The sequence below is a fragment of the Pelagibacterium lentulum genome (assembly GCF_003992625.1).
Lineage (GTDB): Bacteria > Pseudomonadota > Alphaproteobacteria > Rhizobiales > Devosiaceae > Pelagibacterium > Pelagibacterium lentulum.
Genome location: NZ_RZMW01000037.1, coordinates 114,314 through 171,984, shown reverse-complemented (window position 1 = coordinate 171,984; position 57,671 = coordinate 114,314). Strand labels below are relative to the sequence as shown.

51 protein-coding genes and 1 other annotated feature (2 of these 52 running past the window's edge) are annotated in these 57,671 nt (G+C 57.4%); of the genes, 18 read left to right on the top strand and 33 right to left on the bottom strand.

Features of this window, described 5'->3' with window-relative positions; genetic code table 11:
* Positions 1-712 carry the 5' portion of a cytochrome b/b6 domain-containing protein gene (locus EO133_RS11495; protein WP_127072781.1) on the bottom strand. The gene continues 170 nt to the left of window position 1, outside the view, so the window shows 712 of its 882 coding nt (coding positions 1-712); it begins with the start codon at positions 710-712; its stop codon lies off the left edge, out of view.
* Between the two features lie 331 nt (positions 713-1,043).
* On the opposite strand from EO133_RS11495, the gene EO133_RS11490 reads away from it, so the two are divergent.
* A complete protein-coding gene (locus EO133_RS11490; RefSeq protein ID WP_206513508.1) occupies positions 1,044-2,720 on the top strand; it encodes a bifunctional metallophosphatase/5'-nucleotidase in 1,677 nt (558 codons plus the stop codon).
* A 56-nt stretch (positions 2,721-2,776) separates the two neighbouring features.
* Here the strand turns inward: EO133_RS11490 and EO133_RS11485 are convergent, their stop codons facing one another.
* Entirely contained in the window at positions 2,777-3,622 is an 846-nt protein-coding gene (locus tag EO133_RS11485) for a universal stress protein (protein ID WP_308788783.1), read from the bottom strand.
* A 13-nt stretch (positions 3,623-3,635) separates the two neighbouring features.
* Positions 3,636-5,120, bottom strand: coding sequence for a SulP family inorganic anion transporter (locus EO133_RS11480; protein ID WP_127072779.1), 1,485 nt, complete (start codon positions 5,118-5,120; stop codon positions 3,636-3,638).
* A gap of 71 nt (positions 5,121-5,191) precedes the next feature.
* Positions 5,192-5,245, bottom strand: a sequence feature (sul1 is cis-regulatory element that is thought to sense ions involved in sulfur or methionine metabolism; They are found in Alphaproteobacteria).
* 378 nt (positions 5,246-5,623) lie between these two features.
* Between EO133_RS11480 and EO133_RS11475 the strand changes: the two genes are divergently transcribed.
* The 3 genes from EO133_RS11475 to EO133_RS11465 all read left to right on the top strand — a co-directional run bounded on the left by EO133_RS11475 (position 5,624) and on the right by EO133_RS11465 (position 8,255).
* Positions 5,624-6,850, top strand: coding sequence for an AIPR family protein (locus EO133_RS11475; RefSeq protein WP_127072778.1), 1,227 nt, complete (start codon positions 5,624-5,626; stop codon positions 6,848-6,850).
* A 423-nt stretch (positions 6,851-7,273) separates the two neighbouring features.
* Positions 7,274-7,957: an AzlC family ABC transporter permease gene (locus tag EO133_RS11470; RefSeq protein ID WP_127072777.1), complete on the top strand. Its 684-nt coding sequence runs from the start codon at positions 7,274-7,276 to the stop codon at positions 7,955-7,957.
* A complete protein-coding gene (locus EO133_RS11465) occupies positions 7,950-8,255 on the top strand; it encodes an AzlD domain-containing protein (protein WP_164734984.1) in 306 nt (101 codons plus the stop codon). Before EO133_RS11470 ends, EO133_RS11465 begins: the two co-directional genes overlap by 8 nt.
* Positions 8,256-8,269: 14 nt before the next feature.
* Here the strand turns inward: EO133_RS11465 and EO133_RS11460 are convergent, their stop codons facing one another.
* The 10 genes from EO133_RS11460 to aptA all read right to left on the bottom strand — a co-directional run bounded on the left by EO133_RS11460 (position 8,270) and on the right by aptA (position 19,722).
* Complete coding sequence (locus tag EO133_RS11460) at positions 8,270-9,316, bottom strand: Gfo/Idh/MocA family protein (protein ID WP_127072775.1); 1,047 nt, start codon at positions 9,314-9,316, stop codon at positions 8,270-8,272.
* Positions 9,317-9,437: 121 nt separating this feature from the next.
* Positions 9,438-10,223, bottom strand: coding sequence for a ThuA domain-containing protein (locus tag EO133_RS11455; protein WP_127072774.1), 786 nt, complete (start codon positions 10,221-10,223; stop codon positions 9,438-9,440).
* A 202-nt stretch (positions 10,224-10,425) separates the two neighbouring features.
* Positions 10,426-11,421, bottom strand: coding sequence for an ABC transporter substrate-binding protein (locus tag EO133_RS11450; RefSeq protein WP_127072773.1), 996 nt, complete (start codon positions 11,419-11,421; stop codon positions 10,426-10,428).
* A 106-nt stretch (positions 11,422-11,527) separates the two neighbouring features.
* Positions 11,528-12,397, bottom strand: coding sequence for an ABC transporter permease (locus EO133_RS11445; protein WP_127072772.1), 870 nt, complete (start codon positions 12,395-12,397; stop codon positions 11,528-11,530).
* Positions 12,394-13,275 (bottom strand): ABC transporter permease, encoded by an 882-nt coding sequence (locus EO133_RS11440; protein ID WP_127072771.1) that lies wholly within the window; start codon positions 13,273-13,275, stop codon positions 12,394-12,396. Before EO133_RS11440 ends, EO133_RS11445 begins: the two co-directional genes overlap by 4 nt.
* A 3-nt stretch (positions 13,276-13,278) precedes the next feature.
* Positions 13,279-14,055, bottom strand: coding sequence for an ABC transporter ATP-binding protein (locus EO133_RS11435; RefSeq protein WP_127072770.1), 777 nt, complete (start codon positions 14,053-14,055; stop codon positions 13,279-13,281).
* A gap of 37 nt (positions 14,056-14,092) precedes the next feature.
* Positions 14,093-15,544: a dihydropyrimidinase gene (hydA, locus tag EO133_RS11430; RefSeq protein ID WP_127072769.1), complete on the bottom strand. Its 1,452-nt coding sequence runs from the start codon at positions 15,542-15,544 to the stop codon at positions 14,093-14,095.
* 75 nt (positions 15,545-15,619) lie between these two features.
* Positions 15,620-16,870 carry a Zn-dependent hydrolase gene (locus EO133_RS11425; protein ID WP_127072768.1) on the bottom strand — a complete coding sequence of 417 codons (1,251 nt, stop codon included), beginning with the start codon at positions 16,868-16,870 and terminating at the stop codon, positions 15,620-15,622.
* A 27-nt stretch (positions 16,871-16,897) separates the two neighbouring features.
* On the bottom strand, positions 16,898-18,391 hold the full coding sequence (locus EO133_RS11420; RefSeq protein WP_127072767.1) for a CoA-acylating methylmalonate-semialdehyde dehydrogenase: 1,494 nt from the start codon (positions 18,389-18,391) through the stop codon (positions 16,898-16,900).
* A 2-nt stretch (positions 18,392-18,393) separates the two neighbouring features.
* Positions 18,394-19,722 carry an omega-aminotransferase AptA gene (gene aptA / locus EO133_RS11415; protein ID WP_127072766.1) on the bottom strand — a complete coding sequence of 443 codons (1,329 nt, stop codon included), beginning with the start codon at positions 19,720-19,722 and terminating at the stop codon, positions 18,394-18,396.
* A 203-nt stretch (positions 19,723-19,925) separates the two neighbouring features.
* Here aptA and EO133_RS11410 point away from each other — a divergent pair, with 203 nt between their 5' ends.
* Entirely contained in the window at positions 19,926-20,570 is a 645-nt protein-coding gene (locus tag EO133_RS11410) for a TetR family transcriptional regulator C-terminal domain-containing protein (RefSeq protein WP_127072765.1), read from the top strand.
* A 123-nt stretch (positions 20,571-20,693) separates the two neighbouring features.
* On the opposite strand, the gene EO133_RS11405 is transcribed toward EO133_RS11410, so the two are convergent.
* The 6 genes from EO133_RS11405 to rirA all read right to left on the bottom strand — a co-directional run bounded on the left by EO133_RS11405 (position 20,694) and on the right by rirA (position 25,885).
* Positions 20,694-21,068: a VOC family protein gene (locus EO133_RS11405; RefSeq protein ID WP_127072764.1), complete on the bottom strand. Its 375-nt coding sequence runs from the start codon at positions 21,066-21,068 to the stop codon at positions 20,694-20,696.
* Between the two features lie 245 nt (positions 21,069-21,313).
* Entirely contained in the window at positions 21,314-21,778 is a 465-nt protein-coding gene (locus EO133_RS11400) for a carboxymuconolactone decarboxylase family protein (protein WP_127072763.1), read from the bottom strand.
* 34 nt (positions 21,779-21,812) lie between these two features.
* Positions 21,813-22,310 carry an RrF2 family transcriptional regulator gene (locus EO133_RS11395; RefSeq protein ID WP_127072762.1) on the bottom strand — a complete coding sequence of 166 codons (498 nt, stop codon included), beginning with the start codon at positions 22,308-22,310 and terminating at the stop codon, positions 21,813-21,815.
* A gap of 107 nt (positions 22,311-22,417) precedes the next feature.
* A complete protein-coding gene (gene preA, locus EO133_RS11390) occupies positions 22,418-23,734 on the bottom strand; it encodes an NAD-dependent dihydropyrimidine dehydrogenase subunit PreA (RefSeq protein ID WP_127072761.1) in 1,317 nt (438 codons plus the stop codon).
* Positions 23,727-25,085: an NAD(P)-dependent oxidoreductase gene (locus EO133_RS11385; protein WP_127072760.1), complete on the bottom strand. Its 1,359-nt coding sequence runs from the start codon at positions 25,083-25,085 to the stop codon at positions 23,727-23,729. Before EO133_RS11385 ends, preA begins: the two co-directional genes overlap by 8 nt.
* A gap of 341 nt (positions 25,086-25,426) precedes the next feature.
* Complete coding sequence (rirA, locus tag EO133_RS11380; protein ID WP_127072759.1) at positions 25,427-25,885, bottom strand: iron-responsive transcriptional regulator RirA; 459 nt, start codon at positions 25,883-25,885, stop codon at positions 25,427-25,429.
* Between the two features lie 263 nt (positions 25,886-26,148).
* Here rirA and EO133_RS11375 point away from each other — a divergent pair, with 263 nt between their 5' ends.
* The gene (locus tag EO133_RS11375) at positions 26,149-27,090 is read left to right on the top strand and encodes a nucleoside hydrolase (protein WP_127072758.1); all 942 of its coding nucleotides are present in this window, start codon (positions 26,149-26,151) and stop codon (positions 27,088-27,090) included.
* Positions 27,091-27,110: 20 nt separating this feature from the next.
* The gene (sseA, locus tag EO133_RS11370) at positions 27,111-27,950 is read left to right on the top strand and encodes a 3-mercaptopyruvate sulfurtransferase (RefSeq protein WP_127072757.1); all 840 of its coding nucleotides are present in this window, start codon (positions 27,111-27,113) and stop codon (positions 27,948-27,950) included.
* Here the strand turns inward: sseA and EO133_RS11365 are convergent.
* Positions 27,933-29,075: a GGDEF domain-containing protein gene (locus tag EO133_RS11365; protein WP_127072756.1), complete on the bottom strand. Its 1,143-nt coding sequence runs from the start codon at positions 29,073-29,075 to the stop codon at positions 27,933-27,935. The two genes, sseA and EO133_RS11365, sit on opposite strands and share 18 nt — an antisense overlap.
* A 284-nt stretch (positions 29,076-29,359) precedes the next feature.
* On the opposite strand from EO133_RS11365, the gene EO133_RS11360 reads away from it, so the two are divergent.
* The 5 genes from EO133_RS11360 (at position 29,360) to EO133_RS11340 (ending at position 33,770) form a co-directional block, all read left to right on the top strand.
* Complete coding sequence (locus tag EO133_RS11360) at positions 29,360-30,127, top strand: ABC transporter ATP-binding protein (RefSeq protein ID WP_127072755.1); 768 nt, start codon at positions 29,360-29,362, stop codon at positions 30,125-30,127.
* A gap of 68 nt (positions 30,128-30,195) precedes the next feature.
* Entirely contained in the window at positions 30,196-30,945 is a 750-nt protein-coding gene (locus EO133_RS11355; RefSeq protein ID WP_127072754.1) for a transporter substrate-binding domain-containing protein, read from the top strand.
* A gap of 94 nt (positions 30,946-31,039) precedes the next feature.
* Positions 31,040-31,873, top strand: a complete 834-nt coding sequence (locus EO133_RS11350) for an ABC transporter permease subunit (protein ID WP_127072753.1) — start codon at positions 31,040-31,042, stop codon at positions 31,871-31,873.
* Positions 31,874-32,626 carry an ABC transporter permease gene (locus tag EO133_RS11345; protein WP_127072752.1) on the top strand — a complete coding sequence of 251 codons (753 nt, stop codon included), beginning with the start codon at positions 31,874-31,876 and terminating at the stop codon, positions 32,624-32,626.
* Positions 32,627-32,630: 4 nt separating this feature from the next.
* Positions 32,631-33,770, top strand: coding sequence for a M14 family zinc carboxypeptidase (locus EO133_RS11340; RefSeq protein WP_127072751.1), 1,140 nt, complete (start codon positions 32,631-32,633; stop codon positions 33,768-33,770).
* Here the strand turns inward: EO133_RS11340 and EO133_RS11335 are convergent.
* Entirely contained in the window at positions 33,752-34,387 is a 636-nt protein-coding gene (locus EO133_RS11335; protein WP_127072750.1) for a trimeric intracellular cation channel family protein, read from the bottom strand. The two genes, EO133_RS11340 and EO133_RS11335, sit on opposite strands and share 19 nt — an antisense overlap.
* A 136-nt stretch (positions 34,388-34,523) precedes the next feature.
* Between EO133_RS11335 and EO133_RS11330 the strand changes: the two genes are divergently transcribed.
* From EO133_RS11330 to EO133_RS11320, 3 genes are read left to right on the top strand one after another with little or no spacing between them, the layout of a single operon-like run.
* Positions 34,524-37,862 (top strand): transglutaminase family protein, encoded by a 3,339-nt coding sequence (locus EO133_RS11330; RefSeq protein WP_127072749.1) that lies wholly within the window; start codon positions 34,524-34,526, stop codon positions 37,860-37,862.
* Positions 37,863-40,271 (top strand): circularly permuted type 2 ATP-grasp protein, encoded by a 2,409-nt coding sequence (locus tag EO133_RS11325; RefSeq protein WP_127072748.1) that lies wholly within the window; start codon positions 37,863-37,865, stop codon positions 40,269-40,271.
* Positions 40,272-40,273: 2 nt separating this feature from the next.
* Complete coding sequence (locus EO133_RS11320; RefSeq protein WP_127072747.1) at positions 40,274-41,152, top strand: transglutaminase family protein; 879 nt, start codon at positions 40,274-40,276, stop codon at positions 41,150-41,152.
* Between the two features lie 3 nt (positions 41,153-41,155).
* Here the strand turns inward: EO133_RS11320 and EO133_RS11315 are convergent, their stop codons facing one another.
* The 5 genes from EO133_RS11315 to EO133_RS11295 form a co-directional block, all read right to left on the bottom strand.
* A complete protein-coding gene (locus EO133_RS11315; RefSeq protein ID WP_127072746.1) occupies positions 41,156-43,171 on the bottom strand; it encodes an aldo/keto reductase in 2,016 nt (671 codons plus the stop codon).
* Positions 43,172-43,197: 26 nt separating this feature from the next.
* Positions 43,198-44,283 carry an ABC transporter ATP-binding protein gene (locus EO133_RS11310; RefSeq protein ID WP_127072745.1) on the bottom strand — a complete coding sequence of 362 codons (1,086 nt, stop codon included), beginning with the start codon at positions 44,281-44,283 and terminating at the stop codon, positions 43,198-43,200.
* Between the two features lie 10 nt (positions 44,284-44,293).
* Positions 44,294-45,130, bottom strand: a complete 837-nt coding sequence (locus EO133_RS11305) for a carbohydrate ABC transporter permease (protein ID WP_127072940.1) — start codon at positions 45,128-45,130, stop codon at positions 44,294-44,296.
* A 14-nt stretch (positions 45,131-45,144) separates the two neighbouring features.
* Positions 45,145-46,005, bottom strand: coding sequence for a carbohydrate ABC transporter permease (locus tag EO133_RS11300; RefSeq protein ID WP_127072744.1), 861 nt, complete (start codon positions 46,003-46,005; stop codon positions 45,145-45,147).
* Between the two features lie 76 nt (positions 46,006-46,081).
* On the bottom strand, positions 46,082-47,362 hold the full coding sequence (locus EO133_RS11295) for an ABC transporter substrate-binding protein (RefSeq protein ID WP_127072743.1): 1,281 nt from the start codon (positions 47,360-47,362) through the stop codon (positions 46,082-46,084).
* 107 nt (positions 47,363-47,469) lie between these two features.
* On the opposite strand from EO133_RS11295, the gene EO133_RS11290 reads away from it, so the two are divergent.
* Positions 47,470-48,378: a helix-turn-helix domain-containing protein gene (locus EO133_RS11290; protein ID WP_127072742.1), complete on the top strand. Its 909-nt coding sequence runs from the start codon at positions 47,470-47,472 to the stop codon at positions 48,376-48,378.
* Positions 48,379-48,382: 4 nt separating this feature from the next.
* Here EO133_RS11290 and EO133_RS20685 read toward each other — a convergent pair whose 3' ends face one another.
* The 5 genes from EO133_RS20685 to pdxR all read right to left on the bottom strand — a co-directional run bounded on the left by EO133_RS20685 (position 48,383) and on the right by pdxR (position 55,763).
* Positions 48,383-48,517 carry a hypothetical protein gene (locus EO133_RS20685; RefSeq protein ID WP_280516101.1) on the bottom strand — a complete coding sequence of 45 codons (135 nt, stop codon included), beginning with the start codon at positions 48,515-48,517 and terminating at the stop codon, positions 48,383-48,385.
* 90 nt (positions 48,518-48,607) lie between these two features.
* Positions 48,608-49,495, bottom strand: a complete 888-nt coding sequence (gene folD, locus EO133_RS11285; RefSeq protein WP_127072741.1) for a bifunctional methylenetetrahydrofolate dehydrogenase/methenyltetrahydrofolate cyclohydrolase FolD — start codon at positions 49,493-49,495, stop codon at positions 48,608-48,610.
* 9 nt (positions 49,496-49,504) lie between these two features.
* On the bottom strand, positions 49,505-50,353 hold the full coding sequence (gene purU, locus EO133_RS11280; protein ID WP_127072740.1) for a formyltetrahydrofolate deformylase: 849 nt from the start codon (positions 50,351-50,353) through the stop codon (positions 49,505-49,507).
* Positions 50,354-50,437: 84 nt separating this feature from the next.
* The gene (gene metH, locus EO133_RS11275) at positions 50,438-54,214 is read right to left on the bottom strand and encodes a methionine synthase (protein WP_371870916.1); all 3,777 of its coding nucleotides are present in this window, start codon (positions 54,212-54,214) and stop codon (positions 50,438-50,440) included.
* A 124-nt stretch (positions 54,215-54,338) separates the two neighbouring features.
* Positions 54,339-55,763 carry a MocR-like pyridoxine biosynthesis transcription factor PdxR gene (pdxR, locus tag EO133_RS11270; RefSeq protein ID WP_127072739.1) on the bottom strand — a complete coding sequence of 475 codons (1,425 nt, stop codon included), beginning with the start codon at positions 55,761-55,763 and terminating at the stop codon, positions 54,339-54,341.
* Positions 55,764-55,893: 130 nt separating this feature from the next.
* Here pdxR and EO133_RS11265 point away from each other — a divergent pair, with 130 nt between their 5' ends.
* Both EO133_RS11265 and EO133_RS11260 read left to right on the top strand, forming a co-directional pair.
* Positions 55,894-56,586, top strand: a complete 693-nt coding sequence (locus EO133_RS11265; RefSeq protein WP_244640665.1) for a pyridoxamine 5'-phosphate oxidase family protein — start codon at positions 55,894-55,896, stop codon at positions 56,584-56,586.
* Positions 56,587-56,800: 214 nt separating this feature from the next.
* A complete protein-coding gene (locus tag EO133_RS11260) occupies positions 56,801-57,466 on the top strand; it encodes a GntR family transcriptional regulator (RefSeq protein ID WP_244640664.1) in 666 nt (221 codons plus the stop codon).
* A gap of 60 nt (positions 57,467-57,526) precedes the next feature.
* On the opposite strand, the gene cydX is transcribed toward EO133_RS11260, so the two are convergent.
* Together cydX and cydB are read right to left on the bottom strand one after the other, a co-directional pair.
* Complete coding sequence (gene cydX / locus EO133_RS11255) at positions 57,527-57,637, bottom strand: cytochrome bd-I oxidase subunit CydX (RefSeq protein WP_127072737.1); 111 nt, start codon at positions 57,635-57,637, stop codon at positions 57,527-57,529.
* Between the two features lie 18 nt (positions 57,638-57,655).
* A protein-coding gene (gene cydB, locus EO133_RS11250) for a cytochrome d ubiquinol oxidase subunit II (protein ID WP_127072736.1) crosses the window boundary here: on the bottom strand, positions 57,656-57,671 show its end. It continues 1,133 nt past the right edge of the window; only the last 16 of its 1,149 coding nucleotides appear in the window; the start codon falls outside the window, past its right edge — the gene reads right to left on this strand; its stop codon occupies positions 57,656-57,658.

The following is a 57,671-nucleotide window of genomic DNA, read 5'->3' as shown; positions in this document are numbered from 1 at the left end:
CGAAGATTTCTATCAGCCATGGCCAGGCCGCATTCATTCCCGGTGACATCGAAAGCCCGGTCAAAACAACAAGGGGAAAGATGACGAGCAGGATGAAGGCGTAGCTGAGCTTTTGCAGCGGATTATATCCCGCGCGCTTATGGAACCGGAACCGCGCGTGAGCGGAAATTTCTCCCGGCAGCGCTTTGAAGTCGGCGCCTTTGGGCACAATATCGCGCCGCAGATGCCCATTGATGAGACTGGCAACAAACCACACGAACATCGTCCCGACCAATATCCAGCCGAAAAACAGATGCACGACACGCCCGGTCGCAAGATCCTGATATGAGGGAATGGTTATCCAGTTGGGAAACGCGCGGAACTGGGGTTGTTCCTGCGTGCCGGAAAAGCCCAGCACACCGGATGTATCGAAGCTGTGCCCAAAAATCGTCGTCCGCCCGGCAAAACTGCCATCCTCGCGCTGGATCGGCAGGATCGAAAGCACCCTGTTGTCATACTCGAACCCGGACTCCTGCCCGATATAAAGGATCGGATGCGCGTTAAAAATCTGAAATCCGCTCAGCAGCAGAAAGAACAGGCACACGACCCACACCCAATGGGTTGTCCGCGTCCAGATCGATTGCCGATAAATCAGCGGCCCCTTGGCACGCGGGGTCTCTGTCTCAACCGCGCCATGTTCGCTTTCCGACTGCTCCGATGCCAATCCTGCCATCGCATACTCCTTGTTCGCATTTCGCCCTTTCGCAAAATGCGCTCCCCCTTGTTACGGACCCTAGCAGGGTTTGGTTTCACGAGAAGGGCTTTTGTAGTCAAACCCGCGTCATCGCAATTGTTACAAATCCGTCATAAATTGACCGCCCGGTCAAACTTATGCTTCCCCTCGTCGCAAAAACGCGATTAACTTTGCCTTGGCAGCAAACCGGAACAGCCATGCGCAAGGGGAACGCGCCGCTGTCACAAAACTGACTTTGCTAATGAGTCAAAAAAGCTGAACGCATCGGCTCCAATTGCCGAGGGAACGCCAGCATCAAAGGAGAAACATCATGCTCAAACTCAACACAGAACGTCTGCTGGGCTCAAGCGCTATGAATATCGACCGCCGTCGCTTCATCAAGGTCGCGGGCGCAACGATGGTGGTTGCCGGTGCCGGAACCTTCGCCATGACGTCGGCACGCGCCAATTCTGAAGGCTTCCGCCTCAACATCCTGCATATCAACGACATGCACAGTCGCATCCAGGAGATTGCAGGCTCGGATGCCACATGCTCCCCCGATGGCTCGGCCGCTGGCGACTGCTTTGGCGGTGCCGCACGGCTGGCAACTGCAATTCGCGACCGTCGCGCCGAGATCGAGGCAGAAGGCGCCCCCGTCTTGACCCTCGATGCGGGCGATCAGTCGCAAGGCACGCTCTTTTACACCACCTATCGCGGCCGCGCCGAAATCGAAATGATGAACATGATCGGTTTCGATGCCATGACGCTCGGCAATCACGAATTCAACCACGGGCCTGACGAATTGGCTGTCATGCTCGCCGAAGCCGATTTCCCGATCGTGGCCGGCAATGTGCGCGCGCCGGCAGATCACGCTCTTGCTGAGCTCATCAATGACCATCTGATCATCGAAGCTGACGGCGAGCGTATCGGCGTTCTCGGCATTACGACCCCGGACACCGTGTTCCTGTCTTCGCCCGGCCCTGTAACATTCGACGATGAAATCGAACATCTCAATGAAGCTGTTGCGCGCCTGCACGATGAAGGCGTCAACAAGATCATTCTGCTTTCGCATATGGGCTATGTACGCGATCAGGAAATTGCGGCCCAGGTCGATGGCCTTTCGGTCATCATCGGCGGCCACAGCCATACCCTGATGTCCAATACGGTTGAAGGCACCCCCGATTACGCCACGCTTGTCGAAAGCCCCTCGGGCCGGCCCGTTCCAATCGTCCAGGCTTATGCCTTCTCGCGCTATTTGGGCGATCTCGAATTGCATTTCGACAGTGATGGTGCAGTCACTTCGGCAACCGGCGACACCGTACTGCTCGACGCATCTTTTGCCCCTGCCGAAGATGTCGAAGCGCGTATCGAAGAGCTTTCAGGCCCCATTGAGGAAGTCATTCGCACTCCTGTAGCCGAGGTTGCGGCCTCCATAGATGGCAGCCGCGAAAGCTGCCGTTCAATGGAATGTGAAATGGGCAATACCGTAGCCGACGCCATGCTGGCCGAAGTGGCCGGTCAGGATATTTCCATCGCCCTGGCCAATGGCGGCGGTCTGCGCGCGTCAATCGAGCAGGGCACCGCAACTCTGGGGGACGTACTCACCGTGCTGCCGTTCCAGAATACGCTCTATACGCTGCGCATCTCCGGCGCTGCGATTTTGGCCGCGCTCGAACATGGCGTTAACGGCATAGAAGAGGGCGCAGGCCGCTTCCCGCAGGTCGCGGGAATTCGGTTCAGCCTCGACCCGACAGTCGCTCCCAACGAAGGCCGCGTGTCTGACGTCGAAGTGCGTCAGGGCGAGGAATGGGTTCCGCTCAACCCTGATGCCACCTATGGGCTTGTGACCAACAACTTCATGGCCGCTGGTGGCGATGGCTATGCCATGCTCGAGTCCGAAGGCACCGACGGCTACGACACGGCAATCGATCTGGCCGAGGTTCTGGCCCGCTATCTCACCGAAAACGAGCCCTTCGCGCCCGTTATCGACGGCCGCATCGCCCAGTAAGTTTCGACCGAAGTTGCATATGAATGCGCCTCCTCCCCGGAGGCGCATTTTTTGTGTTACCGGAACAGCATGACCGGGACCAGCACCGAACGGATCATTTCGGTCGTGGTTGAACCGATGATCAGGTTGCGAATGCGCGAATGCCCGTAGGCGCCCATCACCAGCAGCCCGATATCCTTTGCTTTCACATAATCGACGATCAACTTTTCGGGCTCGGCCTCTTCGAGAACCGGGACCACGTCATAGCCCTGCGCCTCAAGCTGTCGCTGTGCGGCTTCAAGCCTGCCGCGATTTTCCGCGTTGTCCTTACCGGCCATGACCAGATGACACACCAGGCCCGGAAACAGCTTGCCCTTGGCAATATGGGCCACCGCCTTGTTCGCGCTCTCCCCGCCATCGTAAGCGATCATGAAGCTCTTGACCGGCTTGAACGCCCGCGATGCCACCATCACGGGTTTCTTGCTCTGGCGGGCAACACGCTCGAGGTTGGACCCCAGATGCATCTTGGCAAAATCTGCGGCCTCGCCGCGCTTGCCGATGATGAAAAGATCGGTGTCCCCTTCAAGGTCCGCAATGGCGTCGATGAAATCGCCACGCCGCAATTTGCCCTGCGCGGCGACACCGGCCTTGGTCAATTGCGCGGCCGCGTCGCTGACCAGCAACCGTCCACGCTCTTGCGCCAGCTTGGCCCGCTGGGCGTCATGTTCGGCAAGCTCATTAAGCAGCGCCGTGCGTGCGCCCAACTCCAGATTACCGCTCCAGTTCATGGGCGTTTCGGTATCGCGCCGCCCGATCACATGCACGATTTCAACGCTGGCGCCGGTTTTTTCGGCCACCCATTGCGTATGATCGAGCACGCTCTGGGTATAGCTTGAACCGTCTATAAAGCTGACGATTTTCATTATCCTGCCCTCCTCAATGGCCCATCAGTTTTTCCATGGCGCCCGGCTTGTCGTGTATTGCAAGCCTGTCAACGATGGTTTCACTCGCCTCGTTGAGCCCAAGAACTTCGACCTCGGCCCCCTCGCGGCGGAACTTCAGGATTATCATATCGAGCGCCTGCACGCTGGAAATATCCCAGATATGAGCGCGACTGACATCGATTGTAACCTTGTCGAGCACTTCCTTGAAATCGAACGCCGCTGTAAAATCTTCCGCCGAGGCAAAAAACACCTGCCCCTCAACCGTATAGGTACGATGGCTTCCGCTTTCCGAAAGCGTCGAGGACACGCGGAAAATTTGCGAAATCTTCCAGGCAAAGAAGATGCCCGAGAGCAACACGCCCACCAGAACGCCAATGGCCAGATTGTGCGTGTAAACAACGGCAAACACCGTCGCGATCATCACAATCGAGGAACTGCGCGGATGGGTGACGACATTCTTGATCGAGCTCCACGAGAACGTACCGATCGAGACCATGATCATCACCGCGACAAGAGCAGGCATCGGAATTTGTGAAACAAGGTCGCCCAAAAGCATCAGCAATCCCAAAAGATAAACCCCGGCAAGAAAGCACGAAAGCCGCCCCCTGCCACCCGATTTCACATTGATCATCGACTGGCCGATCATGGCGCAACCGGCCATGCCACCGATAAACCCGGTTGCCGTATTGGCGATGCCCTGCCCGATACATTCCTGATTGCGGTTCGATTTTGTGTCGGTCAGATCGTCAACGATCTGCTGGGTCATCAGCGACTCCAGCAGGCCCACCACAGCCACGGCCACCGAATAGGGAAAAATGATCGCCAGTGTTTCAAACGTCAGCGGAATCTGTGGGATCAGGAACACCGGAAGCGTATCGGGCAATTGTCCCATATCGCCCACGGTCCGCACATCCATGCCAAGGAAAATGGCCAGCGCGGTAAGCACCACGATGCAGACCAGCGGCGAAGGGATGGCCGTTGTCAGGCGCGGGAAAAGATAAATGATCGCCAGTCCGCCAGCGACCATGGCATAGGTTTCCCAGCCGACATTGGTAAGCTCGGGGATCTGGGCCATGAAAATCAGAATGGCCAGCGCGTTGACAAAGCCGGTGATGACCGAGCGCGAAACAAAGCGCATGACATAGCCGAGTTTGAGCACCCCGGCGCCGATCTGCAAAAGCCCGGCCAGCACCGTGGCAGCAAGCAGATATTGCAGCCCGTGGTCACGTACCAGCGTAATCATGAGCACCGCGGTTGCGGCGGTCGCCGCCGAAATCATGCCTGGACGTCCGCCGACAAAAGCGATCAGAACCGCAATCGAAAACGAAGCATAGAGGCCGACCTGCGGGTCGACACCGGCGATGATCGAAAAAGCGATAGCTTCGGGAATAAGGGCAAGGGCCACAACGAGCCCTGAGATAGCGTCACCGCGAATGTTGCCGAACCATTCGCGCTTGTAATTGGACAGCAATGTCATGAATTTTTTCCAACAGGCAGGATGTCTGTGCGATGCACGGGGAGGAGCAGCGCTGTTCAGAATCTGTATGATGGTTACCGAGGGATAGGCGCCCGGAGAAGCCACCCGGCAAAGCCGAGTCCGATTTGCAGCGGCCTTATGAACGGTTCCCGGCACCAGCGCAAGACCTGTGGCCAAAATTGGGCACGACTTTTTCGGAGGGCGCAGCGCGGGAAGCGCCAGTTGGGCTGAATGGGAATGCGGACTTGCCAAATCCTTTTCGTGCTAGCGGCTAGCAAGGGCTGGGGGCGAGTAGGGGAATGCCGACTTTGGGTGCAGTAAATAGCCCAAACTCTCCTCTGTCTGATTTCACTTCAGCGGTGAGATCAGAAACGACCGCGGCCCAATTTTGTCCGAGATGTTGACATGTCGCACTTGCAGGAGCAAAGTTTAACCCGATTCAGGTCATCGAGCCTAGGATCAGTCACATATGAGCCGCACCGACGGCATCGAAAGGATATATCATGACTGCGAAGCCTTACCGCTTCGACGTAACGGAAGCTCGTAGCTTCTCGCACGCCGTTTTCCCTTCAGTAACTAAGCACACTTTTTTTCTCCAAGCGTCCAAGTTGCCGCTCGGCTTGCCGGCTGGTGCCAACGCACGTGAGGCGGTGGGCATGAACCGGCGCGTATACAAGGACGTGACGGAAAGCTTGCGGGCAAACGAAGCCTATCCCGGCAGCTTCGACCTGATGAACTTGGGCATCATGATCATTGCCGACGAAGTGAAAGTAGTTGGGAAGAAATCATTCGACGTCCTGATCCATGACGAAGATGGTATCGTGAATGGTGCCCATACCGCTCGAATAATTGAAAGCTGTATCGACGATGGAACTGTGAATCCGGACCAATATGTCGAAGTAAAGATTATCACTGGCATCGACAAGGTTGGGTTCGATGATCTGAAGGCGGACATTGCCAAGGGGCAGAACACCGGAATTGGCGTCAAAGACCAATCCATCTACAATACCCAAGGTATATTTGACGGTCTGAAATCTCGCATTCAGAATGAACCATGGGCCAAGAATGTAGCCTGGCGCGAAAGCGACGTGGGCAATCACGACGTTCGGGATCTGATCTCGATCTTGGAAGCGATTAACGTAATTGACTTCCCGAATTCTGGAACGGCGCACCCGATTCACGCATATGAAAAATGGTCGGTGCCGCTCCAGCGCTATGCCGATGACTTCAAGAAGAATGACATGACACCGACAAAGCGGAAGTACGCAGCACTTGAGCCGTTGTTAGTCGAGGCGCTCGAGCTGTATGATCGCATCCGCCATGACTTTCGCGAAGTCTACAACGAGCATATTAGTTCTGGCGCTGGTCGCATGAGAATCGTGGAAGAAGCCCCAGTTCGGAGGAAGACCTTTGACTTTCCGTTCAGCCATCAAAAGTCGAGCAAATATCGGCTCACCAAGGGGGCTGCCTTCCCGATCCTTGCCGGGTTCCGGAACTTCGTTGAATATGACCCAAAGACCAACACTGCCAAGTGGGTTGGCGGATTCAGCAACGTCCGGAACATGTGGTTAGAAATTGCACCCGAGCTGGTCAGGGAGACTGCCGCGGCAACTCGTGAGATTGGCCGCACACCTGACTTGATTGGCAAGAGTCGCAATCATTGGGCCAGCATTCACCGACTTGTCGAAAACCGGCTGCTTCGGCTGAAGCTCAAAGAAATGCAAAATTAAGTGCGATGCGCCTCGGGCCGCACAAGCCTGGGGCGCCTCGCGTTAGACCATAGTGCATACGCGATAATTTCCAGGTCGGCAGGGCCTGAGCGCCGGAAAACTGCTCCTTAAAGATGCATCGCCGCTTTCGGAAAATTCAAATCCTGACGGAACCGCCGGTGTGGGGCCGCTTCCCAATAGTAATTCTCGCAAGACTTCTCCAGAACCGAGCAGACAACCTCGGAATAACCACAACAGCGTTGCAACCAGCCCCACCAAATTTCCCACTTCCCCGGTGCGCCGCCAGCGGCTACACCAGCACTGGAGCGCTTTCAGATCAGGTGGGTACCGCCTGATCTGAAAGCGCGACAAAACAAAGGTTTAGAGCATGCGTTCTGATTCTATAGGAACGCATGCTCTAAGAATGTTGGTTGGTATGTTCTCATGACTGTTACCCTTACCGGCAAGGGTGTGCTTGCCGGGATGCGGCGCCTTGCAACGATTGCCTTGCTTGTTTTCCCGTTCGGCTTTGGCTATGGCGCCGCCGCGATTAACGCGGGCATGACCCCGATTGAAGCCATCGCGATGAGCGCCCTGGTTTTCGCAGGCGCCTCCCAGTTCGCCGTTCTCGATATATGGGTCCAGCCGCTGCCCCTGCTTTCCCTTGCGCTCATCACCCTTGTCGTCAACGCACGCCATATCATTTTCGGTGCGGCGCTGGCGCCCGACATCAACACCCTTCCAAGGCGCAAACGCATTCTGGCGGGCCTGTTTCTCTCCGATGCCAATTTTGCCGATATGCAGATCGCACGGCGCAATGGCGACCGCGATCTGGGAATATTGGTTGGCGGCGGCCTTGTGATGTGGATCTTTTGGGTTATCGGTACCGCCGCCGGTGCTCTTGCCGGTGGGGCGACAGAAGACCTCTCGAAATTCGGCCTCGATATGGTCATGGCCGCTTTCTTCATGACCGTGATGATCGGCGGCCTGCGCTCGGGCACCCCGGCTCTACCGCTCATAGTCGGCGCCATTGTTGCCATTGTAACGCTTTCATTCCTGCCCGTGGGCTGGAATGTGCTGGCGGGTGCCTTCGCTGGCGGCATTGCAGGAGTTTTGCGCCGTGGATGATACGACAATGGTTTGGATCGCCATCCTTGTTGTCACGGTCGCAACGCTTTTTACCCGGCTTGTCGGCCCCGAAATCATGCTGCGGGTCAAGCTGACCCCGGCGCGCACCCGCTTCCTTGAGGCGCTGTCCACCTCGGTCATTGCGGCAATTCTCGCGGGCTTTCTGGCCCGAGGATCCCTGCGCGAAGCGGTCGCGCTGGGCATTGGCGCCCTTGTCATGGTGACGACCCGCAATGCCATGGCAGCGATGTTTGTGTGCATCGCCGCCGCCGCCACATGGAGCGCAGTTTTAGGGTAAGCGCGCGGGCAGAATTATCTGACGTTCAGCTCGCGCCGGTTGGCTTCGGAAACAAAGCCCAGGTCAAGCACCCGTTGCAGATTGGCCGCGTGCCGGAAATCGGGCTGCCGTGTTTCCCCTGCCCAAACCGCTTCGGCAAAGCGGTGATAATTTGTGGGGACAGGCTCAACCGGCATTTCGACCCAGTTCTGGGTTTCAATATCCTCGCCGGTGCAAAGTCTCAGGCTCGTCCCATCGAAACCATGCTGGATTTCGATGCCGCCCTTGTCGCCATAAGCGCGCAGGCGCAGCGTGTTGAGATAGCCCGGTGCCCAGCGGGTCGCGTGGATCACGCCAAGCGCGCCATTGCCGAATTCCAGCGACATGGTGAAGCTGTCATTGGCATCGAGAACATAATCGTCGATCTTGCCTTCCGGCGCCTTGTCGAATGTTTTCAGCCGGCAAAAGGCATGGTCGATATCGGAGTCGATGCCGAAAACCGCAAAGTCGAGAATGTGGATGCCGATATCGCCAAGCGTGCCGTTCGAGCCATGATCGCTCGATAGCCGCCACAGCCAGGTCGGATCGGTGCGCCAGTCGCCCCATGCTTTCGAGACCAGCCAGCTTTGCAAATAGCTTGCTTCGACATGTTTGATCGCACCGACCTCACCGGCCAGCACGATCTCGCGAAAGCGCTGCAACTCCGCCACATTGCGATAGGTGAGATTGACCATGCCGATCAGCCCCTGCTTATCGGCAAAATCGGCCATCTCCATGGCATGCTCGTAATTTGTCGCCAGCGGCTTTTCGCAAAACACATGCTTTCCGGCGGCCATGGCCTGCATCGAGGTTTCATAATGGAACCGGTCCGGCGTCACATTGGCGATAGAGTCAAAGTCGCCCCAAGCCAGCGCTTCATCGAGACTGGTGAAGGTGCGTTCGATATTGTATTCGCCTGCGAAACGGTCCACCCGCTCCTGGTTGAGATCGACCGCGCCAACGATTTCGACACCTTCGATCGCGGAGAAATGGGCTGCATGGCTCGACGCCATGTTGCCCGTTCCAAGAATGACAAGACGCATGAAAATGCTCCCGGAACCCTGTTTGCAAAAAGCCCGCCAGAATTCTCCGTCAAGCCGGACAATCTGGCGGGTTTGCGCAATTAATAGTGCCTGAATCTCGCGCTAAGCGAACCGATTCTGGCTATTTGAAACCCTCTTCACCGTCAGCATGGAGCTTCGGGCCGCGCTCTTCAATCGGTTCAAGCGCTTTGTCCACCGGCACGTTCGGCGCCTCGTAAGCCCCGGTATAGGCAGGAATCGGGTTGTGCGCCCACTTCACTGCATTGCGCAGCACATGCCCTACCGTCTTGTCGTAATAGGTCGGATAGGTCTCGTGTCCGGGCCGGAAGTAAAAGATATTCCCCGCCCCCCGCCGGTATGTCAGTCCTGAACGAAACACCTCACCGCCCTGAAACCAAGAGACAAATACGGTTTCCAAAGGCTCGGGAACCGAGAACGGCTCCCCATACATTTCCTCATACTCAAGCTCGAAATATTCGCCCAGACCTTGCGCAATCGGATGACCAGGATTGACCACCCAAAGCCGCTCGCGCTCACCCGCCTCACGCCACTTGAGTGCGCAGGGGGTGCCCATCAAGCGTTTGAAAATCTTGGAGAAATGCCCAGAATGCAGGATGATCAGCCCCATGCCTTCGTAAACGCGCTTGGCCACGCGCTCGACGATTTCGTCCTCTACCGCCGCGTGGTCGGCATGGCCCCACCACAAGAGCACATCGGTCTCCGCCAGCACGGAATCGGTCAGCCCATGCTCGGGCTGCTGCAACGTGGCGGTCCTGGCGGAAATAACATCATCCTCGCGCAAGGATTTTGCGATGGTTTCATGCATGCCTTCGGGGTAAAGCTCTGCAACCACTTTGTTTTTCTGCTCGTGGATGTTCTCGCCCCAAACGAGTGCGCGAATGGTCATGCAGGGTCTCCTCTTAATACCGCGATTGATCCTCAACTGCCTCCCAAAACGTTTTGGCAGTCTGTAAAAAGCACCAGGGCGTTCCTGTGTTCCGACTCGCTCTAACCCGTTTGGCCGCAGATTTGGAGAGGCAAAATGCAATTGCACCAGAAAAAAGAGGCGGATCGCTCCGCCTCTCCAATGTTTTTCCGAAACAATGCGCTCAGTTCAGCGCATCGGTAATGATTGTTGTATAGGCACCTTCCGGCTCCGCCGTGATCGCCGGATTATCTGGCGAAACGGCCGACAGAAGCGTGGCTACGGTTTGCTCGTAACTGTCCATATCCAGCGCTGGGCCGCCAATCAGCGAGCCAACGACACCAACCTGATAAATCTGACTTTCCAGTGTCAGGGCGCCGGACATATCGTTGTCGATAACGATCTGGGCCGCTTCTTCAGGATTTTCGATCACATAGTCCCAACCCCGCATGGAGGCTTCGACAAAGCGTGTCATCGCATCCACGAAATCGGGGTCTTGGAGCCGGTCCTCAAGCACGTATAGGCCGTCTTCAAGCATACCCACGCCTTCATCGGCGAAGTTGAACAGAGTCAGGCTGTCTTCCGGAATACCGGCATCGAGCACCTGCTTGTATTCATTGTAGCGCATGACCGAAATGCAGTCGGCTTGCCCCTGCAAAAGCGGATCGGCGGAGAATGCCTGGCGCAACACTTCCACGCCACCTTCGGACCCGTCGGTTGCCAGACCAAGCTGCGCCATCCAAGCATAGAACGGATATTCATTACCAAAGAACCATACGCCCAGCGTCTTGCCGGGGAAGTCGGCGGTCGATTGGACACCGCTTTCTTCCGAGCAGACCATTTCCAATGCCGTATCGGCAAAGGGCTGGGCAATATTGACGAGCGCCACGCCACGTTCGCGTGCCGCCAGCGCGGCGGCCATCCAGGTGGTAATGACATCAGCGCCACCGCCTGCGATCACCTGTTCTGGCGCGATATCCGGACCACCGGGATTGATTGTGACGTTAAGACCAGCTTCGTCATAATAGCCGAGGTCCTTGGCTGCCAGATAACCGGCAAACTGCCCCTGGTTGACCCATTTGAGCTGGAAGGTAAGCGGATAGGCGTCCTGTGCAAAGGCCGACGATCCCGCGATAGTCATCATTGTACCCGCGAGGGCTGCAGTCATGAGAGTTTTCATTTGCCGTTTCCCCTTGTTGAAATTTCCTCTGCGGCAGAGTGTGCCTGTCGCAAAATATCGTTCACAGTTTTCGAGCGCGCGGCGTTTACCCGCCTAACGCCCGTCCCTACCGTCCCCCACGAACGGAAGGATGCCAAAAGGTGACTGCCCTTTCGATAAGCGCAATCAACCCGTAGAACAGCGAGCCGGCGAGCGCGGCAAGCGCGATCTCGGCCCAGACCATATCGACTTGCAGTCGTCCGATGGCCGCGGATATCCGGAACCCCATCCCCACGACAGGAGTGCCGAAAAATTCTGCAACGATGGCGCCAATAAGAGCCAGCGTCGAATTGATCTTGAGAGCATTGAAGATGAAAGGCCATGCCATGGGCAAGCGTAATTTGACGAGCGTCTGCCAGTACCCTGCCGCATAGGTCCGCATCAGGTCCTTTTCCATCTGACCAGTGGCATTCAGCCCGGCAACGGTGTTGACCAGCATCGGAAAGAACGTCATCACCACGACCACAGCCGCTTTGGACTGCCAGTCGAAACCAAACCACATCACCATGATCGGTGCGATGCCGACGAGCGGCAATGCCGAGACGAAATTGCCCACCGGCAACAGTCCACGCTTGAGGAATGGCGAGCGATCGATGGCGATGGCCACCACAAAAGCCGCAGAACAGCCCATCGCATAGCCAGTCAGGACCGACTTGAGAAATGTTTGCTGGAAGTCGGGCCAGAGCGGATTGGGAATTGAAAGCAATATGCGCTCCCAGATCACGCTGGGCGCGGGCAGAAGGACCTGGGGCACATTGAATCCCCGAACCAGGCCTTCCCACAACACCAAAAGCGTGATGCCGAACAATACCGGCACAGCCAGATTGATCGCCATTGCACTCTGGCTGTTGCTCACCCTTATGCGCACGAGAAGCGCATTGATGCCCCAGGCAGCGATCCAGAACAGAACCGCAAAAATGATCCAGCCTGAATTCATGCCGGTGCTCCCATGGCCTTTTGCGTCAGCTTCTGAACAGCGGAAATGGCAAAGATCAGTGCTGCCGAAAGGGCCGCCGCCATAAACAGCGCGGCCCAGATCTGCGTGGTTTGTCCATAGTATGAACCCGCAAGAAGACGCGACCCCAATCCACCGGCTGCACCGGTCGGCAATTCACCAACAATCGCGCCTACGAGCGAGGCGGCGACACCGACCTTCATCGAGGTAAAGAGAAAGGGCAAGGCAGACGGCCAGCGCAGCTTCCAGAACATCTGCGCGCCGCTGGCGCTATATGTCCGCATCAGGTCGAGTTGCAAGGCATCGGGCGAGCGAAAACCCTTCACCATGCCGACAACAACGGGGAAAAACGACAGATAGGTTGAGATCAACGCCTTTGGAATGAGCCCCGTCAGGCCCACAGAATTAAGGACCACCACGACCATTGGCGCAATCGCCAGGATCGGAATCGTCTGGCTGGCAATGACCCACGGCATCAAGGACCGATCAACGGCGCGATTGTGAACGATCAAAACCGCAAGAAAGATACCCAGCAGCGTGCCGAACAAAAAGCCCAACCCCGTGGCGGACAATGTGATCCAGGCATGGAAAATCAGGCTGCGCGGCGTTGACGGATTGGCCAGAAAGACCGAATTCCAGAACTCGACGGCCACCTGATGGGGCGCGGGCAAGACCGGTCGCTGCTGCGACCACAGATCACTGAGCAACTGCAACAGCGGCACGCCGTCTTCCCCGGCGCGGGCATAAACGCCCCGTTGCCAAGGCATATTGAGCTGGATGGAAAAGCCATACCAGATCAAGATGATGGCGCTGACCACCACCAGAACGGCAAACCAGGTATTTTGCGTGAGCCGTTCCATCGCCTATTCCTCGTAGGAATGGCCGGCCCGCAATCCATCGCGGACACGCGCAGCAATTTCGAGAAATTCCGGGCTTTCGCGAATATCGAGCGGCCGCTCCTTGGGCAGCGTCGACTCGATGATATCTGTCACCCGTCCGGGGCGTGGGCTCATCACCACGATCTTGGTGGACAGGTAAACCGCCTCCGGGATCGAATGGGTGACAAAGCAGATGGTTTTGTCGGTCTTAGCCCAAAGCTGCAAGAGTTGATCGTTGAGGTGATCGCGCACGATCTCGTCAAGCGCGCCGAACGGTTCATCCATCAAAAGCAGGTCAGCATCGAAAGAAAGCGCCCGGGCAATAGATGCGCGCTGCTGCATGCCGCCCGAAAGCTGCCAGGGGTATTTCTTTTCAAACCCGGTCAGATTAACCAGATCCAGCGTGCGCGCAATCCGCTCGCGTTGTTCTGCCTTGGCATAACCCATGATTTCGAGCGGCAAGGCCACGTTGCGCTCAATCGTGCGCCACGGATAAAGCCCTGCTGCCTGAAATACATATCCGTAAGAGCGCTGCTTGCGCGCCTTTTCCGGCGTCGTGCCATTGACGGTAATCGTGCCCGATGTTGGCTGTTCAAGATCGGCAATTACCCGCAAGAAGGTGGTCTTGCCGCAGCCAGATGGACCGATGAAAGAAACGAACTCGCCCTTGTCGATCGTCAGATTGACATCGGAAAGGGCATGGACCGGCCCATCGTTTGTTTCAAATGTGAGGCCTAACCCTTCCGCCTCAACTACGCTCATACCTTGCACCAAATGCTTTGCCCCCAAACCGCGCGCATCAAACCCCAGTCGCGGGAATACCCGTCCGTTCCACCTTGCGCGGCGCAGTGATTTCCTTCCACTGCGATAGCGCGCGATTGACAACCATATTGGGCTCACGCGGCACGAACTTGCCGTGGCCCGGTTCGTGCTTCATCGTGGATTCTTCAACCGAAACTTTCCCCCTCGTTAGAACGAAGCGCGGCAGGCCTTCAACCTCGATACCTTCAAAGACGTTGTAATCGATGGCCGATTGCTGGCTCGATGCCGAAATCGTCTTTTTGCGCTTGGGGTCCCACACAACGATATCTGCATCTGCGCCGGGCAGAATTGCACCCTTTTTGGGATAGCAGTTCAAAATCTTGGCAATATTGGTTGAGGTGACGGCCACAAATTCGTTCATGGTCAACCGGCCCGTATTGACCCCCTTGGTCCACAGAACCGGCATCCGATCCTCAAGTCCGCCAGTTCCATTGGGAATCTTGGCAAAATTGCCGACACCGAACCGCTTCTGATCGGTCGTGAAGGCGCAATGGTCGGTCGCAACGACCTGCAGCGACCCTGACGCCAGCCCTGCCCAGAGCGAATCCTGATGCGTTTTATCGCGGAAGGGCGGAGACATGACGCGACGCGCAGCGTGGTCCCAATCGGGATTGGCATATTCGCTCTCGTCGAGCACCAGATGTTGAATCAGCGGCTCACCATAAACCCGCATCCCCTTTGACCGCGCGCGCCGGATCGCTTCATGCGCCTGCTCACAGCTCGTATGCACGACATAAAGCGGAACGCCCGCCATATCGGCAATCATGATCGCGCGATTGGTGGCTTCTCCTTCAACTTCCGGCGGTCGCGAATAGGCATGTGCCTCCGGCCCGTTATTGCCGGCATCGAGCAGCTTCTGGGTGAGGCTGGCAACCACATCGCCATTTTCCGCATGCACGAGTGGCAGCGCGCCCAACTCGGCGCAACGCTGAAACGAGGCATACATCTCATCATCATCGACCATGAGCGCGCCTTTATAGGCCATGAAATGCTTGAAGGTGGGAATGCCTCGTTTGACCACCTCTTCCATTTCGTTGAACACCTGTTCGCCCCACCAGGTGATCGCCATGTGATAAGAAAAATCACACGATGCCTTGCCGATCTTGTTGTCCCACATGGAAATCGCTTCAAGCAGCGATTGACCGGGGCTGGGCAGGCAGAAATCCACAACCATTGTCGTGCCGCCAGAAAGCGCGGCGCGCGTACCGGATTCAAAATCGTCGGTGGAATAGGTGCCCATGAAGGGCATTTCGAGATGGGTATGAGGATCGATCCCCCCCGGCATCACATAACAGCCGGTCGCATCGAGGACAGTATCGCCTGTCAGGTCCTGGCCAATCTCAACGATGCTGCCGCCTTCGATTCTGACATCGGCCTTGTAGGTGAGGTCCGCGGTAACGACCGTGCCGCCCTTGATGACTGTGCTCATGATATTTCCCCTCTGAGTTCCGTTGCGCGTCGGCGCAAGCATGTTTGCCCATGCTTGCCGCGCAAATTCAAATGTCTATTCGACGATCTCCGCAGTCTCGAGCACCGCGTGCAGCAAGACGTCGGCCCCTGCCGCGGCCCATTCCTTGGAAATATCCTCAGCCTCGTTATGCGATAGCCCATCGACACAAGGACACATCACCATGGCCGTGGGATAGACCCGATTGATCCAGCATGCATCGTGGCCCGCGCCGGATACGAGGTCACGATGCGAATAGCCCAACCGTTCTGCCGCATTACGTACAGCCGCAACGCAATTCTCATCGAAAGTCACCGGATCGAAATGCCCTGTCACCTCGATCTCGAAACCGAGCCCCAATTCTTCGGCAATCTTTGGCGCTTCGGCTTCAAAACGCGCTTTCATCGCATCGAGCACGTCCTGATGCGGCGAACGGAAATCAATGGTGAAAACCACCTTGCCGGGAATGACATTGCGCGAATTGGGATAGACATCACAATGCCCGATGGCACCGACCGCTTCGGGCTGATGGCTCATGGCGATCTGGTGGACCAGTTCGGTCATCCGCGCCATGCCGAGCCCGGCATTCTTGCGCATCGGCATCGGGGTCGAACCGGTATGACTATCCTTCCCGGTCAGCGTCACCTGCAACCACCACAACCCCTGCCCGTGCGTGACTACACCGATATCCTTGCCCTCAGCTTCCAGGATCGGACCTTGCTCGATATGAAGCTCGAAGAACGCCTTCATCTTGCGCAGCCCCACCTCCTCGTCGCCCACCCAGCCGATACGCTTGAGTTCATCGCCGAACTTCAGCCCCTTGGCGTCTTCCCGGTCGTAGGCCCAATCGAGCTCATGCATACCGACGAACACGCCGGACGCCAGCATGGCAGGCGCAAAGCGCGTGCCTTCTTCGTTGGTCCAATTGGTGACGACAATCGGATGCTTGGTCTTGATGCCGAGATCGTTCAACGTGCGGACGATCTCCAGCCCACCAAGCACCCCCAGCACGCCATCATATTTTCCACCCGTGGGCTGCGTATCGAGGTGGCTGCCCACATAGACCGGCAGCGCGTCGGGATCGGTGCCCTCGCGACGGGCGAACATGGTGCCCATCTTGTCGACACCCATCGTCAATCCGGCCTCATCGCACCAGCGCTTGAAAAGATGCCGCCCCTCACTGTCGGCATCGGTCACCGTCTGCCGATTATTGCCCCCGGCAATCCCCGGCCCGATCTGCGCCATCTCCATAAGCGAATCCCACAGCCGGTCCCCGTTGATCTTGAGATTGTCACCGAGTTTGGCCATGCTTTTTTGCTCCCTTCTTGTCGTCAGTCACAGGGTTGGAAATGTAAACTGGGCGCCGGATTTGATCCCCGCCGGCCAGCGCGTCGTCACGGTCTTAAGGCGCGTATAGAAATGCACACCCTCCGGTCCGTAGATGGAATGATCGCCGAAAAGGCTCCGCTTCCAACCGCCGAACGAGTGATAGGCCACCGGCACGGGAATCGGCACATTGACCCCGACCATACCCACTTCGATCCTGTCGGCAAAATCCCGCGCCGCGTCGCCATCGCGGGTGAAGATCGCGGTGCCGTTGCCATATTCATGTTCATTGATCATCTTGACCGCATCGGCATAGTCCGGCGCACGCACGACCGAAAGAACAGGCCCGAAAATCTCTTCCTTGTAGATCGTCATTTCCGGCGTCACGCGGTCGAACAGCGTGCCCCCGACATAGTAGCCATTCTCATAGCCCTGCAGCGAAAACCCGCGTCCATCGACAACCAGTTCGGCACCTTCTTCGACACCCTTGTCGATATATCCGACCACCTTGTCGCGATGCATGGCCGTAACGAGTGGCCCCATCTCCGCGTCCTTGTCGGTCGCCGGACCAATCTTGAGGCTCTCCACCCGTGGCTTTAACCGCTCGATAAGCGCATCGGCGGTCTTGTCGCCCACCGGTACAGCGACCGAAATCGCCATGCAGCGCTCCCCAGCGGATCCGTACCCGGCCCCCATCAGCGCATCCGCTGCCTGGTCCAGATCCGCATCGGGGAGGATCACCATGTGGTTCTTGGCGCCACCAAGCGCTTGCACGCGTTTGCCGGCCTTCGTCCCGCGTTGATAGACATATTCCGCAATCGGTGTGGAGCCGACAAAGCTCACAGCTTTGATGTCGGGATGGTCGAGAATATGGTCGACCGCCTCCTTGTCGCCGTGAACGATGTTGAGCACGCCCTCGGGGCACCCCGCTTCCATCAGCAGGTTCCAGGCCAGCATCGGCGCCGAGGGATCGCGCTCGGAAGGTTTCAAGATAAAGGTGTTTCCGCAGGCAATCGCCGCCGGATACATCCACATCGGCACCATCGCCGGAAAATTGAACGGCGTAATCCCCGCGACCACACCCAGCGGCTGCCGGTCGGCGTAGGTATCGATTGCCGGGCCGACATTGCGAGAGAATGTGCCCTTCAAAAGCTCCGGGATTCCGCAGGCATATTCCACGCACTCGATACCGCGCTGCACTTCGCCCAGCGCATCGTCATGGGTCTTGCCGTGCTCGCGCGAAATCTCACGCGCGATGTCGGCAGCGTGCCGGTCGAGCAGTTCCTTGAACTTAAACATCACCCGCGCGCGTTTGAGCGGCGGCGTATTGCCCCAGGCCGGTTGCGCGGCTTTGGCGCTGGCCACCGCCGCGTCAATCTCGGAGGTGGTCGAGAGCGGGAGTTCGGCGATCTGCTCGCCGGTCGCGGGATTGTAAACCGCAGACTTTCTGCCCGAGTTGGACACAACCCGTTTTCCGCCAATGGCGTTCTCTATAACCTGCATGATCAGTCCACCTCCCCGAGGACATCGCGGATCGTTGTAACGATCTGATCGATATGGTCTTTTTTCACAATCAGCGGCGGCGACAAGGCGATGATGTCGCCGGTTGTGCGGATCAGAACGCCCTTTTCATAGGCTTTGACGAAGGCCGAAAAGGCGCGCTTTGTCGGGTCTCCCGCAATTGGCTCCAACTCAATGGCGCCAACCAGTCCGATATTGCGAATATCAATCACATGCGGCGCATCCTTTAACGAATGCAGCGCATCCTCCCAATATGGCCCAAGCTCCGCCCCACGGGTAAGCAGGCCCTCTTGCTTATAGGTTTCGAGCGTCGCCAGACCGGCCGCGGCGGCAATGGGATTGCCCGAATAGGTGTAGCCGTGGAAAAACTCAATGAGGTGTTCCGGCCCCGTCATAAAGGCGTCGTGAATCTTTGAGGACACGAACACAGCCCCCATCGGGATCACACCATTGGTCAACCCCTTGGCGGTAATCATGATGTCGGGCGTGACATCGAAATAGTCCGCGGCAAATGGCGTACCCAGCCGACCGAAACCGGTGATAACCTCGTCAAAAATCAATAGGATGCCGTACTTGTCGCAAATCTCACGCAACCGCTTCAGATAACCCGGCGGCGGAATGAGCACCCCGGTTGAACCTGCCACCGGCTCGACAATCACCGCAGCAATTGTCGAGGCATCATGCAACGTGACGATACGCTCAAGCTCATCGGCAAGCGACGCGCCATGGTCGGGCTCGCCGCGCGAAAAGGCGTTCTTTGCAAGATTGTGCGTATGCGGCAGGTGATCCACACCGGTTAAAAGCGTGCCGAACATTTTCCGGTTGGCAACAATCCCGCCCACCGAAATGCCGCCGAAATTGACCCCATGATAGCCGCGCTCGCGCCCGATCAGCCGCGTGCGCGAACCTTGCCCAGTCGCCTTTTGATAAGCCAGCGCGACTTTCAGCGCCGTTTCAACCGATTCAGATCCCGAATTTGTATAGAGCACATGATCGAGCCCTTCCGGGGCCAGATCGACAAGCCGGTTGGCCAACTCGAAAGCCTTGGGATGCCCCATCTGAAAGGCCGGCGCATAGTCCAGTTCAGCGGCCTGCTTCTGGATCGCCTCGGTAATCAGCGGACGGCAATGGCCGGCATTGACGCACCACAGTCCGGCCGTGCCGTCGAGCACCTGTCGTCCATCCGAGGTTGTATAGTGCATGTCCTTTGCACCCACGAACATGCGAGGCGCTTTCTTGAACTGCCGGTTCGCCGTAAACGGCATCCAGAACGCATTGAGATCGTTAGGGATCGACTGAGCACCCTGAGACATGAATGTTCCCTTTCCGGCGTGTTTGGTTTTGCCGGTTATTAATTGTGGCCAGATTTTTTTTGACCGATTGGAAAAATTCTAGCACTCTATGCGCAAGGTTCAAGGCAATAATTTTGCCGCTGCGCATCATTTTTTGAAAAGCCTCACGCGTGGCCCGATATATCCGTTGACCGAGCTTGCTTATTGGAGGCATTTGCAAAACTATGAGCGCAGACGCAGAAACACCACGGCCCGTCACCCGCATCCAACGCGAGAAACAGGAGCTGATTCTTGAAGCCGCGCTTGATGTCTTTTCTCAGCACGGCTTCCGTGGTTCGACCATCGATCAGATCGCCGAAGCGGCAGGTATGAGCAAGCCCAACCTGCTCTATTACTTCAAATCCAAGGAAGATATTCACGCCCCGCTTCTCGCGCGTATTCTCGATACATGGCTCGACCCGCTGCGCGATCTGGATGCCGATGGCGATCCTTTGCCGGAAATCCAGTCCTACATCCGCCGCAAGCTTGAAATGAGCCGCGACTTTCCCCGTGAAAGCCGGCTTTTCGCCAACGAAATGCTGCGCGGCGCCCCCGGTTTCCACGATGTGCTGCATACGGAACTGAAAAATTTGGTGGACGAGAAGGCTGCCGTCATTCGCGGCTGGATGGCCGAAGGCAAGATTGCCAAGTGCGACCCATACCACCTGATTTTTTCAATCTGGGCAACAACGCAGCACTATGCCGATTTCGATATCCAGGTTCGCGCCGTACTGGGACGCGAGCGCTCGGGTGAAGGCCGGTTTGAGGATGCCGCGCGCTTTCTCGATCAGCTCTTTCTTCACGGACTTAGCCCGGCGAAAAAAGCTTAGAACAAATCCGCTTTTCACGGAATCGCAGATTTGCTCCAAGTCTTTGATTTGTCGCGCGTCCGAACCGAAAAATCGTTTCCACCCTCGGATCAAGTCCACAGGCATGCTTTTGCTGGGCACGCTCTAGAGATCGCGCCCTTCTGGCTGCCATATTTGCAATGGATTGCCTTCCGGATCCTTGAAATAGGCAAACCGCCCGTTGGGGTAGCGCTCAGGATCAAGTTCAACGCTTGTGCCCATCGCTTCGAGCTGGGCCACCATGGCGTCAAGATCACGGACACGAAAATTAAGCATCCAGTTTTTGTCCCGGCTACCGAACATCGTGCTGTCCAGCGCAAAAGCGGAAAAAACGGTTACACCCGCCTCTTGCTGCCAAACATCGCTTTCATAGGTTTGGGGCGGCAACGTGATACCCAACGCATCATGATACCATTTGCCGAGCGCGGCAGGATCTTTTGCCCTGAAAAAGAACCCGCCAATACCAATAACCTTTTCCATTTCCCCTCCATTGAGCACATTTGTCGATGGCGATTGCGAGGATCACAACTACCACAACGATGCCGGGCCGGAGATAAACGTAGGTCATAACCTGCAATGCAGGCAATCGCAGCCAAGCATCTTGCAGGAGAACGAAGCTGGTCGCGATTGGGCAGATCACGAAACAGGCGATGCCACACCAACCGCCATCGTCATAAGGAAGGCGCAGACAAGCGCCCCCCTTCAGCAGAGTTTGTTGCGCAAGCCTAAGCCGCGTCGGCAACGTCGATCGGATGCTGGGAGCGGAAACTGACGGCGATACGGTTCCACACATTGATCAACCCGATGACGACCGTGATTTCGGCAACCTCTGCCTCACTGAAATGTGCCCGCACGGCCTCATAAGCATCATCCGGAGCGCCTGTTTCGGGCAACAGCGTAACAGCATCGACCCAGCCCAGAACTGCACGCTCCGCCTCAGTAAATACTGCTGCTTCGCGCCAGACCGAAACAAGGCTGACCCATTGCACTGAAAGCCCGTCCTTGAGCGATTCCTTGGTGTGCATGTCGACGCAATATGCGCAGCCATTGATTATCGATGCTCTGAGCTTGATCAAATGGATCAAGCGGGAAGCGAGCCCGCTTTCCTTTATGACCTTGCTGTCAAATGAAAGCATTGCCTGGAAGGCTTCCGGGGCAGCCTTGGTAATATCGAGACGTTGTTGTTGCATAAAAAATAGTTCCTCATGATGCTGAAGAGAAGGGTTATGGCTGAGGCCGGGCATTGCGGGCCAAGAACCAGCATTCCCGTTCTTCAATTGCCCCGATCAGTTCCGGCTCACTGTCCACCAACAGCTCGGAGATCACGGTCTTGCGCAATTCTGCGCGATAGACTTGCTCGGCTTTAAGCATCGCAGTGTTGATCTGGCAGGGCGATCTATAAAATTTCTTGTCGAGAGGTCTTGGACCGCGCTGGCGGATTTCAGCGCACCGAAACGCCGGTTCGGAGCCTTCGATTGCCAGCACGACATCGAGCAGCGTGATCCGATCGGGCCGCTTCGCCAATCGATACCCGCCTTTGGGACCGGGCACAGACTCGGCAATCCCCGCATCCGTCAAGGCACGTAAATGCTTGAGCAAATAGCTCGTCGAGACGCCATGAAATTCTGCAAGCGCCGAAGCCGGCAGCACGTCATTGGCGCCGAGCCCTGCAAGCATCGCCACACTATGAATTGCCTGTTCGACACCTTCACTGAGCTTCATGAACACACTCCCAATTCGTGGATAATATTTATCATGGATATTTTATATCCGCAATATACAACCAAAAAAAGGCGCCCGGTTTTTGCCGGGCGCCGCTCAAGCCAATCCTACTCCGCCGGTTCGCTGACTTTGGCTGCCGGATTGTTGGGATGCGTCGTCCAGTTCGCATAATGCTCCGGCACGCGCTCACCGGTACGCTCATCCAGCGCCCCGGCCGGCAATGGCTCCATGGTGATGCAATCATCGACTGGACAGACATTCACGCACAGGTTGCACCCAACGCATTCGTCATCCATCACCATGAACATACGCTTGCCATCGACCTCCTTGGTGATGGCCTGATGCGAAGTATCCTCGCAAGCGATGTGGCAACGACCGCAGGAAATGCAGAGATCCTGATTGATCTTGGCCTTGGTGACATAGTTGAGATTGAGATATTGCCAGTCGGTGACATTGGGAACGGCGCGCCCAACAATCTCGTCGACCGAAGCGAACCCCTTCTCGTCCATATAGTTGGAAAGACCGGTGATCATTTCCTGCACGATGTGGAAACCATAGGTCATCGCGGCGGTACAGACCTGCACGTTGCCGGCACCGAGCGCCATGAATTCGACCGCATCGCGCCAGGTTGTAACGCCACCGATCCCTGAAATCGGCAATCCGCGCGTCTGCGCGTCGCGTGCAATCTCGGCGACCATGTTGAGCGCGATGGGCTTGACTGCCGGACCGCAATAACCGCCATGGGTGCCTTTTCCATCAATGGTCGGCTCGGGCGCAAAAGTATCGATATTGACCGCTGTGATCGAGTTGATCGTATTAATCAGGCTCACTGCATCGGTGCCACCGGCGTGAGCGGCGCGGGCCGGCTTGCGGACGTCGGCGATATTGGGCGTGAGCTTGGTAATGACTGGCATGCGGGTATATTGCTTGCACCAGCGCACGACCATTTCGACATATTCAGGCACCTGCCCGACTGCCGAACCCATGCCGCGCTCGCTCATACCGTGCGGACAACCGAAATTGAGCTCGATACCATCTGCCTCGGTTTCTTCAACCAGCGGCAAAATGTTTTTCCAGCTTTCTTCTTCGCAAGGCACCATGAGCGAAACCACAATCGCCCGGTCCGGCCAGTCACGCTTGACCTGCTTGATCTCGCGCAGATTGGTGTAAAGATCGCGGTCGGTGATCAGTTCGATATTGTTCAGGCCCAAAAGCCTGCGATCAGCGCCCCAAATGGCCCCATAGCGCGGCCCGTTGACATTGACGACCGGCGGATTTTCCCCAAGCGTTTTCCAGACAACACCACCCCACCCCGCCTCAAAGGCACGGATCACGTTATAGGCCTTGTCGGTTGGCGGCGCGGAGGCCAGCCAGAACGGATTGGGTGATTTGATACCGACGAAATTACTGCGCAGATCAGCCATTTTGACCTCCCATCAATGCGCGGTGCATACTCTCGGCAGCGTCGCGTCCCATTGCTACCGCCGAAACAGTCAAATCCTCGCCTCCGGCAACGCAATCGCCACCTGCCCACACTTTGTCGAGTGACGTCCTACCTTCGGCATCGACCTTGATCCGCCCACCTTCAAGTTCGATTTGGGCACCGCTCCCGTTGAGTGCCCCGGCGGCAAAGGTCTGACCGATCGCCTTGAACACCTGATCGGCTTCGAGCGTCATGGTCTCCCCGGTCATGACCAGAGTGTCACCATCAAGCCGCGTATATTCGAGCTCGATCCCGCTGACATTGTCACCGTCGGCCAATACGCGACGGGGTGCCAGCCAATGCCGGATCGTCACACCCGTTGCGGCCGCCAGGTCCTGCTCGAACAGCGATGCGTTCATCTGGTCCTTGCCGCGGCGATAGCAGATTGTAACATCTTCCGCGCCCAAAAGCTTGGCCTGAACGGCAACGTCAATCGCCGTCATGCCACCGCCGATTACGACGACGCGACGCCCAACCGGAATAGCTGAAAGATCTGAGGCCTGCCTCAGTCCGGCGATATAGTCGACCGCATTGGACGCGGCCTCCTCGCCTTGCGAGCGCAGGGCATTGACCCCGCCCAAACCGAGACCCAGGAAGACAGCATCGTAGCGGCTGGCAAGATCGGAAAGCGAAACGTCGCGCCCAAGCGCCTTACCGTTTTCAATGGCGATGCCGCCAATCGCTGTTACGTAATCGACTTCGGCCTGAGCGAAATTGTCCGTCGTTTTATAGGCCGCGATGCCGTATTCATTGAGCCCGCCCGCCTTTTCGCGCGCATCGTAAATCGTGACTTCATGCCCCTTGACGGCAAGACGATGGGCGCAGGCAAGGCCTGCGGGCCCCGCCCCGATAACGGCGATCTTCTTGCCCGTGGGCTCTGCGCGCTCGTAAAATTGAACGCCTTGTGCAATAGCAACATCGGTTGAATAGCGCTGCAGCCGTCCGATCTGCACGGGCTTTCCTTCCGCGACTTCACGCACGCAGACTTCTTCACACAGCGTTTCGGTTGGACAGACCCTGGCGCACATGCCGCCCAGAATATTCTGATCGAAAATCGTCTTGGCAGATCCCAGCGGGTTGCCCGTCGCGATCTGACGAATGAACATGGGAATGTCGATCGATGTCGGACACGCCGTCATGCACGGCGCGTCATAGCAGAAATAGCACCGGTCGGCCTCGACGCGTGCTTCGTGTTCGGAAAAGGGCTGATGCAGATCCGAGAAGTTATCTGCATATTGTTCCGGAGTCAGACGTCCGGCTACAATCCCCTTTGCAAATTGACCTTCAGGCATAAAAACGCCCTCCCAGATTTTCCCTCTGGAAGTGACGCTAACGCGGAACCGATTTTTTATCAATCGGTAAAAAATAGTTTTTTATCAAACGGTCAAAAACGACCGGATGACTCGAGTTTTGCGAGGAGAAAGAGGCCCTGTACGCGGCTTTGGCGCTCCGCCTACAGGGCCAAGGGGCAGGCCTCACTCCTGCAGGACCTTTGCTACAGGAAATAAACATGACTGTAAACATCATATTTATAATTCCGGCAATTTTTTTGCCGAGGGTGAAAGCTGACCGGCATGGGGCGATGTGGGCAGAGAAATGCGCTGGGCGCCTGCTGTGGGATCTCAGAGCAAGCCTAGTTCAATTCGCTCAGGCCAAGCATCTCGATCCCAAGGCGCGAACGCATGGCACGGCGCTTATCGGTAAGGTCGGCGATTGTGTAGGATTCAAGAACCGCGAAAAACGCGTGCAGCGCTTCATGCAACGCGGAATTAAGGTCGCAACCGGCGACAAGCGGGCATGAGGTGTCGCCACCTTCAAAACATTCCGCCAGCGCGAAATTCTCTTCGGTGAGCTTGATGGTATCGAGCAACGTAATTTCCGACGCCGGGCGTGCAAGGCGAATACCGCCATGTCGGCCGCGTACCGTTTCAAGCAAGCCGTTTTCCACCAAAGGCTTGATCAGCTTGAACAGAAACAATTCGGAAATGCCATAAGCTTTGGCCACATCGCTGACCCGCGAAAGCTCGGGCGCATTGACCGCACAATACATCAGTGTCCGAACTGCATAGCTCGACTGTCGCGTCAGTCTCATGTCCTAGCCTTTCTCAACCCTTGTATCTGCTTCCGACCCGCCGCAAATCACAGCTTAACAGTCATCGGAATCAGCCTCCAATAGCTTCGTACATTATAATAATTCTAAACTATGTCAAGAAAGCTGATACCTCACATCATATTTACAATCGCGAAGGCCATTGCCCATCTGCCCTCCTTTTTGCGTACCGCATACCGGTTCCTACTTTTCCGGACTTGTTCTAGGATCGTCACTTTTATCGTGAGTCTTTTTGGAGGTCTTTCATGCAGCGCAAAATCATTATCGACACCGATCCGGGTCAGGACGATGCCGTTGCCATTTTGCTTGCCTTGGCCTCGCCCGTTGAAATCGACCTGCTCGGTATTGTGGCGGTTGCCGGCAATGTTGGACTTGCCCAGAACGCGAAAAATGCGCTCAAGGTCGTCGAGTTGTCTGGCCGTACCGATGTGGCGGTTTACGCTGGCTGCTCAAGACCCCTGCGGCGCGAACTCGTGACCGCCGAGCACGTTCATGGCCAGACGGGGCTGGACGGACCCGATCTGCCCGAGCCGGTAAAAATACTGGAAGAACAGCATGGCGTGGATTTCATTATCGAAACGATCATGCGCGAACCCGAGGGCACGGTCACGCTTTGCGCGCTCGGCCCCTTGACCAATCTGGCCATGGCGCTGGTCAAAGCCCCCGCGATTGCAGCGCGCATCAAGGAAATCGTGCTTATGGGCGGCGCCTATTTCGAAGTCGGCAATATTACGCCTGCCGCCGAATTCAACATCTATGTCGACCCCGAAGCAGCCGATGTCGTCTTCCGGTCAGGCGTACCGCTTGTCGTGATGCCGCTCGATGTCACCCACCAGATGCTCTCAACGCCCGAACGCATTCAGGCCTTTCGCGATCTGGGCAACGCATCGGGCAGTGCTATTGCCGAAATGCTCGGCTTTTCCGAGCGTTTCGATCTCGAAAAATACGGTTGGGACGGCGCACCCCTTCACGACCCCTGCGTCACGGCATACCTGCTTGCGCCGGAAATCTTCGAGGGGCGGCTATGCAATGTTGAAATCGAAACCGACAGTGAACTTACGCGCGGCATGACCGTCGCTGATTATTGGCATGTCACCGGCAAGCCGAAAAATGCCCTGTTTGTTCGCAATGGCGATGCCAATGCCTTTTATGCGCTGCTAACCGACCGTATCGCGCGTTTACCCTGATTGTTATACCGAGGCTGAACATGTCCAATTTCGTTACCACCCAATGGCTCGCTGAGCACCTCTCCGATCCCGATGTCGTCATCATTGACGGTTCCTGGCACATGCCGAATTCAGGCCGCGATGCGCGGGTCGAGTTTACGGCAGGCCACATCCCCGGCGCGGTTTACTTCGACATCGACGCCATTGCCGATACCGCTAGCGATTTGCCCCATATGCTGCCCGATACGGAGACCTTTGGCGCCATGGCAGGCGCGCTTGGAATCGCGTCTGACAAAACGATTGTTGTTTATGACGAGGCAGGCCTGTTCTCGGCGCCGCGCGTCTGGTGGACATTACGCGTGATGGGCGCAGGCGATGTCCGCATCCTGGAGGGCGGCGGCCCCAAATGGCGTGCCGAGCAGCGCCCGATTGAAGCCGGCGAGGCTCAACCTGAACCAGCAACATTCACAGTACGTTTCAACCCCGACGCAGTTGCTGACATCGACAAGGTTCGCCGCGCCTCGATGGCGCACGATCAGATTCTCGACGCTCGCCCCGCAGCACGGTTTACCGGCGAAACGCCAGAACCGCGCCAGGGCTTGCGTTCGGGCCATATCCCCAACAGCGCCAGCCTGCCTTTCTCGGCTCTGATCGAAGACGGCAAGCTCAAGCCCGAAGCTGAACTCAAGGCTGCGATCGAAGCTGCAGGTATCGATACGCAAAAACCGGTCATTACAAGCTGTGGCTCCGGCGTCACCGCCGCAGTTCTGGCGCTGGCGCTCGATACCGTCGGCGCCAAGGACGTGGCGCTTTACGATGGCTCATGGACCGAATGGGGCGGCAGGGACGATACACCGGTTGCGTCAGGCGGCGCGTCGTGAACGGCTGACCTGATTGCGTCCGTTTCGCTTGGAGAGATAAAGGGCATTGTCAGCCTTGCGCAAAATCGTGTCGAGGCTGCATCCGTCCTTTTCGACAATGGCAACACCGGCGCTGACCGTGCAGGTCATGTGACGCTCACCGCGACTGTGAGCGATGGTCATGAACCTGGCGCGAATGCGCTCCGCCAAGGCAAAGGCGCCTTCCCCAGCCTCTTTTGAGATCACGCAGAATTCTTCCCCGCCGAGCCGCGCCGCGATGTCGCCGGGCCGCGTTTCCTCTTCGAGCAGGCGCGCAAACCGGATCAAAACCAGATCGCCGAATCCATGGCCATACCGGTCGTTGACGCCTTTGAAATCGTCGAGATCGAAAATCGCAACGCCTGTATCGACAGGCAGGTCGCGGGCCTCGAATTCATCGTAAAGCGCACGGCGATTGGCCAGTCCCGTCAGCGCATCGGTCAGTGAATTGACCTTATACGTCCGTGCAATCCGTTCCTGATAGATCGTGGTGAACAACCCGCCAATCCCGGTAATGGCAATTACCGAGCAGATCAGATTGAGCACCTCCGCCCAGTTCTGCGGCATGCCTTCCTGCTGCCAATGCCCTTCCCAGGCAACGGCGAACGCGCATAGCAAAAAGGAAATGCCGAGCATGTGATGAAGCCCGGCAATGGTCATCAGGGCCGCAGGAGATTCCTGCCTGATCTGCCAGAACCGCCAGCCCATATAACAAAGCAGCACAGCGGCGACCGAATTGACAATAACATAGGCAATACTCTCATATCCGAGGGCAAAGATGGCCGCGCCGGGCACGCTTGCGGCCAGCAATAGAACGACCATTGGACGCAATGGCAGGTCGCCATCGCGAAACTGAACCTGCCCGCCCCAGGCAATGGCGAAGGCCGCCGTCAGGAAAAAACAAGCAACGGCACCGAAAGTCCGTTGCAGGGTTGCCTCGTAAAGGCCGAAAAAGACAACGGCACCGACGACAACGGCCATGCCGCAGGCCCACGTCATCAGAAAGCCTGAAGAACGCTGGCGCAGCCAGTTGGTAAAAAAAGTTACACAGAGCGCCGCCGCCGCAGCGCCAGTTGCCGCGAGCACAGAGCCGTAGTCAATGAACATTGTTTATCGAGCCATCGAATTTGCGTCCCCCAATTCACCCTAACATCGGGCGATCAGGCCCGCGCATATTCTGACTGCTCTGGTATCCAAATCGTTTCCAATTTCGTCGAACCAGAAAAATATGCTCCGTTTTTTTGCTTTTCCGGCCTCGTTTTCCTTTTTTTCTTTGTGTTTGTCACAGTTTCTGGTTTTCTAAATTCGCTTCAGACTTTAACAAGCAAGTCAGCAAGGTGCCCAGAACCGCGCCGGGGGCAGCAATAACAACAAGGGGAAAATCCTCACGAATGCAGCCGATTCTCGAGATAAAGGATGTGCATAAGTCCTTTGGCCCTCTCGAAGTGCTCAAAGGCATTTCATTGCAGGCACAGCCTGGCGACGTCGTGTCGCTGATCGGTTCCTCGGGCTCGGGAAAGTCCACCCTGCTGCGGTGCATCAACATGCTAGAAGTGCCCAATGCAGGCTCGATCGCAATCGATGGCGAGCAAATAGCCCTTTCTCCGGAGGGGCCGGAACGTCAGCCGACCGATACAGAGCAACTGCGCCGCGTCCGGTCCGAACTGGGCATGGTCTTCCAGTCCTTTAATCTCTGGTCGCACATGACAATTCTGGAAAATGTCATGGAAGCCCCTTTGCGGGTGCAAAAGCGCGACCGCAAGGAGGTGGAGGCCCACGCACGCGAATTGCTTGAAAAGGTCGGGATTGGCGACAAGGCCGATGCCTTCCCCGCGCAATTGTCGGGCGGGCAGCAACAGCGCGCCGCCATTGCGCGCGCATTGTGCATCAACCCAAAGGTCATGCTGTTCGACGAACCGACATCTGCGCTCGATCCCGAACTTGAAGTCGAAGTGCTGCGGGTCATAAAGATGCTGGCCGAAGAGGGCCGCACCATGATCCTTGTGACCCACGACATGAAATTTGCCAGGGAAGTCTCCGACAAGGTTATCTTTCTTCATCTCGGTAAGATTGAAGAAGAAGGCACGGTCGATGAGGTTTTCGGGGCAACCAAGTCTGAACGGCTGCGCCAGTTTCTGAGCGCCGCCGGTCATAACTGACCGGGAATGAAACCATCATGCAAGCACCCGGTCCCAATCACCAACCAAAAGCTGTAGGGAGCATATTTATGAAAAAGGTGATACTCGCAGCGGCTGTTCTGGCCCTTGCCTCGACCGCCGCGAACGCACAAACCGTGCGGATCGGAACCGAAGGCGCTTACGCGCCCTGGAACTTCGTCAACAATGAAGGCGAACTCGCGGGTTATGAGATCGATCTGGCCAACGCCATTTGCGAACATGCCGGTCTGGACTGTGAAATCGTCCAGAACGACTGGGACTCGATCATCCCCAACCTGCTTGCCGGCAATTACGATGTAATCATGGCTGGCATGTCCATCACCGAAGAACGCCTGCAGACCATTAATTTCACCCAGGACTATTTCCCGCCCGATCCGTCGAAATATGTCGCCGCCGCTGGCGAAGAATTTGATTTCGATAACCTTTCCGGCATTCGGATCGGCGTTCAGGGCAATACGATCCAAGCGGCCTTTGCCGAGGAAAATCTGGCCGACGGCAACACCATTATCGCTTTTGCAACGCCCGATCAGTCGGTCGCGGACCTTGCCGCAGGCAATATCGACCTTCTCCTTGCCGATGGCAGCTTTCTTGATCCGGTCGTTACCAACTCGGGCGGCGCAATCGTCTTTGTCGGTCCTGAAGAACTGATTGGCGGCGGCGTCGGCGGTGGCGTGCGCAAGGAAGATACCGAGCTGCTTGCAACGCTCGACGAGGCTCTCGACGCCCTCAAGGCCGACGGCACTGTCGATGCCCTGCGCGCACAGTGGTTTGACGGAGCAGAACCCGCCTACACAGAATAAGGCGGGCAAACCGAAATTCAAACGGGGCCGGCCATTTTCGATGGCTTGCCCCGTTTGGCTATTTGCTTTTCTTGATTGAGAAGGCCGACCGAACGTGAACGCCGAGTGGCTATCGAATTTTGTGGGCGAGGATATCGCCTTCTGGCTCGCCTATTTCACAAATGGCGCGCATCGCGCATGGTATGCGAGTTTTCGCTTCACCATTTTCGCCGCGCTGTTCGGCGCCCTGCTTGCACTGATTTTCGGCCTGTTCGGCGCGATGCTCAAAAACGCGCGCTTTTTCCTTATCCGCGGCATTGGCCACACCTATACTGGGATGGTGCGCGGCATCCCCGACGTCTTGTTCTTCCTGTTTTTTCCCCTTGCCTTCGTGCAGGCCATTGAGTGGATCAACGCCCAGTTCGTCTGCACCCCGGAAATGATTGCCGCAACCCAGAGCAATTGGCCACCATGCCGGGAAGCCGCGATCTATTTCTCGACCGGCGAATATCTCATCCTTGCCTGTGTCGCGCTGGGCATCGTTTATGGCGCCTTTGTCGCCAATGTGATCCACGGCGCCATGCGCGCGGTGCCAAAAGGCCAGCTTGAAGCGGCGCGGGCTTATGGCATGAGCGCCACCCAGGTTCTGCTCCGCATCCATATCCGCCAGATGTGGGTCTATGCCCTGCCCGGCCTTTCAAATGTCTGGATGCTTTTGATCAAGGCAACTGCCCTGCTGTCGCTTTTGCAGGTTGCCGATATTGTCTGGTGGGCGGGGCAGCTTGGCGCACCCAACTATCTTCCCCAGGCAGGACTTGTCCATGGCGACTGGCGCTGGGGCTATTACACAGCACTTTTTGTCTTCTACATCTTCGTTACGCTGCTCTCGGAACGCTTTTTCCAGCGCGTTACGGTCTGGGCGCGCCGCGGCATGCCGGTGGAGGTGTAAATGACCTTTATCGAAACGCTCTGGAACGAAATCCAGCTCTTTGCCTATCCGGCGCTGTTCAACCTTTATTTCGCAGCCGCGTCGCTGCCTATCGGATTTGTGCTCGCCCTGCTCGTGGCATTCGGGAAAAATTCAAAGAACCCCGTTATTTCGCGCCTGTGCTCGGCCTATATCTACGCCTTCCGCGGATCGCCGCTCTTTATCCAGTTCTTCATGTTCTATTCCATCATGCTGGCGCTCAACCCCATCTGGTGGCGCCCGATGGGCATTGCTTGGCTGATGATGAACCCGCTATTTATCGGGCCTCTGGCACTGGTGATGAACACCACCGCTTACACCGCTGAAATCTTCTACGGCGCCTTGCGCACCGTACCCAAGGGTGAAACCGAAGCGGCACGCGCCTATGGGATGACCCCGTTTCAGGTTTTCCGCACCGTGACCTGGCCCAACATGATCCGCATTGCGTGGCCGGCCTATACCAATGAAGTCGTTTTCCTGTTTCACGCAACCGCGCTTGTTTACCTCACCCTGCCGGTGATCGGAAACCAGCGCGACCTGATGATGACGGCACGAAACCTTTTTGAACGCGACTATAATGCCTTTCTGCATTTCTCGGTTGCTGGCCTTTATTTCCTTGCCATCTCAATGGTGCTGTTTTTCATTTCAGGCCGAATTTACGAGCGCATGATGCACCACATCAATGTGCGCGAAACCAAGCCCCGCCTGCGCTTTGCTCCCAAATACGTCCGGTAAACCCATGACCTTTGAACGCCATACCCGCCGCATCCAAGCCGATGCCCCCGGCACTCATGCCGAACTCACCTGGTTCACCTGCGGCCCCGAGAACGCGGACCGGAAAGTCTATATGCAAGCGGCCCTTCATGCCGATGAGCAGCCCGGAATCATGGTGCTCCACCACCTGCTGCCCATGCTTGAAAAAGCGTCCACTGACGGCACGCTCAAGGCCCATTTCGTCATCTTTCCCATGGTCAACCCGCTCGGTATGAACCAGGTGCATTTCGAGGTGCATGGCGGGCGCTACCATGATCGCTCTGGCACCAATTTCAATCGCCGCTGGCCGGACCTCTTTGCCGCTGTTGGCGACACCGTTGCGCTCAAACTGACAAATGACGGCGCGGAAAACGTGCGGCTCATTCGCAACGAAATCCGGCTCTGGCTCGAACAGCAACACCCGGTGACGGCGCTGCAAAAGCTCCGGCATTTCATCATGACGCAAGCCTATGACGCCGATTACGTGCTGGATCTTCATTGCGATAATGAGGCGCTCAACCACCTGTTTGTGACGCCCGACTCTATGGATGAACTCACCGAACTCGCCGATTGGATGGGATCGGTCGCGCAACTGACGGCAGAGGATTCCGGCGGCGGCTCGTTCGATGAAGTCTGGCCCTCGCTCTGGACCCGGCTCGCAAAGGCGCACCCGGAAAAGCCGATTCCATTTTCGGCGCGCGCGGCAACGCTCGAATATCGTGGGCAGACCGATGTTTACGACCAATTGGGCAAAACCGACGCGCAGAACCTTTTCAATTTCCTGCTGGCCAAGGATTTGATCGCAGGCTCCCTGCCAAGCCTGCCGGAAAAAGCCGCTGCACCAACGCCGCTCACAGCCACCGAAATGCTGCGGGTGGATCGGCCCGGCCTGCTGGCCTATCGCGTCGAACTTGGCGAACACGTCAAAAAAGGCCAGCCGGTTGCCGATCTGATCGCCCTTGATGGACCCGATGCCTTTATCGAACGCACACCGATTTTAGCGGGTACGTCAGGCCGGGTGATTTCGCGCAATCTTTCCAAATATGTCGTTCCGGGCAATTCGATTGCCAAGATCGTAGGCACCGAACCGCTGGCGGAACGGCAGGGCTATCTCTTGGAGGATTGATCTCCCCTGACCGGAACATAAACAAAGCGCGGCATCTCGATCTTGAAGACGATAGCAAGGGTGCGAAGGGTAAAGCCGATCACCATTGCGACGATCATCACAAGTTCGGCCGGCAATCCCCATTGCTGGCCGAAAAAGTATATGCAAGCGGTAATCGCTGAAACCGTTGCGTAAAGCTCGCCGGAAAAAAGCAGCGGCACGTCATTGCACAGAATGTCGCGCAGAACCCCGCCCACACAGCCGGTAATCATGCCTGCAACGATCACGATCAGCACCGGCTGCCCCATTTCCATGGCAACATTGCACCCAACGATCGTAAAGACCACCAGCCCAACCGCATCGAGCAGCAGAAAGATCATCCGCAGCTTTTCCATCACCCGCGCCACCGCGATGGTGAACAAAGCCGCTGCGGTCGTTACGAGGAGCAGCGCAGGCTGCTCCACCCAGACCAGCGGATAGTGCCCAAGCAGCACGTCCCGCGTGGTCCCACCGCCCAGGGCCGTAACGCTGCCCAGAACGCAGACCCCGAACCAGTCCATATTGCGGCGCCCTGCCGCCAGGGCGGCTGTCATGGACTCCGCGGCAAGCGCAATGACGAAAACGGTATAAAGCAGCATGGAGATTCCCCGGATCAAGCCTGTTCGTGACGCGGACAATGGCCGCTAAATCGACGGCTCACAAGCGCGATTGCTTTGTGCCTGCCTTTACCGCTATCGTTGCAGTGCGAGTGAGTGTTGGACCCGGAGTTTGTCTATGTCGATCAAGGCGGCCATCTACCACCTCACCCATTACAAATACGACCGCCCGGTCACGCTCGGCCCGCAAATCATCCGCCTTCAGCCTGCCCCCCATTCGCGCACGAAAGTGCTGAGCCACGCGCTCAAGGTCGAGCCCAAAGATCACTTCGTCAATTTGCAGCAGGATCCATACGGCAATTTCCAGGCCCGTTTCGTTTTTCCCGAACCGGTGACCGAACTCAAGATCGAGGTCGATCTCGTCGCCGACATGACCGTCTATAATCCGTTCGATTTTTTCGTTGAGCCGGACGCTGAAACCTGGCCCTTTGCATACCCCGACGCCATCGCCCCCGATCTGGCGATTTACTTAAAACCCGATCCCATGATCGGTCCCCGTTTTGAAGCCTTTCTGGCATCGATCGACCGTACACCGAAAAACACGGTAAACTTTGTCGTCGATCTGAACGCCCGCCTGCAAAGGGAAATCGGCTATATCGTTCGGCTTGAACCGGGCGTGCAGACGCCAGAGGAAACACTGGAAAAGGCCAAGGGGTCTTGCCGGGATACCGGTTGGCTTCTGGTTCAGACCCTTCGCCATCTCGGCCTTGCCGCGCGTTTCGTTTCCGGCTACCTCATCCAGTTAAAGCCCGATCTCAAGGCGCTCGACGGTCCATCCGGCACTGACCGGGATTTCACCGACCTGCACGCCTGGTGCGAAGTTTATTTTCCCGGTGCAGGCTGGGTTGGGCTCGATCCGACATCGGGCCTTTTGACCGGCGAAAGCCATATCCCACTGGCTGCAACGCCCCATTATGGCAATGCCGCACCGATCACCGGCATGGCCAGCTTTGCCAATGTTGATTTCGACTTCGACATGAAAGTCACCCGCGTTGCCGAACACCCACGCATTACAAAGCCTTTCACAGACGAAAGCTGGGATGCCGTTGATGCGCTGGGAAAAAAGGTCGATGCCGCACTCAAGGACATGGACGTCCGGCTGACGATGGGTGGCGAGCCAACCTTTGTTTCAATAGACGACTTTGAGGGCGCTGAGTGGAACACCGACGCTGTCGGCCCGACCAAGCGCGAAAAGGCGGACATCCTGATCCGCCGCCTGCAACAGCGCTTTGCACCAAATGGGTTCCTTCATTACGGTCAAGGCAAATGGTATCCGGGCGAAACTCTCCCCCGCTGGACCTTCTCGCTCTATTGGCGCAAAGACGGCGAACCGGTTTGGAAAAATCCCGATCTCATCGCACCGGAAACCGCTGGCAAAGATCTGAATCCGAAACTGGCGCGCGATTTCGTCACCGCTATCGCCCACGAATTGGGGCTCGATGGTACGTCGGTCGCCCCCGCTTATGAAGATCCCGGCGAATGGATTTTGAAGGAAGCCCAGCTTCCCGAAAACGTCGATCCGTCAAACTCCCAACTCAAGGATGCCGAAGAGCGCGCCCGCCTTGCGCGTGTTTTCGAGCGCGGGCTGACCGAACCCACAGGCTACGTGCTGCCCGTCCAGCGCTGGAATGCGCCGGCCCAAGCGCCGCGCTGGCTGACCGAGGTCTGGAAAACCCGGCGCGGGAAACTCTTTCTTGTTCCCGGAGACTCTCCTGTCGGCTATCGCCTACCGCTCGGCACCTTGCCGCACGTGCCGGAAACCAGTTACCCCCATGTCGTGCCGATGGACCCGAGTATTCCGCGCGAGCCCCTGCCGCCGCGCGATCTGATATTGCCCAAGCCCGATGAAAAGGACTTGCCGCAGGCAAGTTTTGCCAGCGATGAGACGATTATTCAGGATCGCATCGAACAGAAAATTTCCGATATAGCGGGGGTGGTCCGTACCGCAATTTCCGTCGAACCGCGCGAAGGGCGCCTGTCGGTCTTCATGCCGCCGACCGAACGCCTTGAGGACTATCTCGAACTGATCGCCGCCGCCGAAGCCGCCGCGGAAAAGCTCAAGCTGCCAATCCATATCGAAGGCTACGGACCGCCCGCCGATCCGCGCCTCAATGTCATTCGCGTCGCTCCTGACCCCGGCGTTATCGAGGTCAATATCCACCCGGCCAGCAATTGGGAGGATTGCAAGGCCATCACCGAAGCGGTCTATGAGCAAGCGCGCCAGTCGCGCCTGGGCGCGGACAAGTTCATGATCGACGGCAAGCATACCGGCACCGGTGGGGGCAACCATGTGGTCGTGGGTGGCGACACGCCTGCCGACAGCCCCTTTCTACGCCGTCCGGATTTGTTGAAGTCGCTGGTTCTGCACTGGCAGCGGCACCCTTCGCTTTCCTACCTGTTTTCCGGCCTGTTCATCGGCCCGACTTCTCAGGCCCCGCGCATAGACGAAGCGCGCCACGACAGCCTTTATGAGCTGGAGATCGCGCTTGCTCAGGTGCCGGTCCCCGGAGAAGGCGAAGCGCCTGTGCCCTGGTTGGTGGACCGATTGTTTCGCAATCTGTTGATCGATGTCACCGGCAACACCCATCGCGCCGAAATCTGCGTTGATAAGCTCTATTCTCCCGATGGACCAACCGGCCGTTTGGGGCTTGTCGAATTTCGTGGCTTTGAAATGCCGCCCAATGCAAAAATGAGCCTTGCCCAGCAGGTGCTGATCCGCGCCCTGATTGCACAGTTCTGGAAAGCGCCGCTCAAGGGCCGGTTCATCCGCTGGGGGACACGGCTCCATGATCGGTTCATGCTGCCACACTATGTCTGGACCGATTTTCTCGATGTGCTAGACGACCTGCGCGCGCATGGCTTTGATCTCAAGCCCGAATGGTTCGCCGCCCAGCTTGAATTCCGGTTCCCCTTCTGCGGCGAAACCGAAGTCGCAGGCCACACTCTGGAACTCCGGCAGGCGCTTGAACCCTGGCATGTCATGGGCGAAACCGGCGCGATTGGCGGCACTGTAAGATATGTGGACTCCTCGGTTGAGCGCTTGCAGGTCAAACTCACCGGTCCGGCACCTGAGCGCTATAAAATCGCCTGTAGCAACAGACCGGTTCCCCTTGCTGCCACCGAAAGCAATGGAACCTCGGTAGCGGGCGTGCGTTACAAGGCATGGCAACCGGCGTCTGGGCTTCATCCGAAACTTCCGGTTAATACGCCGCTGGTGTTCGACGTCTACGACACCTGGACCGGACGCGCGGTCGGCGGCTGCACTTACCACGTAGCGCATCCGGCCGGTCGCAACTATGAAACATTTCCTGTGAATGCCAATGAAGCGGAAGCCAGACGCCTTGCACGCTTTGTTCCTGCCGGACATAGTGCCGGCTCTTACGATTTGCCGGCCGAAGCGCCCGCGCCCGAGTTTCCTCTGACGCTGGATCTAAGGCGACCTCACCAGTGGTTGTAGATGCAGAACAACAGCAAGCGCAGCGGATTGAAGGGCCATGAAATGCCCGATCTTATAAGCGCATATCGCCCCATATCCGGGGTACCCGACGAAATGGTTGCCCCCGATGGCACCGTCAGGCCCGGTTGGCTCGGTTTCATGTCTGCCCTTGATCGGCTTGGACCGGAGGAATTGACGGCCCGCTTCCAACGCTCCGATCAATATCTGCGCGATGCCGGTGTCTTCTATCGTATGTATGAAGGCTCCCAACAGGGCGAGCGTGAATGGCCGCTGGCCCACATACCGCTTCTGATCGCCGATGAGGAATGGCAGCAGATCGAGGTGGGATTGACCGAACGAGCCGAATTGCTCGAGTCGGTTCTCGCCGATATTTATGGCGAGAACAATCTGATCCGCGAAGGGCTTCTGCCTCCCGAACTCGTTGCGGCAAACCCGGAATTCCTGCGCCCTATGGTCGGTATCCGTCCCATGAGTGGCCATCATCTGCATTTCTGCGCCTTTGAGCTTGGCCGCGGCCCGGACGGCCGGTGGTGGGTTCTGGGCGACCGCACGCAGGCCCCCTCGGGCGCGGGCTTTGCGCTGGAAAACCGTGTGGCAACGACTAGGGCGCTGGCCGATATCTATTCAACGCTTCACGTCAAACGACTTGCCGGTTTTTTCCGCGATTTTCGCAACGCCCTCACCGATATGGGCGGCAATGGCTCGGGACGCGTTGCAATTCTTACGCCCGGCCCCTTGAACGAAACCTATTTCGAGCACGCCTATATCGCCCGCTATCTTGGCTTTCTGCTTGTGGAGGGCGAAGACCTTGTTGTCCTCCACGGCGAAGTCATGGTGCGAACGGTTTCCGGCCTGAAGCCCATTTCCGTCCTCTGGCGGCGCCTTGATGGCGATTTCACCGATCCGCTCGAATTGCGTCAGGAAAGCCAGATCGGCACCCCCGGTCTTGCCGAGGCGGTGCGTCGGGGCAGCGTCGGTTTTGTCAATTCGCTTGGCTCCGGGCTATTGGAAACCCGCGCGCTTGGCGCCTTCCTGCCGGCCATTGCCCAATCGCGACTGGGTAGGGATCTGATGCTGCCCAATATCGCCACATGGTGGTGCGGCGGCGCGGAGGCGCGCGCCTATGTGCGCAACAATATCGAAAACATGATGATCGGCCCGGCGCTGTCCACCATTTTGTCAATCGATGACGATGGAGAGACCCAGGATGCCGGTCAGTTGTCCGATAGCGAACGAGCCGCCCTTCTGGCCCGTATCGATGCCGATCCCAAGGTCTTTGCCGCGCAGGAAACCGTAAAGCTGTCCACTGCCCCGGTTTATGTCGGCGGCACGCTGGAGCCACGCCCGATTACCTTGCGCATTTATGCGGCCCGCACCCCGAATGGATGGTCGATCATGCCCGGCGGCTTTGCCCGCGTCGGCTATTCGCTCGACACTGCCGCCATCGCAATGCAGCGCGGCGGCCAGGCCGCCGATGTCTGGGTCGTCTCCAAGACACCGGTCGAAAAGGTTTCGCTTCTCACAAGCGCCAACAAGACCATCGAACGCAACCCATCGGGCAACCTGCCATCGCGCGCCGCAGATAATCTGATATGGCTCGGTCGCTATGCTGAACGCTGCGAAGCGACCGTAAGGCTGTTGCGCGCCTGGCATCTGCGCCTTGCCGAAACCGGCACCGAAAATCTTCCACTTTTCGAGGCGACCCGTGAATATCTCGAACCGCTTGGCATCGATACGGCCGAGCCGGTTCCGCAGGGCCTGCTTGCCATTATCGATGGTGCGGTGCGTTCGGCCAGCGAGATTCGCGATCGCTTCTCCCCTGACGGCTGGCTGGCCCTGACCGATCTGCAAAAGACCGCAAACCGCTTTGCCAAGACCATCAAGCCGGGCGACGATGCCACGCGCGCCATGACAGTGCTCTTGCGCAAGCTGGCGGGGTTTTCCGGCCTCGTCCATGAAAACATGTACCGGTTCGCAGGCTGGCGCTTTCTTGAAATCGGGCGCCGACTGGAGCGCAGCATACAGATTGCCGAAATCGCGAGTTGGCTCTGTGGCGAGGATGCTCCCGACGGCGCCACGGAAATGCTACTGGAAGTCGGCGATAGCGTGATGACCCATCGCCGCCGTTATGGCTATGGCCATGGCAATCTCGGCGTTATCGAACTGCTCATCACCGATCCGCTCAATCCGCGTTCTGTGATGTTCCAGATGTCCGAACTGCTCGAACAATTGAAGGAATTACCCCGCGGCTATGTCGATGGCCAGCTTTCTCCCGCCGCCAAGGCAACGCTCAAGCTCCAGACCGAGTTGGCGGTGGCCGATGTCGAGGACATCACCCCACAAATGCTGCTCGACATGGTGATGGGCATCTACAACGTCTCCGATCTGATTGCGGAGGCGTATTTCTAATCGTGCTCTATGATGTAAAGCTCAAGCTCAGTTATACTTATGACGCGCCCGTTTCAGGTGGTCGGCACCTCGTTCGCGTCTTTCCGGTTTCGCTGCCCAATATCCAGCGGGTTATCGCTTCGAGCCTGCATCTTGAACCCGGTCCTGCTGAAAACTCTGAATTCGCTGACTTTTTCGGTTCGCGCGTTGCATCTCTGGCTTATCGTTCCGCACACGATGCCCTTGAAATCGCCATGACTGCGCGCGTCGAAGTGTTTCGGACACCAATGAACGTCTCGAACGCTCCAGACAGCCTGACACTTGCTGAGCAAATCGCCGCGACCTGGGATATGGGCTGGCGCTCGCCCCATCATTATCTCAGCACCAGCCCTCGCATAGTGCTCACAGCCGATATCACCCAATACGCACGGCAAAGCCTCACTGCCACATCGGATGTCTTTGCGGCCGCAACGGACTTTTGTATGCGCATCCATAGAGATTTCGCCTATGACGGCGAGGCAACCCTGGTCGATACGCCGGTCACCGAGGCCTTTTCTCTGCGCCGCGGCGTCTGTCAGGACTTTGCCCACATAATGATTGCGGGCCTGCGCGGACTTGGCATCCCCGCAGGCTATGTATCAGGCTTTTTGCGCACTATTCCACCCGAGGGCCAGCCACGGCTCGAAGGCGCCGATGCCATGCACGCCTGGGTCAAGGTCTGGTGTGGCAGCCAGATCGGCTGGGTGGAATTTGATCCCACCAACGCCATGCAAGCTGGCCCCGACCATATCGTTATCGGCTATGGCCGGGACTATTCTGACGTCACCCCGATTGTAGGGATCTTGCGCAGCGCCGGCGGTCAGGACACCACGCAGGCCGTTGACGTTATCGAAGTCAACTGACCTTTACCGCTCCCCGGTTTCCAGCCATTTGGCATCTTCCGGGGTCAGCGCGATCTCAAACGCCTTGAGGCTGTCGTCAAGCTCCTGCAACCGGCGCGGCCCGATCAGCGGTACCACGTTGAAGGGCTGGGCGAGACAATAAGCCAGCGCAATGTGGATCGGGCTTTTGCCGAGTTTTTCGGCCAGTTCCACGGCGCGATCGCGGCGGCCAAAATTGCTTTCTGAATACCAACAGCGCACGATTTCCTCATCGTCCTGCTTGTCGCGTCCGGCCCTGTCGGTGAAGAACCCGCGCGCCTGACTCGACCAGGCAAAATTGGTCATGCCGCGCCCATTTTGCCAGTCCTTCCAATCATCGTCTGACGAAGCAACGCAGCCCGGCCAGATCGGATCGAGCATTTCAGCCAGCGAGAAATTATTGGAAAAGACCGTCGGAACCGTCTTCCCGTTGGCCTCGGCATAGGCTCGCGCTTCGTCGAGCCGTTCACGCGTCCAGTTCGATCCCCCGATTGGCCCGCGAATGCGCCCGGCCTTAACTTCCCGATCCATGGCATCGACAAACTCGCCCACCGGAATATCGGTATTGTCACGGTGCATGAAATAGATGTCCACGTAATCGGTCGAAAGCCGCTCGAGGCTCTGATCGAGCTGCTTGGAAATAACATCGGGATAGACGAGCGGCGAATGCGCGCCCTTGCCGATAAGGACAACCTCTTCGCGCACGCCGCGGGCCTTCAGCCAGTCGCCGAAGTTTCTCTCGGTCAAGCCACCCTGATAGATATAGGCCGTGTCATAAACCGTACCGCCCCGCTCAAAAAACGCATCGAGCATAATTGCCGCACTCGAGAAATTCGGGAAACTCTCAAACCCGAGCGCCACCTGCGAGGCCGACTTGCCGATCCCCTCGATCGGTCGATGCCTGATAATATCGTACCGCTTTTCAAGCGCTTCGCCGACAAGCGTGTGTTTACGCAGCGCAGGTGTTTCGATCTCATAGGTCAGCCCGGCATCAGCGCGCCATTTGTCCAATACCCGCAAATTTCCCAGCGTGTCGTCCCAACTCATGCCCGGTGCCGCGAACTCTTGCGTTCCGGCGGCAACAGCCTCGGCCACCGCATCAACCTCGAAAGCGTATAGCCACTTGTCTTCCCTGACCTCGACGGTCTCGACGGCGCCGTCGGGGCGATGGATTTCGATCTCGCCAACGCCGCCCTGCTTGCCGGAAGCAAACCAGAAGTCGGCAACCTCGATACGTCCCGTCGTTCCATAAATGCGCAGCATATTATCCTGCGCCACCGAGACCGAGCACGAGACTTCGGCAATAATCTCGTTCTCGAACTTGAGAACCGCAGATGCCCATTCGTCGACCCCGGACTGACCAATATGGGCAACCCCCGCCACATTGGTTGGCTCCAGAAATGGCTTGCCCGCGACAGCTCCGGCAATCAGTCGGGCGATGGAAACCGGATAGCATCCCACATCGAGAATGCCGCCGCCTGCCAGATGATTGGCATAGAGCCGATGTTCGGGATCGAACTTGGGCATGGCAAAGCCGAAGCTGGATTTGATCAGCCGCACCTCGCCAATGGCCCCCGTACTCACAAGCTCAAGCAGCTTGGCAGTTTGTGGATGCACCCGATACATGAAGGCTTCGCCTGCAAACACTCCGGCCTTTTCCGCCGCATGGAAAATCGCATCCGCCTCATAGGCGGAAAGCCCCATCGGTTTTTCGACAAGCACATGCTTGCCTGCCTTGACCGCCTTGATTGCCCACTGCGCATGAAAGGGGTGCGGGGTCGAAATGTAGATGGCATCGACTTCATCATCGGCCAGCAAGGAATCATAACCCTCATGCACGCGCGCGCCGGGGAAATGCTCCAGATAGTCGGGTTTGGTCGCATCGCGGGCACCGAGCGCCACGAGCTTTCCGGTTTGAGAGTGCGCAATGCCTCCAGCAAACGCACGGGCGATGCCGCCTGGCCCAAGAATGCCCCAGCGCAGTGATTTGGTATCGGTCATAATCTAAAACTCTCTGAAAACGATTGTCAGTTCAGGCGCTTGCCCTGAGCATCGAAAAGAAATGCCTGTTGTGCTGGAATGCTGGCGGTGAGCTTTTCCAACCCGACTTCCGAACGCGATTCCTCGCGCTCGACGATAAGTTGCTCACCCGATTTGGTGTTGGCGTAGATGTAGCTCGTCGAGCCCAGATGCTCGGCCACATCGATATTGAGGTCAATGTCGCAATCGCCCTGTCCCGCCGCGCGGAAATGTTCAGGCCGAACGCCAACGGTAACTCTGTCGCCGACTGCCGGACCGTCGCTGACCGGCAGGGTAATCATCGCACCGCCCTGATTGACGAGCTTTACTGTCGCACTGCCATTGCTCGCGCTTTTGACACTGGCCTCCATAAAATTCATCTTCGGGCTTCCCATGAAACCGGCCACGAACTGGTTGGCCGGATCATCATAAAGGTCCAGCGGTTTGCCCACCTGCTCGATCTTGCCATCCCGCAATACAACGATTTTGTCGGCCAGCGTCATGGCTTCGGTCTGGTCGTGGGTAACATAAATCATCGTCGTTCCCAGTTCCGAATGCAGCCGCGCGATCTCCACCCGCATCTGCACCCGCAATTCCGCATCGAGATTGGAAAGCGGCTCGTCGAACAAGAACACCTCAGGCTCACGCACGATGGCCCGGCCAATGGCAACGCGCTGGCGCTGGCCACCGGAAAGCTGCTTGGGCCGGCGCTTCATCAATTCATTGATGCGGAGGATTTCGGCGGCTTTCTGCACGCGCCGGTTGGTATCCTCCCTGGGGTTGCCGTTCATGCGCAAACCGAACGAAAGGTTCTGCTCCACGGTCATGTGCGGATAAAGCGCATAGGACTGGAACACCATCGCGATGCCGCGATCGGCAGGCTCGACATCGTTGACCAGCATGCCATCGATTTCGATCTCTCCTTCGCTGGCGTCCTCAAGGCCGGCAACTATACGCAAAAGCGTGGATTTCCCACAGCCAGACGGTCCGACAAAGACCACAAACTCGCCATCCTCGACCTCCAGCGATGCGCCATGAATCACTTGAACCGACCCAAACCGCTTTACAACATTTTTCAGTGTTACTCCGGCCATCGGCCCTCTCCTATTTGATGGCCCCGGCAGCGATGCCGGCGACGAAATGGCGCTGCAACAGCACGAAAACCACAAGCATGGGCACCGTCAAAAGCACCGCGCCTGTCATGATGCCGCCCCACGATACACGCGTCAGCCCGATCAAAGACCCCAGAGCTACCGGCGCCGTCATCATGTCCGGCTGATTGTTTATCAGCAGTGGCCAGAGATAGTTGTTCCAGCTTGCAAGAAACAGGATGATGCAAAGCGCCGCAATTGTAGGCCGGGCCATAGGCATGGCGACAAAAAGGAATATTTTCCATTCCTTGACCCCCTCGACCCGTGCCGCATCGAACAATTCGCCCGGCATCATCGAGAACGATTGCCGCATGAACAATACGCCCAGCGAATTGAAAAGCGGCGGCACGATCAGCGCAAACCAGGTATTGGCCAGCCCGAAATCACGCGCCACCATGATGAACTGGGGAATAACCACGACGAAATAGGGCAGCGTCAGCGTACCCAGAATGATCGCCAGGACCATGCCCTTGCCAAGAAAGTGATAACGCGCCAGCGCCCAGCCAGCCATGGATGTCAGAAAGACTGACAATACAGTATAAACCAGCGCCACCATGATGGACACGAACAGGGTGCGCAAAAAGCCCGTATCGGCCTGCAACTGCTCGAAATTGGCCCAGAAGTGGGTTCCGGGCAGCCACTGGATTTGCGCTGAAAAGATCGCGTTCTCCGGCAGCGTAGAAAACACCATCATCATCCAGAGCGGGAACAGCCAGACAATTGCCAGCGGCACCAGAACAGCATGCAACCCTATGGTCCGGATCATTTCTCGGGACGATTTCGACCGCATTTCAGATTGTGGCTTCATTTGGGATCCCTCCCCAGCCAGAAGTTGATAAGCGAGATGATGATGGCAAGCCCGGCAATCGTATAGGCAACCGCCGACGCATAGCCGAAATTGAGCACCGTGAAGCCTTGCCTGTAGAGAAACAGACCAAGCGTTTCAGTGGCCCCGCCCGGACCGCCACGATTGGTGATAAGGAACGGCTCGGCGAAAAGCTGCATTGTCCCTATGACCGAAAGCACCACGCAAACGAGGATGATTGGACGCAACAGCGGCAGGGTTATGAAGAAGAACTGTTTTGTCTTGGAAACCTTGTCGAGCGTTGCCGCTTCATAAACATCGTCGGGGATCGATTGCAGACCTGCAAGAATGATGATCGCGTTATAGCCTACCCAGCGCCAGGTCACGGCCATGATGATAAGCGCCATGGCCGCTGTCGGGTTTGAAAACCACGAGACGGCAGGCAGTCCAACACCTGTGAGGATTTTGTTGATCACCCCGAAATCGGCATTGAACATCAGCCGGAACACCGCCGCATAGGCGACTTCCCCCACGACCACCGGCGCAAAGAAGGCAAAACGCATGATGCCGCGCGCCTTGAGCAATTGCGAATTGAGCAGCACCGCCAGCAAGGTCGCCAGCGCGATCATCACCGGCACCTGGATGAAAAGAATTACCAGCGTATTGCGAAGCGCGTTCCAGAAGGCCGGATCGATCCACAACCGTCCCCAGTTCATATGCGGCGCCCAGGTCCAGGGCACGGCCCGCGTCGAGAGGAACGAGAGATAGAACGAATAGATAATCGGCCATATCCAGAAGACCGCGAAGATCAAAAGATATGGTGCGAGAAAGCCATAGGCTATGCGATTGCGCGCGCGCATCCGGGCTGCTCCTCCCCAAGTTGCACTGACAAAGGCGGCGCGGAGCAATTTCGCCCCGCGCCACTTTCAGGAGGATTTACTCGGCAATCGGCAGGCCGGTTACCAGTGCGATCTGACTGGCCGCATCGTCGAGTGCCGCTTGCGCACTCTCGAACGCCCCGTTGATATACTGGGTTTGCGCTGCCTGAACGATGGCATCCGCATCGCCAAAGAACGGCGTGCCGCGGCTTGGAACGACATCATCGAGCGTTCCGAGAATATCGACCCACACGGCCTGACCGCCCCAGAACTCCAGGGGTTCAGAAACGTAAGGATCGTCAAGGGCCGAGAGCAACGACGGTACCAGGCCATATTCACGCAGCATCGTCACCTGGCCTTCATTGGTACCCAGCGTGTAATTGACATAGGCCCATGCGGCCTCGGGATTTTGGGAGGCTGAGGTGATCGCCAGCGACGAGCCACCAAGGTTCGCTGCACGTGGGCCATTCGCATCAAGGCTGGGCATCAGATAAACGCCCCACAGACCATGCTGATCTTCAGGCACCGTCGAACGAATGGTGCCCTCGTACCAACCGCCATACATCTGCGAGGCAACAGTGCCCGCATTGTTGGCCTGGATTTTTTCGTCCCAGTCTGCCGCTGTCATGATACCGGCATCGACCATTTCCTTGACCTTTTCCAGCGCGGCCACGCAGCCGGGCTGGTTGACGGTGATCGCGCTGCCATCATCGGAGAAAAAGCCGCAACCCTGCTCATTGCCGATCATGCGCACCCATTCGGTATCGCCATTGAGGTCAGCACGGGTCATGGTCACGCCGGGATTAGCTTCGGCAATCGCAATTCCAGCCTCAATGAAATCATCCCAGGTCTGGATGGAAGCAGGGTCGACACCCGCATTTTCGTAAAAGTCCCGGCGGTAGAACATGACGACGGGGCCCGAATCCCAAGGCATGGCATAGGCGGCATCGCCCACTTCAAGTTCGGTGCGCTTGAAATCGGGAAATTCTGAAGCCAGTTCTTCGGTGTACCCAAGATCGCGCAGGTTGACGAAGCAATCAGGGAACTGCGCCCAGAAGATTTCCGCTTCGTGATTTTCGATAGAAACGATGTCGGGCAGTCCGGCTCCCCCAGCCGCACACCCCGCCAGAAGGCGGTCGAAAACCTGCTGATTGCCAAGGTCATCAACACGAACGCTGATATCAGGATATTGTGCGTTGAAGCCCTCAACGACAGCCTCCAGCGAGGATGCTGCAATGTTCCAGCTCCAGATGGTCAACTCGCCAGATTGAGCATTGGCGCCCGATGCCCCCATTGCGACACACAGCGCCAAGGTTGCGCAGCCAAGTTTCACGCGCATTGATATTCCTCCCTTTTTTCGTTGCCCGATTGCCGAGCTGACCATAGACTACCAGCAGGAGGACCGGCGTCTCGTGCAAAGGGAAGGCAGAGTCGGCGGAAAGTAAGATGGGACAGAAGCGGTACTGGAATCCGTCTAAAAGCACGGTCGAAAAAGTGCCAAACCGGCTGGTCGTAAGCCATGAACAGCCGGGTATAATGTCGACTGCCCATTGGCATGCCCAGATCGAAATAAACTATGTATTCCAGGGTTTTGTCGATTATCAGATGCAAGGCCACCAGACCCGGCTCGATAAAGGCGATGTCTGCATTTTCTGGGGCGGCTTGCCCCATCGTGTCTATGACACCTCAGATGATGCGCTCTTTGTTGCGATCCACCTGCCGCTGATTCATTTCTTCCGCTTGCGCCTGCCCGCCGACATTCAGCAAAAGCTGATGCGGGGCGCGACCCTGCTCACCGCCAAATCCGATCCGGGCGATGCCGCCGCCTTCGCGCGCTGGTCCGACTATATGCGATCCGAAGATCCTGCACGAGTCGAGCACGCCATCGACGAACTGCTCTTGCGCATCGAGCGCATCCAGTTCGACAACTATCGGCTGATCGATGCCTCCACCACCGATTCAGCACCCCTTGAAGCACCGGACCAGCAGAGCTTTGCCAATATCGGCAGGATTTGCGAATTCATTGCCGAAAACTTCCGGCATGACATCGATTCGACCGATATCGCCCATTCTGCGGATATTCACCCCAAATACGCCATGAACGTTTTCAAGAAATCCACCGGCATGACGCTGAACGAGTATGTCAGCCTTCTGCGCCTGTCCTACGCGCAAGCGCTTTTGATCAATGACAGCGCCAATGTGTTGCAGGTGGCAATGGATAGCGGTTTCGGCTCGCTTTCAGCCTTCAACAAATGCTTCCGCAAGATTGCGGGCAAGAGCCCGTCAGACTTCCGTCGGGATCTGCGCGCCCGGCCGCGGTTAGATGCGGATGGTTTCGCAATACGCCCACACTGACACCCTACTGCCTATTACGCTCTTGCTCGGCGGTAATCGCCTTGTCGCTGGCGATAAAGTTCACATAACCAAGCGCGAGCCCGAACGCGCCGAAGGCACCAAGAGCAAGGGCCACGAACCAGATTGCATCAGCAGGCATTTTCTTCTCCATCAGTTCAAGTGATGAGGAAGTCATACTCCTGATTTTATTGTCTTAATTTGATCTGGATCAAATTATTTCGAGGTTGCGTCAGCCTGCGACAATCTGTTCGGCGGCACGCAATGTATTGGCCATCAGCATGGCAATTGTCATTGGCCCCACCCCGCCCGGAACCGGAGTGATCGCACCCGCAACAACAGCGGCGGCATTAAAATCGACGTCGCCCACAAGCCGCGTCTTGCCCTCGCCTTTTTCCGGCGCATCGATGCGGTTAATGCCCACATCGATAACTGTCGCACCGGGCTTGACCCAATCACCCTTGATGAATTCCGGCCGGCCGATTGCGGCAACCAGAATATCCGCCGAACGGCACAATTGCGCCAGGTCGCGCGTGCGCGAATGGGCGATGGTCACGGTCGCGTTTGCGTGCTGGAGAAGCGCCGCAACAGGACGCCCCACGAGATTGGAGCGACCAACCACCACCGCGCTGAATCCCGAAATGCCTTCGGGATGTGCCGTATCGATAAGCTCCATGCAGCCTTTGGGTGTGCAGGGCACTAGCGTTTTCTCCACCTGCCCCGACGCCAGCCGCCCGATGGAAACGTCATGGAGCCCGTCCACATCCTTGGCCGGATCGAGGGCGGCAATGGTCGTGCGTTCATCGAGATGTTTGGGCAGCGGCAATTGCACCAGTATGCCGTGGATCGCGGGATCGGCATTTAGCTTTGCAATCAGCGCCAGCAACTCATCCTGACCGGTATCGGCAGGCAGCGTATGCTGGACCGAATGGAAGCCACACTCCTTGGCCATCTTGCCCTTTGATGCCACATAGACCTGGCTTGCCGGATCCTCCCCCACAAGCACCACCGCCAGACCCGGCGGAAAGCCATTGGCTTGAGTGAAAGCCGTGGACCCGGCCTTAACCCGCTCGATTGCCGCCCTGGCGACTGCTTTTCCGTCGATGATCGTTGCGGTCATGACCTGTTCCTATGCGAAAACTACAGTTTTGTGCCCATTGAGCATGACGCGGTTCTCAAGATGGATTTTCACCGCCCGACCCAGCACGCGACTTTCGATATCACGGCCGACCGCGATCAGATCGTCAGGCGTCATCGCATGGGTCACGCGCGCGGTTTCCTGCTCGATGATCGGACCTTCATCGAGGTCCGGCGTCACGTAATGCGCCGTCGCGCCGATGATCTTGACCCCGCGCTCATGGGCTTGGTGATAGGGTTTGGCACCCTTGAAGCTGGGCAGGAACGAGTGGTGGATATTGATGACCTTGCCAAACAGCCGCGTTGAAAGCTGATCGGAAAGGATCTGCATATAGCGCGCCAGAACGATCAGGTCCGCATCGACAGCCTTTATGATCTCAAGCACCTTTGCTTCCTGCTCGGCCTTCTTGCCCTTTTCCAGCGGCAGGTGATGGAAGGTGATGCCTTCAGCGTTGGCAATCGCACGCGCATCGTCGTGATTTGAGACAATCGCGGCCACTTCCGCACGCAGCCAACCGACCCGGATCTGATACAGCAAATGCAGCAGGGCATGGTCGAATTTCGAGACCATGATGACGATACGCGGCACGCGCTTTTCATCGACAATCGCCGTTTTCATCTCGAACCGCTCGATCACCGGCTTGAGCGCACGCTCTACGACTTCCTTATCGGTGCCGTCTGGCGCCGTAAAGCCGATCCGCATGAAGAACTTGCCGGTATCGCGGTCCCAGAACTGATTGGATTCAGCGATATTGGCGCCAAGGCCAAAAAGCTCTGTCGTCACCCCCGCCACGATACCAGGCCGGTCGGCGCACGATAGGGTCAGAATGAAACTGGACATATGTTGAAAAAGCCCCCGGCGAACTCGGTTTTCATCGGGGTTCATAAGAGGTTGGGATGAAGATGTCGAGATAGACCCATCCGATTACCCCGCTGCCTTCTCCACGCCAGGAATATAATTGAGCACCGGCCCGAGCCAGCGCTCGACATCTTCGATCTTCATGCCCTTGCGCTGGGCGTAATCTTCCACCTGATCGCGCTCGACCTTGGCCACCCCGAAATAATAGCTTTCCGGATGCGCGAAATAGAGCCCGGAAACAGATGATCCCGGCCACATGGCGTAGCTTTCGGTCAGTTGCACCCCGATCTGCTTTTCCGCATCGAGCAGTTTGAAAAGCGTTGTCTTTTCGGTGTGATCGGGCTGGGCCGGATAGCCCGGTGCTGGCCGGATCCCCTGATAGGGCTCGCCGATCAGATCTTCAGGATTGTAGCTTTCTTTTGCATAGCCCCAAAGCTCGGTCCGCACCACTTCATGCAACCGCTCGGCAAAGGCTTCAGCGAAACGATCCGCCAACGCCTTGACCAGAATCGAGGAATAATTGTCGTTCTCCGCGTCGAACCGGTCGGCGATTTCGATTTCCTCAAAACCCGCCGTCACACAAAAGCCACCGAGATAATCGGGCGTGCCCGCTTCTGCCATGAAATCGGCAAGCGCCACATTGGGCTTGTTGCCCGATTTGGACAATTGTTGGCGCAGCGTGAAGAATTTGGCCAGTTCCTCGCTCCGGCTTTCATCGGCATAGAGTTGAACATCGTCACCCACCCGATTGGCTGGCCAGAAGCCAACCACCGCCTTCGGCGTAAACCATTTCTCGGCAATGATCTTTTCGAGCATAACCTTGGCGTCGGTGAAAAGCTGCCGTGCCGCTTCCCCCTGACGTTCATCGTCGAGCACTTTGGGATAGGTGCCCTTGAACTCCCAGGCCTGGAAAAACGGCGTCCAGTCGATGTATTGTGCCAGATCGGCCAGATCCCAATTGTCATAGACCTTGGTGCCCAGAAACGACGGCGCCTTGGGCGTATAGCTGCTCCAGTCCGGCTTGAAGCTGTTGTCTCGTGCTGCCGCAAGACTCATGCGCTGCTTGTCGGCCTCACCCTTGCGGTGCTTTTCGGCAACCGTCTCATATTCCTGCTTGACGGTCTTGACGTAATCGTTCGCCGCTTCTTTCGAGAGCAGCTTGGACACGACATTGACCGCCAGCGAAGCATCCTTGACGTAAATCGTCGCGCCACGATTATAGCGCGGATGGATCTTGACCGCCGTATGGACGCGGCTGGTCGTCGCCCCCCCGATCAGAAGCGGAATGTCGAACCCCTCGCGCTCCATTTCGGACGCCACATGCACCATCTCATCGAGCGATGGCGTAATCAGTCCTGAAAGTCCGATCACATCCACATTCTGCTCGCGCGCAGTGTCCAGAATTTTCTGGGTTGGCACCATCACGCCAAGATCGATGATCTCATAATTGTTGCAGGCCAGAACCACGCCCACGATATTCTTGCCAATATCATGCACGTCGCCCTTAACGGTCGCCATCAGCACCTTGCCGGCCTTGCGCTGCACACCATCGGCCTCCTGCTCCATAAAGGGCAAAAGATAGGCCACGGCCTGTTTCATCACGCGGGCCGATTTCACCACCTGCGGCAGGAACATCTTGCCCGAGCCAAAAAGCTCCCCGACCACGTTCATGCCGTCCATCAACGGCCCTTCGATCACATGTAGCGGGCGATCGAACTGCTGGCGGGCTTCTTCGGTATCGGCCTCGATATATTCGGTAATGCCATTGACCAGCGCGTGCGAAATTCGCTCGCCGACCGGCTTTTCCCGCCAGCTCAGATCCTTGACCCGCGCTTCCTTGCCACCCTGACCCTTGTAGCGCTCAGCAAGGTCCAGCATGCGCTCGGTGGAATCCTCGCGCCGGTTTAGAACCACGTCCTCGCAATGCTCACGCAATTCGGGATCAATGGATTCATAGACGGCCAACTGGCCAGCATTGACGATCCCCATATCCATGCCTGCTTTGATGGCATGGTAGAGAAACACTGCGTGCATGGCCTCGCGCACCGGCTCATTGCCCCGGAACGAGAAAGATAGGTTAGAAACGCCACCCGAAATGTGGACATGGGGCAGCGTTTCAACAATCTCACGGGTCGCTTCGATGAAATCGACCCCGTAATTGTTGTGCTCTTCGATGCCGGTTGCGACCGCAAAGATGTTGGGATCAAAGATTATGTCTTCGGGCGGGAAGCCCACTTCATCGACGAGAATGCGATAGGCGCGGGTGCAGATTTCAACCTTGCGGGCCTGCGTATCGGCCTGCCCGACCTCATCGAACGCCATCACGACAACGGCAGCGCCATAGAGTTTGCAGAGCCGCGCATGATGCCGGAAGGCATCCTCGCCTTCCTTCATCGAGATCGAATTGACGATGGGCTTGCCCTGTACACATTTCAGCCCTGCCTCAATCACCTCCCATTTGGAGGAGTCGATCATCACCGGAACCTTGGCGATGTCGGGCTCGGAAGCAATGAGGTTGAGATATTCGACCATCACCTGCTGGCTGTCGATCAGGCCCTCATCCATATTGATGTCGATGATTTGCGCACCATTCTCCACCTGATCGCGCGCCACATCGAGCGCGGCCGTATAATCGCCTGCCGTAATGAGTTTCTTGAACCGGGCCGACCCGGTGACATTGGTGCGCTCACCTACGTTGACGAAGGGAATATCGTCGGTCAGCGTGAAAGGCTCCAGCCCCGAAAGCCGCAAGCGCGGCTCGACAACCGGAATTTCACGCGGAGGATATTTTGCAACCGCTTGGGCAATGGCCGAAATGTGCTCGGGCGTTGAACCGCAGCAACCACCAACAACGTTCAAAAATCCGTCCCGCGCAAACCCTTCGATCTGCTCGGCCATGAATTCGGGCGACTCGTCATATTCCCCGAATTCATTGGGCAGCCCCGCATTGGGATAAACGCACACAAGCGTATCGGCGATCGAGGATATTTCATCCACATGCGCCCGCATGGCATTGGCGCCCAGCGCGCAATTAAGCCCGAACGTGAAGGGCTTGGCATGGCGCAGTGAATACCAGAACGCCGTCGGAGTCTGCCCCGACAGGGTACGACCGGAAAGATCGGTGATCGTTCCAGAGATCATCACCGGCAGCCGGATGCCCTTATTCTCGAACACCTCTTCAACAGCAAAAACAGCGGCCTTGGCATTGAGCGTATCGAAAATCGTTTCGATGAGGATCAGGTCCGAACCGCCATCGATCAGCCCTTCGATCTGCTCGGCATAGGCGATGCGCAACTCGTCGAAACTGGTAGCGCGATAGCCGGGATTGTTGACGTCCGGGGAAATTGAGGCTGTCCTGTTGGTCGGCCCTACGGCACCGGCAACGAACCGGCGACGCCCATCTGCCGCCTCGGCACGGATTGCGGCACGTTTTGCAGCCTGTGCGCCCGCTACATTGATTTCAAAGGCCAACGCTTCCATGCCGTAATCGGCCTGCGCGATGGTCGTACCCGAGAACGTATTGGTCTCGAGAATATCCGCTCCCGCCATCGCATAATCGAAATGGATGTCTTCGATCAGCTTGGCTTCGGTAATCACCAGCAGATCGTTATTGCCCTGCAACGGCTTGCTCCAATCGGCAAACCGCTCGCCACGGAAATTTTCTTCGGTCAGCTTGTGGCGCTGGATCATGGTGCCCATGGCACCATCGAGAATGAGGATGCGCCCGGCAGCCGCCTTTTCGAGCGCAGCGAAAATCTCTTCACCCTCCTGCCGCGTCCGCACAGGCCCCGATCCGGGCCGCAAGGCCTCCACCACCCGGCTGCTCTCACCCATACCACCCATCCGGCCGTCCTGCGGCGCATGATTGTGGCTGGCATGGGTACATCCGGGGGCGTTGCACATGGTAACTCTATCCAAATTGAGGGCCGAAGCGCGGTCCGATGAAAGACATAAAGATATCTTTATGTCAAATAAGAATCCCTTCGAGAAGCCCAACAAACCGAGTCACCCGCCTTTCGGTGGCATCGGCAAACCCGACAATCAGCCCTGTGTGTTTTTCTCCAACGCAATAGCTCGAAAGCGCTGGCGTTTCAAAACCTTCCGCTGCGAGTGCCGATGCGATTTTCGTATCATCGACGCGCCCGGCCAGCCCTATCACCGTTTGCAATCCCCCCATGGGCATCGAGACGTCAATCCTGGCACCGAGCCGTTCGCGCAGCTTGTCCACCAGCAAACGCCCCCGCGCCTCATAGAGCCTGGCAATCTTGCGCAGATGGATAGCTAGAGCCCCGCTTTCGATAAGCTCGGCATAGGCAGCCTGCGCGTGAATATTGACCCGCAGACCAAAATTGCGCTGCGCCTGTCCCATCGGCCCAACCAGCGCATGGGGCACCACCATATAGGCCAGCCGCAAGCCCGGTAGCAGACTCTTGGCGGTAGTACCGAAATAGATCACCTCGCCGCCCCGGCTGATGCCCTGTAGGGCGGCGATGGCCCGGCCCCGCCACAAGAACTCGCTATCGTAATCGTCTTCGAGCACCATCGCCCCTTCGCGCCGGGCCGCTTCAAGCAAATCCATGCGCCGCTGCAAATTCATCCGCGCGCCGGTGGGATAGTGATGCGAGGGTGTGACATAGATCAGCCGCGCCCCGCTGCCGGCAATCGCCGCAGGATCAGCGCCCTGCCCATCCACCTCTAACGCCCTAGTGACCAGCCCGGCTCCGGCAAAGGCCGTCCGTGCTCCGAAATAACCCGGCGATTCCACGAAGGCTGCATCGCCAGGGTCGGCGAGGCAGTGTGCCGCCAGTGACAATCCCGCCTGAAGCGATGGCACGACAATGATCTGCTCAGGCTCGGCACTTACCCCGCGCTGACGCGCCAAATGCTCGGCCAGCGCGGATTTGAGCTGGGGCAATCCCGCCATACTGCCATAAATCGCCGCCGCCCCGAATTTTTGCCGCGCCACCCTCCGCAATGTCCGCGCCCAGAGATCGGCCGGAAACAGCGCCTCATCCGGCGCACCCGGTTCAAGTTGCTCGCCATTTCGCCTTCCATCCCACTTACGCAGATCGAGCGACAGCGCCTGCCCACGTTCCGATAACGCTACACTTGCACCTACGCCCTCAAGCCGCACTGTATCCGGTTCGACACGCGCTACCACCCTTGGCGCCGCGCCGGGACGGATGGCGATCACCCCGTCGGCCCGCAGCAGTTCATAAGCGGCATTGACCGAGTTGCGCGAAACGCCCAAGCCCAAAGCCAATTGCCGCGAACTGGGCAGTATAGTGCCAGCCCTTAGCCGACCCGAACGCGCCGCCGCACCCACGGCGCGATAAATCTGCTCGGGCAAGGGCACGCCCGACTGTTCCAGCACAATCAATCCCTCAAGCATCTGGATCCTTGAAATACACGGAAAGTGGAACTTACTCAGAACCAGTTTATCGCAGATAACTGCTCTTATCGCAAAGACAGAGTGCGATCGGAAAAAAGTTACAGACCTTTTTGGTTCGATCGCACGACACGTGAAGACCTCTAAAACGTCGATTGCCAAAGGCACCACCATGAACAAGCACGCCCTGCCGCCTTACGCCCAAGCCCGCCAACCGCGCCGCGCCCGCTATGACGAGGAGACGATCAACGATATTCTCGATTGCAGCCTTGTCGGTCATGTAGGTTTCATCGCCGATGGCCGGCCCATGGTGGTGCCCATGGCCTATGCCCGCTGGGGTCGGACCGTCTATCTGCATGGCGCCACCAAGACCCGCATCGTTGCTTTGCATTCCGATGGCGACCCCATCACCATGACCGTTACGTTACTCGAAGGCATCGTTGCAGCGCGCTCGGGCTTTCATCATTCGATGAATTATCGCGCCGCCACAGTCCATGGCGTAACGCGTCTGGTCACCGATCCCGGTGAAGTCGAGCAAGCGCTGAAACTTATCACAGAGCATCTCCTGCCCTTGCGCTGGAACGAGGTCCGCCCGATGTACGACAAGGAGCGCAAGGCCACCGGCGTTCTGGCGCTGGAGATCGAGGCTGCTTCGGCCAAGCTGCGCCAGGCCCCACCCGCCGACGACCCGGAAGATCATGACCTGCCCATCTGGGCTGGCGTCATTCCCATCGTCACCAGCCTTGGCGCACCTGTCGGCGACGGTATCGGCCCGGACGTACCACCCCCGCCATCGACCCACCTTGCCCGCAAGAAATTCGCCTAGCGCCTGTCCGGCAAAAGCGGCTCTCGACTCGCCAAAAAGCACCGGCTCAAGAATTAGCCACCGCTCAAGTGATCTACACCATCGCGCGTTGCGACAACGAACCGCATGTCACCGGTATGAAATGCACAGGTAACATTCTGTTTTGGTGCCATAATTCAGACATGCGGCTGTTCTTCATAACGCATATTGGGCATTGCCTGCGATGGAGCTTGATTTGGAGCCCAAACCGCTAACCAGAACCGGCACAACGGTCGAAGAAATGGTGCAAGCGATTTCAGACGCTATCGTGTCGGGCCAATATCTTCCCGGTGACAAGCTCGATGAGATAGGTGTCGGCAAGCGGTTCGGCGTCTCCCGCACCCCTGTTCGAGAAGCCCTTAGCCAGCTCGCTGCCATCGGCCTTGTCGAGCGCCGTCCCAATCGCGGTGCCGTCGTCACCAAGGTCTCCAACGAAAAACTGGCGACCATGTTTGAAACGCTGGCCGAACTTGAGGCCGTTTGCGCCCGGCTGGCCGCCGAACGCATGAGCATTGGCGAACGCCAGGAGCTTGAACAGGCTCATCAGCACTCCGTTGCGCTGGTGCGCGCGGGGTCGCTCGGCCCCTATGAGGCCTTCAACGCCAGGTTTCATCAAATGATTTTCGATGGAGCGCGCAATTTGCATCTTGTCGAACTGACGACACTTACCCGCTCACGACTTGCACCCTTTCGCCGGGCGCTTTTTCGCCTGCCCTCCAGACTTGCGATCTCTTTTGACGAACATGCAGATATCGTCACGGCCATCATGCAGGGCGACGGCCCCGGCGCCGAACGCGCAATGCGTGAACACATTCTCGTTCTTGATGATCCCTCGGTCCGCCTCACCTCCATGACACGATAACATGAAAGCGGTGCGCCCGCCCCCGGACGCACCGCCCTACACGGTCGACGAGGCCTATCGCTAGTCCTTTTCAACCGTAATCTTGTCTTCGCGCATCTCAAACCACATCGCATTGAGAATTGCGAAGCTGCAGGCGAGGCCGACCCCGAGAATCCAAGCAAAATACCACATGATTGCGTCTCCTTCGTCTCAATAAGCGTTCGGG

Coding starts and splice junctions, on each gene's coding strand:
- rirA (WP_127072759.1), bottom strand. CDS start 25,885: ATGAGACTGACGCGACAGTCGAGCTATGCAGTTCGGACACTGATGTAT.
- EO133_RS11475 (WP_127072778.1), top strand. CDS start 5,624: ATGACTGCGAAGCCTTACCGCTTCGACGTAACGGAAGCTCGTAGCTTC.
- EO133_RS11435 (WP_127072770.1), bottom strand. CDS start 14,055: ATGAGCGTAGTTGAGGCGGAAGGGTTAGGCCTCACATTTGAAACAAAC.
- aptA (WP_127072766.1), bottom strand. CDS start 19,722: ATGTCTCAGGGTGCTCAGTCGATCCCTAACGATCTCAATGCGTTCTGG.
- EO133_RS20685 (WP_280516101.1), bottom strand. CDS start 48,517: ATGCCTGCTGATGCAATCTGGTTCGTGGCCCTTGCTCTTGGTGCCTTC.
- EO133_RS11310 (WP_127072745.1), bottom strand. CDS start 44,283: ATGGCCGGAGTAACACTGAAAAATGTTGTAAAGCGGTTTGGGTCGGTT.
- EO133_RS11360 (WP_127072755.1), top strand. CDS start 29,360: ATGCAGCCGATTCTCGAGATAAAGGATGTGCATAAGTCCTTTGGCCCT.
- EO133_RS11315 (WP_127072746.1), bottom strand. CDS start 43,171: ATGACCGATACCAAATCACTGCGCTGGGGCATTCTTGGGCCAGGCGGC.
- EO133_RS11335 (WP_127072750.1), bottom strand. CDS start 34,387: ATGCTGCTTTATACCGTTTTCGTCATTGCGCTTGCCGCGGAGTCCATG.
- EO133_RS11425 (WP_127072768.1), bottom strand. CDS start 16,870: ATGGCCAAACTCGGTGACAATCTCAAGATCAACGGGGACCGGCTGTGG.
- sseA (WP_127072757.1), top strand. CDS start 27,111: ATGTCCAATTTCGTTACCACCCAATGGCTCGCTGAGCACCTCTCCGAT.
- EO133_RS11355 (WP_127072754.1), top strand. CDS start 30,196: ATGAAAAAGGTGATACTCGCAGCGGCTGTTCTGGCCCTTGCCTCGACC.
- EO133_RS11445 (WP_127072772.1), bottom strand. CDS start 12,397: ATGAATTCAGGCTGGATCATTTTTGCGGTTCTGTTCTGGATCGCTGCC.
- EO133_RS11455 (WP_127072774.1), bottom strand. CDS start 10,223: ATGACCATTCGCGCACTCGTTTGGGGCGAGAACATCCACGAGCAGAAA.
- EO133_RS11395 (WP_127072762.1), bottom strand. CDS start 22,310: ATGAAGCTCAGTGAAGGTGTCGAACAGGCAATTCATAGTGTGGCGATG.
- EO133_RS11300 (WP_127072744.1), bottom strand. CDS start 46,005: ATGCGCGCGCGCAATCGCATAGCCTATGGCTTTCTCGCACCATATCTT.
- EO133_RS11295 (WP_127072743.1), bottom strand. CDS start 47,362: ATGCGCGTGAAACTTGGCTGCGCAACCTTGGCGCTGTGTGTCGCAATG.
- EO133_RS11345 (WP_127072752.1), top strand. CDS start 31,874: ATGACCTTTATCGAAACGCTCTGGAACGAAATCCAGCTCTTTGCCTAT.
- EO133_RS11405 (WP_127072764.1), bottom strand. CDS start 21,068: ATGGAAAAGGTTATTGGTATTGGCGGGTTCTTTTTCAGGGCAAAAGAT.
- EO133_RS11385 (WP_127072760.1), bottom strand. CDS start 25,085: ATGCCTGAAGGTCAATTTGCAAAGGGGATTGTAGCCGGACGTCTGACT.
- EO133_RS11400 (WP_127072763.1), bottom strand. CDS start 21,778: ATGCAACAACAACGTCTCGATATTACCAAGGCTGCCCCGGAAGCCTTC.
- EO133_RS11330 (WP_127072749.1), top strand. CDS start 34,524: ATGTCGATCAAGGCGGCCATCTACCACCTCACCCATTACAAATACGAC.
- EO133_RS11305 (WP_127072940.1), bottom strand. CDS start 45,130: ATGCGGTCGAAATCGTCCCGAGAAATGATCCGGACCATAGGGTTGCAT.
- EO133_RS11485 (WP_308788783.1), bottom strand. CDS start 3,622: ATGAAAATCGTCAGCTTTATAGACGGTTCAAGCTATACCCAGAGCGTG.
- EO133_RS11460 (WP_127072775.1), bottom strand. CDS start 9,316: ATGCGTCTTGTCATTCTTGGAACGGGCAACATGGCGTCGAGCCATGCA.
- EO133_RS11410 (WP_127072765.1), top strand. CDS start 19,926: ATGAGCGCAGACGCAGAAACACCACGGCCCGTCACCCGCATCCAACGC.
- preA (WP_127072761.1), bottom strand. CDS start 23,734: ATGGCTGATCTGCGCAGTAATTTCGTCGGTATCAAATCACCCAATCCG.
- pdxR (WP_127072739.1), bottom strand. CDS start 55,763: ATGCTTGAGGGATTGATTGTGCTGGAACAGTCGGGCGTGCCCTTGCCC.
- EO133_RS11365 (WP_127072756.1), bottom strand. CDS start 29,075: ATGTTCATTGACTACGGCTCTGTGCTCGCGGCAACTGGCGCTGCGGCG.
- folD (WP_127072741.1), bottom strand. CDS start 49,495: ATGACCGCAACGATCATCGACGGAAAAGCAGTCGCCAGGGCGGCAATC.
- EO133_RS11340 (WP_127072751.1), top strand. CDS start 32,631: ATGACCTTTGAACGCCATACCCGCCGCATCCAAGCCGATGCCCCCGGC.
- metH (WP_371870916.1), bottom strand. CDS start 54,214: ATGGGTGGTATGGGTGAGAGCAGCCGGGTGGTGGAGGCCTTGCGGCCC.
- EO133_RS11450 (WP_127072773.1), bottom strand. CDS start 11,421: ATGAAAACTCTCATGACTGCAGCCCTCGCGGGTACAATGATGACTATC.
- EO133_RS11290 (WP_127072742.1), top strand. CDS start 47,470: ATGGGACAGAAGCGGTACTGGAATCCGTCTAAAAGCACGGTCGAAAAA.
- EO133_RS11440 (WP_127072771.1), bottom strand. CDS start 13,275: ATGGAACGGCTCACGCAAAATACCTGGTTTGCCGTTCTGGTGGTGGTC.
- EO133_RS11480 (WP_127072779.1), bottom strand. CDS start 5,120: ATGACATTGCTGTCCAATTACAAGCGCGAATGGTTCGGCAACATTCGC.
- EO133_RS11325 (WP_127072748.1), top strand. CDS start 37,863: ATGCAGAACAACAGCAAGCGCAGCGGATTGAAGGGCCATGAAATGCCC.
- EO133_RS11490 (WP_206513508.1), top strand. CDS start 1,044: ATGCTCAAACTCAACACAGAACGTCTGCTGGGCTCAAGCGCTATGAAT.
- EO133_RS11420 (WP_127072767.1), bottom strand. CDS start 18,391: ATGCAGGTTATAGAGAACGCCATTGGCGGAAAACGGGTTGTGTCCAAC.
- purU (WP_127072740.1), bottom strand. CDS start 50,353: ATGTCCAGTTTCATTCTGACCCTATCGTGCGCCGACCGGCCTGGTATC.
- EO133_RS11470 (WP_127072777.1), top strand. CDS start 7,274: ATGACTGTTACCCTTACCGGCAAGGGTGTGCTTGCCGGGATGCGGCGC.
- cydX (WP_127072737.1), bottom strand. CDS start 57,637: ATGTGGTATTTTGCTTGGATTCTCGGGGTCGGCCTCGCCTGCAGCTTC.
- hydA (WP_127072769.1), bottom strand. CDS start 15,544: ATGAGCACAGTCATCAAGGGCGGCACGGTCGTTACCGCGGACCTCACC.
- EO133_RS11375 (WP_127072758.1), top strand. CDS start 26,149: ATGCAGCGCAAAATCATTATCGACACCGATCCGGGTCAGGACGATGCC.